Genomic DNA, 57,671 nt, shown 5'->3' on the forward strand with positions numbered 1-57,671 from the left:
CTGCAGTTTTAGTGAAGGTACGCAAAGGTTATAGTGCCAAACAAGTTGCGCAAAATATTAAAAAAACAACTGGGCTTTCTAGCATTGGCATAGTTTTCCCAGGAGGAATTACCGCAACAACTCAGGCTAATCTTGGCGTTTTTACGCGCTCGCTTACTTTTATAATTTCCGCATGTTGGATTGTTGGATTGCTTGTGCTGATTGTTGTTTTTGCAACTTCGCTAAATGAGCGCAAAAAAGAGTTTGCTTCTCTTCGCATACTTGGGTTTACGCGAAAAATGCTTTTGGGTGTGGCTACTCGCGAATCTGCAATACTTGGTTTTGCGGGGGGAGTTATTGGAGTTGCGTCTGCAAGTCTTATAATCTTCCCTTATAGTTCGCTTATTTCTTCCCAATTGCAGCTTCCGTATTTGGAAGTTACGGCACTTCCTGTAATAGCTTTGATGGCTGTGAGCGTAGTTCTTTCTCTGCTTGCAGTTGTTGCGGCTTCGGCGCTTACAACGTGGCGTATTGCAATGCGTGAAACATATTTGACTCTTCGAGCAGGGGAGTGATTAGATGTGCGAAAAAACGGTATTAAATAGCGAAAAATCGTCTGTTTCTGTGCTGAATCTTAATCGCGTAACTAGAGAGTTTATGCGACGAAAGCACAGATTCTCTGCGGTAAATAACGTAAGTTTTTCGCTAAATAGTGGCGATTTTGTTGCAATTGTTGGAAAATCAGGCAACGGAAAATCTACTTTATTAAATTTGATTGCCGGATTGCTTAAGCCAACTCACGGAAGTGTAACGGTTTTAGGCAAGGAGATTTCCGCGCCTGAATTTAGCGATTGGGAAGTATCTAGATTGCGCGCGCAAAATATAGGTTTTGTTACGCAATCGCAAACTCTTTTGCCAAATCTTACTGTGTATGACAATATTCTTTTGCCCGTGCAGATTGCTAAAAGCGGCGGTCAAAAAAGTAGTGATCAAAAAAGTAGTGATCAAAAAAGCAAAAGTACAGACGTTGAAGACTACTACTCAAATCGCGCTATTGATTTTTGCAAACGCTTGCATATTGAAGATTTGCTGTGGTGCTATCCAAAGGAGCTTTCCGGCGGCGAGATGCGTCGCGTAATGATTGTGCGCGCGCTAATAAACAATCCGAAGCTGCTGCTTTTGGACGAGCCTACTGGAGATTTAGATCCAGAGCATACTCTAATAGTGGTGGAAATGTTGCGCGAGGCTGCAAATAGTGGTGCTGCGGTTCTTATGGTAACGCATGATTCTGAAGCTGCTCGAAGCGCGGATTGCACCTACACAATGGATGCTGGCTCCCTTCACTAAATTTTTTCCCGCGTTTGGAGGGTTTGGACTGGCGTATCGCTCCAAACGTGCGCAATTTTTCCCGCGTTTGGAGTGTTTTCGGGCTTTGAATGCTCCAAACGTGAGGAATTAAAATATCAACAATTATTCTTACGGGTGTGTAGAATCAGAAACGATGCCTATTTTGTGTAAGCATCATCTGGAGCCTTAGCCCATCAGTGGGTCGGCGCGCGGTAGTTATGGCGTTATTTCAACGTTTTAATACTTACGCGTTCGTGTGTTAGCACGAAGAAGCACTGGAGAGGCCGGCTCAGCGTGAGTAATTTTTAGGAGATTTTACGATTGACTAAAAGTTTGGCTCGCGTTCCGTTCAGATAACGACAGAATTAAAGGATTAGTTATGACTAATATTCAGCGTTCTCGCCGTCAGGTGCGTCTTTCCCGCGCCCTCGGCATCGCTTTGACCCCAAAGGCTCAGCGTATCTTCGAGAAGCGCCCATATGCTCCAGGTGAGCACGGCCGCACTCGTCGTCGCACCGAGTCCGATTACGCAGTACGTCTTCGCGAGAAGCAGCGTCTTCGCGCTCAGTACGGCATCTCCGAAAAGCAGCTTCGCGCTGCTTACGAGAAGGGTACGCACACTGCAGGCCAGACCGGTGACGCAATGCTCACCGATTTGGAAACTCGTCTTGATGCTTTGGTTTTGCGCGCAGGCTTTGCTCGCACCACTGCCCAGGCTCGTCAGTTTGTTGTACATCGTCATATTTTGGTTGATGGCAATCTTGTTGATCGCCCATCTTACCGTGTCAAGCCAGGCCAGACCATTCAGGTTCGTGCCAAGAGCCAGACCATGGTTCCATTCCAGATGGCTGCAGAAGGCGTTCATCGCGACGTTTTGCCAGCAGTTCCTGGTTATCTCGATGTGAATCTTGCCTCTTTGAAGGCTACTTTGACTCGTAAGCCGGAAGTCGATCAGATTCCAGTTGAAGTCAACATTCAGTACGTCGTCGAATACTACGCTCGTTAATTCGCCGATTTAATTCTTAAGGACATACCGCTTGACCCCTGTTGCGCATTCGCGTGGCAGGGGTCAATGCGTTTTATGGAACATTTGCCGTGTTTTTCTCCGGCGTTTGGAGGGTTTGGAGTTGTTTGGCGCTCCAAACGCGGGGAATCAATCTCGCGTTTGGAGGGTTTGGGGTTGTTTGGCGCTCCAAACGTGGGGAAATTCTCCGGCATTTGTTGTCGCGCAACTTTTGACGCTTATGTACATCGTAGTGTAATAATGGAGCTATGTTGCTGCATCTTTATTTAGTGCGTCACGGTCAGACGCTATTTAATCGTTACAATCGTCTGCAAGGCTGGTCAAATTCTCCGCTTACCGAAAAAGGTTTGAAGGATGCGGACAAGGCTGCAAAAAAGCTAGAAAATATTACTTTTGCTGCAGCTTACTGTTCGGATACTACGCGTGCGCAAATCACGGCTCAGCGTATTCTCGATGCAAACGAAGCTGTCGGTAACGCGCGTCCAAAGCTTGTAAGCGATATGCATTTTCGCGAGCAATGCTACGGCTATTTTGAAGGCCAAGATATGCAAATGGCTTGGTGGGCTGCGGGAGCGCCGAACGGAGCGCACACCTACAACGAAATCGTTGAAAAGTTTGGGCTTGCAGCCACGCGCGACATGCTTAAAGAGGCTGATCCTTTCCACGATGCAGAGTCGGATATTGAGTATTGGACTCGCGTAGAAGACGGTTTTAAGCTTATCGCCTCAAATTCTTCGCTTAAAGATGGCGATAACGTGTTGCAGATTTCGCACGGAAATACGCTTTTAAGTCTTATGCACCGTTTTGCACCTGCTGGTTACGATTTAAGCGAGCGTCCGGAAAATGGAAGCGTAACCAGGCTCGATTTTGACACTACTAAACCTATTGATAACGCTATTACTATTCAAGGCTACAACGAGTAGATTTTTGCTGCAGCTTTCTTAACGTATGCGTCGTTACCGTTCGTTAGTCTTAAGTCATTGCGAATGGTTTTAACTGTAGTCTGATTTGCTGTTGTATTAGCTTTCAGCGCGGTGAAGTCTTAAGCAAAAATGGTACAGAAAGAGGTTACGATGAGCGTTGGAGACATAGCTGCTCTTATTGCCGCGATTGCGTTTACTGTGCTTTCGGGTTTTTTGATTTATCCGCTAATTAGATTGGGCAAGTTGTTCGATCAGATTGCGAAAACTGTCAAAGAGTCGGGTGAGCATGCGATGCCTGCAATTGATGAGTCTGTTACGACGATTAAGCAAGTTAATAAGACTCTTGACGATGTGAACGCTGTTTCAGGTGCTACGCGCACAACTGTTACAAATATTGGTGCTCTTACTGATTTGTATGGTGCTTTCCTTGGAAAACCTATTGTTAAGGTTGCGGCTGCCGGCTACGCGCTAAAAGACACGGTTGCTTCTTTCTTTAATAAGCCTACTGTTCCGACCGATTCTCATTCTACTGGCCGTCACGCTGCAAAAGAATCTTCTAACAGCTCTGCAAGCAACAGCGCTGCAAGCAAGGGGGAGTAATGTTCAAGCGCCTATTTTGGATGTGTGTTGGCATTGTAATTGGTGTGCTTGCTGTAACAAAAGCGCGTGCCTACTTAAAAGCAAAAATGCCTGATTCTGCTCGCAAATTTGTGTTTAGTAAAGAGCCGGAAAATATTACTTTAAGCACAATATTGGGATTGTTTAAAGATTTTAATGAAAGTCGTAAAAAGCATGAGGATGAGCTTAATTCTCGTTATGCTCACAGTCGTCATGAGGATTTTTAACTAATCTTTTGCTGCTTAGACTTGCGTTTTTACTAAAATGCTAGTTGAAAAAGTTTGTTTAAGTTAAGTGTTGAAGTACTATATTGAATGTTTGCATGACAAGATCTTGCTAAAAATTACACAAGGAGTTCGTACGTATGCGCACAGCAGAAATTGCAAAGCGTTATCTTGACTATTTTGCTAAAAATGGTCATATGGTCGTTCCTTCGGCATCCCTAATTTCGCCGAACCCAACGACGCTTTTTACTATTGCCGGCATGGTGCCGTTTATTCCTTATTTGCTTGGTGAGCAGACGCCTCCTTCTCGACGTATGGCTTCGAACCAAAAGTGCGTGCGCACTCTTGATATTGACGAAGTTGGTAAGACTACTCGTCACGGAACCTTCTTCCAAATGGTTGGTAACTTCTCCTTCGGTGATTATTTTAAGGAAGAAGCAATCCACTACGCTTGGGAGCTTTTAACTAGTCCGCAAGATAAGGGCGGCTACGGTTTCGATCCTGAAAAGCTTTGGGTTACTACTTACACTGATGACGACGAGGCTCGCGCAATTTGGAAGAACGAGGGCTTTGATCCAGAACACATGCAAGTTTTCGGCATGGAAGATAACTTCTGGACTACCGGCGGCCCTGGTCCTGGCGGCCCATGCTCCGAAATTTACGTTGATCGTGGCCCTGAATATGGTCGTGACGGCGGTCCTGCTGCCGACGAATCTCGTTTTATTGAGATTTGGGATTTAGTTTTTGAAAACTACCAGGTTGATAACGTCAAATCTAAAACTGATTTGCATATTGCTGGCGAGCTCGATCAGAAGAATATTGATACCGGCGCTGGTTTGGAGCGCTTGGCTTACCTTATGCAAGGTAAGGAAAATATTTACGAAACTGACGAAGTTTACCCAGTTATTGAAGCTGCAGAAAAGCTTAGTGGCGTAAAGTACGGCGATAATAACGATGCTGACGTGCGTTTCCGCGTTGTAGCAGATCATGTGCGTTCCGCTTTGATGATTATGAGCGACGGCGTGCGCCCAAGTAACGTTGGCCGCGGCTACGTTCTTCGTCGTCTTCTTCGTAGAACTGTTCGCGCAATGCGTATGCTTGGCGTGCATGATCCAGTTTTGCCAACTCTTTTCCCAGTTTCTAAGGGAGCTATGGAGCCAAGCTATCCGGAGCTTAACGATACTTTCCACGAGGTTAGCGAAGCTGCCTACGGTGAGGAAGATGCTTTCCGTCGCACTCTTGAAAAGGGCACAACTATTCTCGACTTGGCTGTTGAAAAAGCTAAGAAAGAGAAAAAGGACGACCCTATGGTTGGCGGCTCAGACGCGTTTACTTTGCACGATACTTACGGCTTCCCAATTGAGCTTACTCTTGAGATGGCAGCCGAGCAGGGCGTTAAGGTTGACGAGGCTAAGTTCCGCGAGCTTATGAGCGAGCAGAAAGGTCGCGCTCGCGCTGACGCTTTGAAGAAGCGTCACAACGTGGACGTTAGCGTTTACGACGATATTAAGAAGGCTCTTGAAAAGCCAATCGACTTCCTCGGTTACACAGACTTCTCAAGCCGTTCTAACGTTTTGGCAATTGTTGAAGCAGGCAAGGGCTCTGTTAAAAGCGTTACTGCTCCTGCAAACGTTGAGATTATTCTCGACCGCACGCCATTCTATGCTGAGCGCGGCGGCCAGATTGCTGATCAGGGCGAGATTATTTCCGACGACGGCGCAATTTTGGAAGTTGACGACGTTCAGCGTCCAATCAAGGATTTGATTGTTCACAGCTGCCGTTTGACTGAAGGAACGCTTAGCGTTGGTGCTCCTGTAAACACGAATATTGACCAGGTTCGCAGGGCTGCTTTGGCACGTTCTCACACTGCTACCCACACTCTTCACAAGGCTTTGCGAGAAGAGCTTGGTCCTCAGGCAACTCAGCGCGGTTCTGTGGTTGATCCAGATCGTTTGCGCTTCGACTTCCAGTGGCCAAAGGCTGTTGAAAAGGATGCGCTTTCCCGCGTTGAAGCTCGCGTAAACGAGCGTATTCGCGACGATTTGCAGGTTGTTCCTAAGGAAATGCCAATCGACGACGCTTTTAAGCTTGGAGCAATGCACTTGTTCGGCGAAAAGTACGGCGATGTTGTGCGCGTGGTTGAAATCGGCGACGGTTGGAGCCGCGAGCTTTGCGGTGGTACTCACGCTAAGAGCACCGGAAAGATTGGTATGGTTACAATCCTTTCCGAGTCTTCTATTGGCTCTGGCGTACGCCGTATTGACGCTCTTTGCGGCGAGGCAGCGTACGAGTATGGCGCTCGCGAGCACACTTTGGTGGCTCAACTTGCAGAAATGGTTAACGCTCGCCCAGACGAGTTGGCTGAACGTTTGGAATCTTTGCTTAACAAGATGAAGGATTCTGATCGTAAGCTTGCAGCCGTTTACGAGTCTCAGCTTGCAGATTCTGTTCCAGCTTTGATTGAGTCCGCTAAAGCTAGTGCCGGAAGCGTTAAGTTGGCTGTTAAAAACGTTGGAAACTTCGGATCGTTTGAAACTCTTCGTAAGACGGTTCTCGACGTGCGCTCTCGCCTAGGTGAGGACCTTCCTGCAGTAGTAGTTTTGAGCGGCGTAAACGAGGATGATAAGCCAATGGTTGCAGTTGCAACTAACGAGGCTGCTCGTGGCCTTGGTGCTAAGGCTGGTGACTTGGTTCGAACTGCTTCCAAGGTTCTTGGCGGCGGTGGCGGCGGCAAGCCAGACTTCGCTCAAGGCGGCGGCACAGACGCTTCTAAGATTGACGAAGCGTTGGAAGCTGTAAAAGCGCAAGTGGCTGAGCTCGCCTGAGTCTCGTAGCTTCCTGCTTAAAATTTAAAATCTTTACCGAAAGCAACACGAATCATGGTGTGGTTAGGTATTGATTTAGGTGATGCCAGGGTCGGGCTTGCGCTTTCCGACCCTGAGCTCACTTTTGCGCATCCAATCGGAAACGTGCAAGTTTTTGGAGATTCTTTTAGAGCTATTGACGAAGTCATGAATCTAATAGAAGAAAATCAAGTTAAACGTGTTGTAATTGGCTTGCCTCTTCAATTAGACGGTTCTGAAGGAAAATCTGCGAAAAAAGCGCGTCGGTGGGGAAAAAATTTAGCTAAACGCATTGAATTAGCAAAAAATGTTGGAGATTGGACGCTTTCTTACATACCTGATATTGTTTGGAAGGATGAGCGTTTAACAACAGTTAGTGCTCACCGGCAGTTGCTACAAGCTGATTTTTCTACTCGCAAGCATCGCCCTATGGTAGATCAGCAGTCGGCAGTATTGATTTTGCAGTCTGCGCTTGACGCAAATAATGCAGAGTAGTTTTGAAAATCGTGTAAAAAGTAGAAATAGCGAAGAGGAGCATAGCGTGTCTGACAATTTTGACGAATTTTTTGACAAACATGCAAAGTGGACTGAGCATGATGGCGAGCCGTCGTCAAAATCATCTAATTCTAAAGACGAATCTTCGACTGTTAGCTCCAGAAAACGCGCTAAAGCTCGTCTTGCGGCAAAAAAACGCAGGCGTAGAGCAAAAGTAGTTTTAGCTATTCTGCTCGTATTCGTATTAGCTGTTGTTGGATATTTTGGATACAGCGCAGTTCGCGCGTGGAAATTATCTCAAAATAGCGAGTCGGTTGCAGACTGGCCAGGTCCAGGCTTTGGAACGGTTGAGTTTACTATTGACACCGGCGAGGGTGCTATTAGTGTTGCCAACAAATTAGTTAAAGCAAATGTTGTTAAATCTCAATCAGCTTTTACTTCCGCAGTTGCTGCAAATAATAAAATCTTGTACCCGGGAGTTTACTCGCTTAAAAAGCATATGGCTGCTATTGACGTGGTTAATATTCTTTCCGATCAAACAAAAGCCGGCGGATTCCTTGACGTTCGTGCAGGAGACCACGCTACTGAAGTTTTGCAGCGCGCTTCAAGCTTATCTGGAATAAGCATGGATAAGTTTAAAGCAGCTTTAGCAGATGGGGGAGCTGGAATTTTGCCTCCAGAAGCTAAAGGAAGCATCGAAGGCTGGTTAGAGCCTGGAGTTTATAACGTAAGATCTATGAAAAGCGCGGAAGATATTCTTTCCGCAATGGTAAAAAAACGTATTGCTAAGCTCGACTCTCTTGGTATTCCTAAAGGCGAAGATCGCGAAAAAGCTTTAATTATGGCCTCAATTGCCGAAGCTGAAGTGAATAATCGCGAATATTACGGCAAAGTTGTGCGCGTAATACTAAACCGTTTGGCAAAAGATATGCCTCTTGGAATGGACTCTACAATTGGGTACGGAGCGGGAGTAAAGCCTATAAAGCTTACGCAATCAATGCTAGATAATCCAAATAATCCTTACAATACTCGCATTCACAAGGGCTTGACTCCTACGCCTATTGGTATTGCTGGAGACAACGCTCTTATTGCCACTATTAAGCCTCAAGATGGTCCGTGGCTTTACTTCGTCACCACGAATTTGAAGACTGGTGAGACGAAGTTTGCGGATAACAAAGACGACTTTTTGAAATTCCGCGACGAGTACAAGCGCAACAATCCTGAAGGCAACTAAAAATATAGCTTTTAACCACATGGATGCGTTTAGGTTGCAAAAGTTTTATAAGTTTTCGTAATTTGCTTTAATGAGGCAATTAATTATTACGATAATATCGGCGCTACCAACGCTTGTGTGCTTAATTTCAGTTTGCGTAACGGATATAAGAAGTCGCATAGTGCCAAGACTTTGGGTTGTTGTTGCGCTAATTTTTCAATCTTTTGCGAATCTTATATATTCGATTATTTTGTTTGGAAATATTAGCGTGCTTATTTTAGGCTGTATTTCTTGCGTATTTGTTTTTGTGATTTATTGGATTATGCGAAAACTCGCTCCAACAAATTCCGTTGGCTTCGGAGATGTTACTAGTGCGTCAATGATCGCACAAGCATTGGTATTATTCGGTTTTGACTCTTTAATTTACTGGTTTGCTTTAGTTGGAGCAGTTGGCTTAGTTTGGCTTTTTCTATGGAAAATTTACTGCAAAATCCGCATGCCAACCAACGCATCAATACCATTCGTGCCAGTAGAAGCAATATCAGCCATAATCGCAGCATTGCTGTCAATAACAACCCACTCAATACTTGGTGGTTAGTAGAGTAAGTATTTAGACACGTAAATTAGTTGAGAATGGAGAATGGCATGCTTAGATGGCAAACTGCAGGGGAATCGCATGGTGAAGCATTAGTTGCCATGATTGAAGGTTTGCCGGCGGGCGTGCGCATTGCTAGCAGCGATGTGGTTGCGGCTCTTGCGCGCCGTCGTCTTGGATACGGCCGTGGCGCTCGCATGAAGTTCGAGCAAGACAAAGTGCGTATTTTAACCGGCGTTCGCCACGGAGTAACGCTTGGCTCTCCGATTGCTGTAGAAATCGCGAATACAGAGTGGCCGAAGTGGACGGAAGTAATGAGCGCAAATCCTTTGGATCATGAGATTGAGAAAGTTGGTCGAAACGCGCCACTTTCTAGGCCGCGACCGGGGCATGCGGATTTAACTGGCATGCGCAAATACGGTTTTAATGATGCTCGCGAAGTTCTGGAGCGCTCTAGCGCTAGGGAAACAGCTTCGCGCGTTGCTTTGGGTGCTATTGCTGATGCGTTTTTGCAGCAGGCGTTGGGTGTGCGCACTGTTGCGCACGTTGTTGGAATCGGTGGCGTTTACACTAACAAAAGTTTAGCTTTACCAACACCTGACGATGTTGCGGCTTTGGATGCTTCTCCAGTTCGCACTCTAGATAAAGACGCCGAAGCTAAAATGATGGCTCGCATCGACGAAGCAAAAGCAAATGCAGATACTTTAGGTGGAGTAGTAGAAGTGCTTGCTTACGGCATGCCTGCTGGAGTTGGAACATACGTGGAGTCAGATCGCCGCTTGGACGCGGCTTTAGCAAGCGCTCTTATGGGAATCCAGGCTATTAAAGGCGTGGAAATTGGAGACGGTTTTGAAGAAGCAGATCGCCCAGGCTCGGCCGCGCACGACGAAATCGTAACAGGCGAAAACGGTAAAATTACCCGACTAACTAATCGCGCTGGCGGCATTGAAGGTGGTATGTCAAACGGCGAAATTATCCGCGTGCGTGCCGCAATGAAGCCGATTCCTTCTATTCCGCGCGCTTTGCGCACAGTAGATGTGCTTACTGGCGAAGCTGCTCAAGCTATTAATCAGCGCTCCGATTTTACTGCTGTTCCAGCGGCTTCCGTAGTAGCAGAAGCAATGGTAAGACTTACTTTGGCAAAGTATGCTTTGGAAAAGTTTGGTGGAGATTCTTTGCAAGAAACGCGCCGGAATATAGAGTCTTACCTAGCTTCCTGGCCGGAGAATATGAAATGAGCAATACTAAAATTCCGCTAGTTGTTATTATCGGCATGCCTGCCGCCGGAAAAACGCGCGTTGGTCGCGAAGTTGCGCATCTTATGAATCTGCCTTTTTGCGATACGGACGACATGATTGAGCGCGAAATTAATATGCCAATTACTCAATATTTTGAGCAGTTTGGTCAGGAATCCTTCCGAGATATAGAAGCAAGAATAGTTAGAAACGTAATTTTAGAAAATCAGGCTGATTCCGGCATTATTTCTCTTGGCGGCGGCGCTCCTGTTCGCAAAGAAACGCAGGAAGTGCTAAAAGAATACGTGAATCTTGGCGGTCGCGTAGTGTATTTGCAAACCAGCGCAGACGATGCTATTGAGCGCGCAGGCTGGAGCAATAATCGCCCTATGCTAATCGGCCAAGACGCTAAAAAGCGTTGGATGGAATTATTTGAGCAGCGAGACCCAATTTTTAGGGCAGTATCAAATATTCACATGCCAACAAAAGGTTCAAATCCGTATATGGCTGCAGAAAAGTTAAGGAGCATGATTATGCAACGCATAGTGCATGTTACAGGTGAAGCGATTGAGCCGTACGATGTGCGAATTGGCGACGGAGCCATGCAACTTTTGCCGCAAATGCTTGGAACTAAGCCGGTTAAAGTGGCGTTAGTTCACACGCAGCCGGTTCAGCGCCACAGTGACAGAGCTCGCGCAATTTTGCGCCAAGCAGGCTATGAAGTTTTAGACATACTTGTGCCGGATGCTGAAGCTGGAAAAACTATTCAAGTTGCGAGCGGAATTTGGGCGCGCTTAGGTGAAGCTGGTTTTACGCGTTCCGACGCGATTGTTGGCTTAGGAGGCGGCGCTGCTACGGATGTTGCCGGCTTTGTTGCTGCAACTTGGATGCGTGGAATTCGTTACGTAAACTGCCCAACTTCACTTCTTGCAATGGTTGACGCTTCAACAGGCGGAAAAACTGGTATAAATACGGATGCTGGCAAGAATCTGGTTGGAAGTTTTTACACTCCAGCTGGCGTTTTGGCAGATACTTCTACGCTTTCAACTCTTCCAAACGATATTCTTATTGAAGGCCTGGGTGAGGTTGCAAAATCTGGTTTTATTCTAGACGGCGAAATTTTGAAGATTCTTAGCGACTCGAATAATGCTAAGCTTTTGCGCGAATTTAATGGGAATCAAATTGAAAATAATAGCGAACTTCACGAGCTTATTGTGAATCTTATTGAACGCACTGTTAGAGTAAAAGCGTATCACGTTTCGAGTGATTTAAAAGAGCAGGGTTTGCGCGAGTTTTTGAACTACGGGCATACTTTAGGCCATGCGATTGAGCAGATTGAACACTTCCGTTGGCGTCACGGAAACGCTGTTGCTGTTGGCATGGTTTTTGCGGCCGAGCTTGCGCAAATTTTAGGATATTTGGATGCTGAAGATGTTTCCTACCATCGTTCGCTTTTAGATTCGCTTGGATTACCAACTTCGTGGCAGAGTAGAGAAGATTCTGACGCTGCGTTTGAGCGCGTGCTTAATCTTATGCATCGTGACAAAAAAGCGCGCGGCAACATGCTACGTTTCGTAATTTTGGATGGTATTTCGAATCCTATTCATTTAGACAATCCGCCTATTGAAGCAGTTAAAGAAGCTTTTAAGCGCGTGTATAAAAAATAATTAACTTTGCGAGGCAATAATGGAAAATCAGCAACCAAAAAAAGTTCTTGTTGTAAACGGTCCGAACTTAGGCCGTCTCGGCGTTCGTCAGCCAGACGTTTATGGCAGTCAAGATTTTGAAACTCTGTGCGCGCTTTGCGAAAAGTGGGGAGCGGAGCTTGGCTTAAAAGTAGAAGTGTGTCAAAGTGATGATGAAGCGCAAATGGTTCATTGGATGCACGAAGCTGCCGACACGCATACTCCTGTTGTTATGAATCCTGCTGCTTTCACGCACTACAGTTATGCGCTGGCGGATGCGGCTCACATGGTTTTGGACGCTGGAGTGCCGCTAATGGAAGTGCATATTTCTAATCCTTCCGCACGCGATTCTTTCCGCAAAATAAGCGTGATTAGTCCTGTTGCAACCGGCACTATTACTGGCATGGGATTGTACGGTTACAAGCTTGCGCTCGAGGCTGTTGCGCACTTAATATAACTTTTTAAGTCGCTTTTAATACAACACCCGAGTCGAGGCTCGAAGATACTATGGAGTTCCATGGTTAGAAGAAAACATGGTAACTCTCAGGAGCATATTACAAAGCATATTTTTGTCACTGGTGGCGTTGTTTCGTCCCTCGGAAAAGGCCTTACTGCATCGTCTTTAGGACGACTTTTGCGAAGCCGCGGCCTTCACGTTTTGCAACAAAAACTCGATCCTTATATCAATGTTGACCCGGGTACAATGAACCCATTCCAGCATGGTGAAGTCTATGTTACGGAAGATGGCGCAGAAACAGATCTTGATATTGGTCATTACGAGCGATTCCTTGATGTTTTCTTAAGTCAAAAAGCGAATGTAACTACGGGCCAGATTTATCAGTCTGTGCTTCGTAAGGAGCGCGCTGGTGAATATTTGGGTCAGTGCGTGCAGGTTATTCCGCATATTACTGGCGAAATTAAGTCGCGTATGCGCGCGCAGGCTTCCGACGATGTAGACGTTATTATTACGGAAATCGGCGGCACAGTTGGAGATATTGAATCCCAGCCATTCTTGGAAGCCGCTCGCGAAGTTCGCCGCGATTTAGGTCCAGAAAACTGCATGTTTGTGCACGTTTCTTTGGTTCCTTATATTGCAGCCGCGCACGAGTTGAAAACTAAGCCAACTCAGCATTCTGTAATGATGCTTCGCCAGCTTGGTATTTCTCCAGACGCGCTTGTTTTGCGTTCGGATCGTCCACTTAATCAGGCTATTAAAGACAAGATTTCGCTTATGTGCGACGTCGATGCTGAAGGCGTTGTGAACTGCGTTGATGCTCCAAGCATTTACGATGTTCCAAAGATTTTGTTCAACGAAGGCTTGGACGCTTACGTTGTTCGTGAGCTTGAGCTTCCATTCCACGATGTTGATTGGAACGAGTGGGAAGATTTGCTTGAGCGCGTGCATCATCCAAAGCATGAGCTAAACATTGCAATCGTTGGCAAGTACATTGATTTGCCAGATGCGTACCTTTCTGTTACGGAGGCTATTAAGGCTGGCGGTTTTGCAAACTGGGCTAAGGTAAACGTGCGCTGGGTTGCTGCCGACAAGTGCGAAACTCAAGAAGGTGCTGCTGCAGCTCTTGACCAAATGGACGGAATGGTTATTCCAGGCGGTTTCGGCATTCGCGGTATTGAAGGTAAGATTGGCGCGCTCCGTTACGCTCGCGAACACGGTTTGCCAACGCTTGGCCTTTGCCTTGGCTTGCAATCTATGGTTATTGAGTACGCTCGTCACGTTCTAGGTCTTGAGGATGCTAATTCCACAGAGTTCGAGAAGGATTGTGGAGATCCAGTAATCGCAACTATGGAAGAGCAGAAAGATATTGTGGATGGTAAGGGAGATATGGGTCACACAATGCGACTCGGCTCTTACCCTGCAACGCTTGAAGAAGGCTCTATTGTTGCCGAGCTTTACGGCTCTACGCATGTTACCGAGCGTCACCGTCACCGTTACGAGGTGAACGTTGCGTATAAGGATCGCTTGCGCGAAGCCGGTTTGCGCATTAGCGGCCAAAGCCCAGACGGTAATTTGACTGAGTTTGTGGAGCTTCCAAAAGATGTTCACCCATTCTACGTAGCAACTCAAGCTCACCCAGAGTTTAAGTCTCGCCCAACTAAGCCTCATCCACTGTTTGCTGGATTAGTTGCGGCTGCTCTTGAACATCAGTCGTCTGCACAAAATAGCAAGGCAGATAAGTAGTCTTAAGCCAAGTAAAAACAAGCGGTAAAACTTAGGATTCTTAAGTTTTGCCGCTTTTTGTTTTATTAGATTGTGATAAACATTACGTTTTGTTTGTAACACAGCTATACCAAGAAATCGCATTACGCGGTAACCTTGAATAGGTAAGAAATAGACTAGACAGAATGCAAAAGTAACGTTGGGGAATAGCTTTTGCGATTGCGCTCTAAGGTAAGAGCGTAGCAATGCGTTATGCATGGAGGTGCTATAAGCGTATGAGCGATACTAGCAATATTAGTCATACAAGCGTTGCAGCAAATGATGCTAATAATCCAGCAAAAAATAAAGCTGCAGACGTTGAAATGAGCCAGTATGTGGCAGATCGCGCTCGCGTAAACGAAGAGAAAATCCGCCAAGACGAGCAAATTGTCGCTGAATTTGGCGATTACAATTACGGCTGGCACGATTCGGATGCTGCAGGCGAGGCTGCAAAAAAAGGTATTGACGAGTCGGTTGTGCGCGCAATTTCCGCAGACAAACACGAGCCGGAGTGGATGTTAAATCTTCGCTTGCAAGGCTACCGCGCGTTTTTGCAAAAGCCTATGCCGGATTGGGGCGTTGACTTAAGCGGCTTTGATGCGGATGATTTCAAGTATTACGTGCGTCCGGTTCACGATCAAGCAAAAACTTGGGATGATTTGCCGGAAGATATTCGCAAAACTTACGATAGACTCGGCATTCCGGAAGCGGAGAAAAAGCGCTTAGTTTCAGGCGTTGCAGCACAGTACGAGTCGGAAGTTATTTACAATTCGATTCGCGAAGACTTGGCTGCTCAAGGCGTGATTTTTGTTGATACGGATACAGCAGTGCAAAAGTATCCTGAGCTTGTAAAAAAGTATTTTGCAACCGTGATTCCGGTTGACGACAATAAGTTTGCGGCTCTTAACACTGCGGCTTGGAGTGGTGGTTCGTTCGTTTACGTTCCAAAAGGCGTGCACGTGGATATTCCGCTTCAGGCTTACTTCCGCATTAACACGCCGAACATGGGTCAGTTTGAGCGCACGCTGATTATTGCGGATGAAGGCTCGTACGTGCATTATGTTGAAGGTTGCACAGCTCCAATTTATTCCACGGATTCGCTCCACGCTGCAAATGTTGAAATTGTTGTAGAGAAGCATGCGCGCGTGCGCTACACAACCGTGCAAAACTGGTCGAATAACGTGTACAACTTGGTAACTCAGCGAGCTTATGTGCGCGAAGGCGGCACAATGGAGTGGGTTGATGGAAATATTGGCTCCAAGGCAACTATGAAGTATCCTGCTTGCATTCTTGCTGAGCCGTATGCAAAAGCAGAAACCATGTCTTTGAGCTTTGCCGGCCGCGGACAGTACCAGGATACTGGTGCGAAAATGATTCATTTGGCTCCGCACACGAGTTCTACGATTGTTGCTAAGTCTATTTCGCGCGGCGGCGGACGCTCTGCTTACCGCGGTCTTGTGAAGATCATTAAAGGCGCAAAGGGCTCTAGTTCGTCTGTTGTGTGCGATGCTTTGCTTGTTGACGATTTTTCCAGGTCCGATACTTATCCGCATGTTGACGTGCGCGAAGACGACGTTTCGATGGCTCACGAGGCCACTGTTTCCAAGGTTTCTGAGGATCAGCTTTTCTACTTGATGAGCCGCGGTCTTGAAGAAAAAGAGGCTATGGGCATGATTGTGCGAGGCTTCGTGGAGCCGATTAGCCGCGAGCTGCCGATGGAGTATGCGCTTGAGCTTAATCGCTTAGTTGAGTTGCAAATGGAAGGATCCGTGGGCTGATGAGCGAAGATTTAAAAGAGAATTTAGGCAATAAAATGACGGAAAAAGAAATTGCTATTCCTGTAGCAGATCCTAATGATCCTTACGCGGTTCCTGCAGCAATGCCTTCTAGTGCAGACAAATCTGTGCGCTCTTTTAACGTGGAAGATTTTGCGATTCCAACGCGTAAGCAGGAAGATTGGCGATACACTCCAGTTGAGCGAATTTCCGAGTTTTTCGAGCGTTTCGAGCCTTCTAATAGTATCCAAGTAACACTTGAAGGCGTTGGCGGAGCCGCTTTGGATGATTCTTACGTTGGAAGCGACGGTTCCGTAAGTTTGCAAGTAAAGCCGCAAAACGAGGCTCCTCACACCGACATGAAGCCTTCTGATCGCGCGGCTGCAGTCGCATGGAATGCGGCGAAGCACGCGCACGTACTTCACGTATCTGGCGAAATCAAAAAGCCAATCGTGCTAAAAATTCAGGGTAATCTCGCGAATAGCGCAAATGAAAACGCTGTGCAATCACTTGACGCATTGCACTTAGTAATCGAAGCAGATTCTCGCACAAACGCAGATATTATTATCGAACACACCGGCTGCGCAAAACTTGCTGAAGGCGTGGAAATCATACTCGGAAAGCACGCGCACGTTTCTACTACCTTTATTCAAGAGTGGGATTCAGGCAGCAAACACGTTGGAAACCAGCGTATTCACGTGGGTGAGGGAGCTTCGCTTCGTCATACGATGGTCACTCTTGGCGGAGATGTTGTGCGCATTCGCATGGATCAGGATTTTGGCGGCGAGCAGGGTGATTTGAACATGCTCGGCATGTATTTTGTGGATCCGGGCGAGCACGTGGAGCACCGCACGATGGTTGTGCATAATCATCCGGAATGCAAGTCCAGAGTAGTGTACAAGGGCGCTTTGGAAGGAAAGGACGCGCATTCAACTTGGGTTGGAAACGCGCTTATTAAGCCGGAAGCTCCTGGCACGGATTCGTACGAGTTGAACCGTAATCTAGTGCTCACTCCTGGCGCAATCGCCGATTCTGAGCCGAATTTGGAAATTGAAAACGGAAACATTATTGGTGCCGGTCACGCAAGTTCAGTCGGACGATTTGACGACGAAGAGCTTTTCTACTTGCAGTCTCGCGGAATTAGTGAGATTGAGGCAAGAAAGCTTGTTGTGCGCGGATTCTTTAACGAGCTGATTGAAGAAATTGGCGTTCCGGAAATTGTTGATCACTTAATGAAGGCGATTGAGCGCCGTCTTGCAAGAACGGAAGAATAGGAGAAAATCATGTCAACTTTGGAAATTAAAGATTTGTACGCTTCTGTAGAAACAAAAGAAGGTCGCAAGCAAATCTTAAAAGGCGTAAATCTTACGGTTAATTCTGGCGAAACGCACGCAATTATGGGTCCTAACGGATCTGGAAAGTCTACTCTTGCCTACACTTTGGCAGGTCATCCAAAGTACGAAGTTGATTCTGGCCAGGTGCTTCTCGACGGCGAAGATATTTTGAAAATGACTCCTGACGAGCGCGCAAAAGCCGGACTGTTCCTTGCAATGCAATACCCAGTAGAAGTACCAGGCGTATCTATGACGAACTTCCTTCGCACCGCAAAAACCGAAGTTGAAGGCAAAGCTCCATCTTTAAGAAGCTGGGTGAAAGAACTTAGCGAGGCTATGAAAAAGCTTCGAATGGATCCAAAATTTGCGTCTCGTTCAGTAAACGAAGGCTTCTCCGGCGGCGAAAAGAAGCGCGCGGAAGTTTTGCAACTAGAGCTTTTAAAGCCAAAGTTTGCGATTTTGGACGAAACTGATTCCGGACTCGACGTTGACGCGCTTCGAATCGTGTCGGAAGGCGTGAATCGCGCCAAAGAAAACACCGGTTTGGGCATTATGATGGTTACGCATTACACGCGAATCCTCAAGTATATTAAGCCGGATATTGTGCACGTTTTTGCGCAAGGTCACTTTGTAAAGACTGCAGGCCCGGAGCTTGCAGACGAGCTGGAAGAAGAAGGCTACGACAAGTATTTGCCGGAAGGCGCAACCGAGTCGGCACTGGCGTAAGCGCAGCTTAGGTGATAGCTTAATCTGTTTATGTATTCGTAAAAAATTACGTAAAAGCGTAAAAATAGCGGTTTAATATGACTGAAGAAAATATTATGCGAGAATTTAGCGATTTGCGCGAACAATTTCCGATTTTGAGACGCACAGTTCACGGCACTTCGCTTTACGATACTGTGCACGGAAAACCCTTGATTTACTTGGATTCTGCAGCAACTTCACAAAAGCCGCAGCTTGTAATCGACACCGAAAAAGAGTTTTACGAAACAATTAACGCAGGAGTCCACAGGGGAGCGCACGAGTTGGCGGCTCTTTCCACGGTTGCGTTTGAACAAGCGCGTGCGAAAGTTGCGCGTCTTGTTGGAGCGTGTGCGGATGCTGGCAGCGAGGAAATTGTTGTTACTCCGGGTGCTACAGGCGCACTTAATCTTCTCGCAACTGCTATTGGTAACGCTAGTGCAAAAGCTAATGTAAGTGCAAACGCAACTACAAACTCAACCGCAACCTCAACCGACTTCCATCGCAATTTCGTCCTGCACAAAGGCGACGTAATCGTAGTTTCCAGAGCCGACCACCACTCTGTGCTGCTTCCATTCCAAGAGCTGGCTCTTCGCACTGGAGCGGAGCTTCGCTGGATTGATGTAACAGAGGACGGCCGCGTGCGCACTGATGCTGAATATTTGCGCACGATTATTGACGAGCGCACGAAAATCGTTGCAGTTACGCATATTAGCAACGTTACTGGCGCTATTACGGATGTTTCGTCGATTTGCAAGCGCGCTCACGAAGTCGGCGCGATTTTTGTGCTCGACGCATGCCAGTCAGTTCCGCATATTCCGGTTGATTTCCACGCGTTAAACGTTGATTTTGCAGCCTTTAGTGCGCATAAAATGTACGGTCCTACGGGAGTTGGATTCCTGTATGGTCGCCGTGAGCTTTTGGATGCGCTTCCGCCTGCCAATTTCGGCGGCTCAATGGTGGAGCTTGCGTGGCTTAACAAGCCGGCTCAATACATGGATGCGCCTTACCGTTTTGAGGCTGGAACTCAGCCTGTTGCGCAAATGGTTGCAGCCGGAGTTGCTGCGGATTGGTTGCGCGCGGTTGGCATGAATAAAGTAGCAGAGCATGAGCAGGAAATTGCTGCAGAATTGCTAAAATTGCAGGATGTTCCTGGCGTTCGCATTTTGGGGCCGACTGATTTAGAGAATCGAATTGGCACGGTTGCTTTTGAAGTTGAAGGCGTGCATCCGCATGATGTTGGACAGTTTTTGGACGCGCAGGGTATTGCGATTCGTGTTGGGCATCATTGCGCTCAGCCGATCCATCGTCATTTTGGCGTGTACGCTTCAAATCGTGCGTCTGTTGGAGTCTACAACACGATTGACGAAGCTCGCGCGCTTGTTGAAGCAGTTTCCCATGTTCGCGCCTACTTTGGTGCATAATGTTGTTAGCAAGCTAGTTAGTGTTTTAGCGAGTTAGAGTAGGTAAGGAGAGCGTATGTTTGATATGAGTTTTGGCGCAGGTGCAGGTGCAGGTTTTGGGGATACGTCTGGTGACGGCTTGGAAAGCATGTATCAAGAGGTGATTTTAGATGCTGCTAGAAATCCGCACGGAAAAACTCATTTCGAAAGCACGGATGCGCTCGCAAAAGCAGAACTAAATGAAGAAACTCAAGAATCTGCAGAAAATAAAGAATCTGCCGAATCTGCCAAAAATAAAGAATCTGCCAACTCTTCTGAAAATAAAAAATCTGCTGAAACCACCCTAAACAATACTCACGAAAGTTGCGCTGTTACATCTGGCGAAAACTCAGCTTTAGGCCAATCGCACCAATTCAACCCAACTTGCGGCGACGAAGTAACAATGCGCGTGGAGATTTCAAATAGCGCGGACCTAAAAAACCCAATAATTTCAAGCGTTAAGTGGGATGGTCACGGCTGCTCAATCTCGCAAGCAAGCCTTTCGATGATGGTTGATTTAGTCGAAGGAAAATCGGTTGACGAAGCTTTGCGATTAGACGCGCTTTTCCACAAACTTATGGAATCTCGCGGCGAAGGTTTTGAAAACGAAGAGGACGAAGATGCGCTGGAAGATGCAATGGTTTTGCAAGGCGTATCGCGCTACCCAATGCGAATTAAGTGCGCGCTTTTGGCGTGGGAAGGCTTAAAAGACAGCATTGCAAAAGCTTCGCAAAACTTGAATCCGCAAATTCTTGGCAGCTTGTAAAATCGAAATCTAGTACAAGCAAAGCAAGGAATATTATGGCAGAAAATGAATCGGCAATCGATGCGCAATCGGCAGTTGAGGTGGCGGCGTCGGCACCTTTAAGTGCGAACGATATTGGAAGGGTTACCGAAGAAGATATTAAGGAAGCGCTTCACGATGTTGTCGATCCGGAATTGGGCATTGATGTTGTTGATTTAGGTCTTGTTTACGGCATTGAGATTGACGAGCTAGGTCGCGCGATTATTACAATGACGCTTACAACTCCGGCTTGCCCACTTACGGATTTGATTGAGGACGAGTGTGCGAATGCGCTCGCAGGCTTGGTGGAAGAGTTTCGCATCGATTGGACGTGGAAGCCGCGCTGGAGCGTTGAAAACATTAATGAGGACGGCCGCGCGCAGCTTGAGGCGCTTGGCTACAATCTCAACAGTTTACAGGCGAACTTTGCAGCTGGAATGTATGGTTCTGGGGTAGTTGGTGGCGCTGGTTTGATGGGCGCTGATGATATGGGCGCTGGCATTCCGCCAACCGCGTGACTTGAATCATATTAACGGTTGTTTTAGTGTTCTTCTTAATATCGGCATAAACAAGTGGGAATTATGTGCGCTGAAATAAAAGCAGTTAGTGCAAGCGGAATTTGTGATATTTGCGGTATAAATAATATGCGCGAAAATAGTATCCGCGAGTATGCTTCGCGCGGAATTTCCGACGTTGTTTTTGACTTGAATTTGCTGGTAGATTGGGATGCGCGCCGCACTCTGGCTGCAGATTATCCGGATTTTATTGGGGAAGTGCTTTTTAGTTTCGAGCCGGAATGGGGATTTGAGTTTCACGAGTCTTTGCGCGAGGCTGGGTGGAGTATTGAGCGCGTGCTTGAATCGTTTAGCGAGCATCACGGGCCTGCGGTTACGTGGCTGTATCGCTTGTATTTTGAGCGTTTCGAGCGCGGTTTTGCCGGCGAGCGTGTGGATGCTTGCGGTCAGGCGCGCGAGTTGATTGCGAACGGCGTGCGCGTGTGGGCGCTTGGTAACGCTCCTTGCGATTGGCTAGACTTCGCGCGCAAAACTTGCCCAATACTCGGCGAGCTTAACGGTGTTTGCGCATCTTATGAATCGCATTTGCGCAAACCAGACGTAATGCTTTACCGCGAGTTTTTGCAACAAACTGGTCTTTCCGCTGCTTCCACGCTTTTTCTCGAAGGTGACTCTCGCGCCGCTTCTGCAGCGTCGCTGCTCTATTCTTAAGCTGCATTCTTAATTGGCATTCTAATCTGCGCGCGCTCGGCTGAATCAAAGTTATCGCTATGAGTCTATAGTTAACTTTTACTTGTATTCGTGCGTTATTTATATAATAATAAAGCACAAAAGCAAGTTTTTAATAAGCTTTTGTTATTCGTAAAATGGTTCGAGCAGGTTGGTATGTGATGGTAAAAGTAACAGCAAATCAAAAGATAACAAATATTAGTGCGATTAAAGAAATTGTTAAGAAAAATAACGGTATCATCACAGCAAAAGAAGTTTCTTCCGCAGGAATTGACTCTTGGTATCTAACTAGCATGGTCAAAAATAATGATTTGGAAAGAGTTGCGCGCGGTGTGTATTTTGATAGCAATTCAAATAATTACGATGAACTTTATTTTTTCCAACTTCGCAATAAAGCTTGCATATACTCTTACCAAACTGCTTTGTATTTGCATAATCTTACAGATCGCATGCCGTTTATAAACGAAGTTACGGTATGTCAGGGTTATAACACATGGCGTATAAAAAATGATGTTGAAGTGCATCAAATTAGGAAAGAATGGTATAAAATTGGCGTTACAAGGGTGCGTACAATTATTGGTAATTATGTGATGTCTTGTGATATGGAGCGCACTATCTGCGATTTGGTTAGGAATCGTAGGCGTCAGGATTCAGAGATATTTGGTAAGGCTTTGCGTGCGTATGTGAGGAATCCTAATAAAAACGTACATAGATTGCGCGAATATGCCAAACAATTTGGTATTCTTCTGCAAGTTGACGATATTTTGGAGATTCTCGATGAATAACAGTAGTAATAAAAGTACTGCAATTAGAGATAGTGTTACGCAGCGTTTGCGTAACGCATGAAAGCATTGTTCGTGAGCGTAAAACCAGCATGAAAGTGTGCGATAACCCGATTAAAACTGCGAAAGCTATTTTAAATTCATAAATTCATAATCTACAATTCATGTACATTTTGTATAGTTTAATTTATGTTTGCTTATATAGATGATTCTGGTGACTCTGGGTTTAAATACGACAGAGGTTCAACGAGATATGTCGTGATAGCAGCATGTATTTTCGATACTATTGAAGACATTACTCATGCTTGGAAGTTGATGGAAACAGCAAGGTGTGAGGAACAAAATGGTGAATTCTTTCATAAGTATGATCGAGAATTTAAATATAATAAAACGCATCCTAAGCTTAAAGATGTGTTTTTTGATTGCATGAAATTAGCCAATTATCACGTACGAGTAATTATTGCAGACAAAACTAAAATTCGTAGTAAAAATTTATTAAGTAATCCTAGGCTACTAAAAAGTTATATGATACGTCAGCTTTTTACGCACACATTTGGGGCGGTCAGGGAATGTGTTTTGTATATTGATGGGCAGGATACTCGCGCTTTTTCTATTCCTGATGCAGATTATCTAATGAATATAGTTAATAAAGTATGTCCAGGAACATTAAGTAAGGTTGATTTTGTTGATTCAAAAACCAATCCAATGATTCAATTGGCGGATATGACCGCTGGAGCTGTTCACGCAAAATTAGAAACTGGTAACCAAAAAGCATTAGCGCATTTTAATACTTTTGCTTATAGGACTAATAAGCCGTTAGGAACGTATTGGGTGTTTACAGATGACAAATAAAATTTTGCTAATCTGCAAAATTTTTTGCCGCAAATAACAGATAACTTCTGTACTGATTTCGAGAATAACAGATAAAAAATTACAGTCCCTCTATTCATTACGTTATGTAAAGAAACGCGCACCAGCGGGTGACTATTCGAGGGACTATTTGAAATTTTATCAGATTAGAATAATGTTAGCAACATACGTAGTGCTTGTCGCTTGTAATCTGCGTTAGAGTCTGAAAACGCTCGCGGTTTATTGCGCGCTCTCAGCAGCTTCGAGCGAATCGTAGCCATACATGCGCACAGTATTCGCAATTATTATTTGCGTAAGATTTATATTTTCCGCGCGCAAGTTATTCACAAAACGCTGGTATTTTGCGAAAGTTGCGTCAGAATACGTGCTTAATTCGCCTCGCAAATACGTTTCAAAAGACGTATTTTCTGCCGTATCCTCGCTAGTTTTAAGCGCGCGCATTGCAAGACCCAAATGCGGGTATCGATTGCGAAAATCCGCAGCCCACTCAACTTGCGTTAAAATAATCTGCTCCTGCGAACTTTTTCTAGGCTCTAAAATCGGCTTAATATAAGGCTTAATCGTGCGCTCAAAAATTTCCGTCGCAGTCGACTCCATCATTCGCGCATACTTTTCCGTAATCAAATTGCGGCCGTCGCTATTCGCGCGCTCAAGATCCTGCTTATAAGACTCTTGCAAATCCAGCGGCCACGCCAAAAATTGACTCATGCGCATAATGCGGAAAGTTGGCCAGTTTCCTTGACAATTCGCGCGTCCGCCCTCGTTTTGCGTAAGCTGGAACTGATCCCACTCGAGTTTTGTAATTTCTTCCGCAAGCTTTTCTGATTTTTGATTTTGCACTTCTGGATTTTGCGCTTCCAAATTTTGCGCTTCTGGATTTTGCGTTTCCGTATTTGCTGATAAATCGCACATCATAAGCTCCTTAAGCACGAAGCGCGCGAATTAATATGCGCTTCAACGTACGGCCGCTGCCATTCCAAAAAAGTTTCGCCGCAATCGCTTAAGCCCTCGTATTGCAACTCGCGCACAATATCCTCGCAAATACTGTCAATTATTTGCGTAACTTGCTTTTGCGCAATTCCCGCTCCTTTGCCACCTTCTCCAAAACCGTCGCCGCCGGAGCCGTCGCCACCAAAGCAAGCAGCGGAAGAAAGTCGCATTACTGACTCAAGTTTTCCACACACTTCCGGAAGCCTAGAAGCCATGCGATTGCTTAGCTTTCGCAATGTCGCAAACTGCCACTTGTAGTACGGCAAGTAGCCTGCATTTACGGGATTGTTGAGCAGAAAAACAATGGAAGCGGTTGCTCGCACGAATTCGTTTATAGAAAGCCACGCGGCGGATGCATCTTTGCGCGCAATCATGCGTGGGAAATTGTATTGGCCGGCTTGCGAAATCATGCCAAGTCTTCTGGAGATTAGTGAGATTCGCACGTCGTCCGGCATGAGTTTGAAACTTTGGCGCGTTTTTGAGAACTCGCCAAGAGGATCCGCGAAAATTTTGCCGTTCGTCGCTGCGGCAAGAGTTGACTCGCTTAGTGATAGCCATAAGTGCGGCTCGTTTGCGGTTGGGGCAGTGGGGAAGCCGGTTAGATTTTCGAAAAATTCGCTTATGCTGAACACTCCGACGCGCTTGCTACTTTCGCGTGACTTGGCGCGCGGCGTTTCGTTGCGAGAGTCAAAACCGGCGTATTTTCGCGGAAGTGCGTCGTAAGCGTCTTGCAAATCCGCGCCAATTTCCGCGTAATCTTCGTCGGTGAGCCACAAGCAGAAGCCGGGACCAAAATCGTGGTCGCGCGAAATCTCGTCGTCAAAACCGTAACATTCCGAACCGTGACCAACTAATCCTGCAGCTATGCGGTTCTTGTATTTCGCGAATTTTGGCTGATCGAGTAACGGCTTTCCGTAAGTTTGCCAGTATGATTGCGATAGTTGCATGCCGGTTTTTATTTTTGGATTATTTTCTGTTTTTACAGTTTTGATTGATTTTATGGTTTTATTTGACTCTGGCTGTTGCTCATCGGTTGCTTGCGACTTTTCAGAATCGTATTGAATCACATTCGCCGCGCCAGTCGCCGTAACTTTTTCTGCTAACTTGCGTGTCTGCTGCAAATTTTCCGCTGTAATCGCGTAAGATTCGCTATCTTTTCCGTAACATTTCGCAATCAAATCAAGCGCTTTACTGTAACTTTCCGACGCCTGAGCGTACTCGCCGCGCGCACACTGAACTTGCGCAAAACCTGCCAAAGCAGAAGCGTAGTGCGGTTGATTTTCGTTATTTCCAGTGACGTACATGCGAACGCTGGTCGAAGCGTGCTTAAAAGCGGATTCAAGAATATTGCTAACATGAACCGCGTTAGTATTTGCATCTGACTTTTGTGTGCGTTCTTGCGTTCGTTCTTGCGTTCGTTCTTGTGAGCACTTCTGCAACATAGCAAGCGCAATATTCGTGTGCGTGGCGGCAATATCGATGTCGTGATCAGGATCCGTGCTCGTATTTTGCAAAATCTCAAGCGCCTGATTAAGCTCCTCAATTGCCTCACTCGTGCGACCGGTTTCGCTATAAAGCATCGAAAGATTGTTGTGAAGGGCAGCGAGTTTTCTATCGTTTGGTTTTAGTGTTTTCGATGATTCTTTAATAGCTTGAGAATATATTTCTTCTGCGCGATTGTAGCTGCCTGCCGCGCGAAGGCTTGTGGCGGCGTTAATTAGCGTGGTTGTGCCAGCTTCGGTGCCAGCTAGGTGCATGGAATCGGCCAGATTTAAAGCGTGATTTATTATCGGCTGATTTTTTGTGTGCTCTCCGCGCGAACGGTAAAATCCCATGAGTTCGTTGAGAATTGAAAGCTGCAGGGGATTGGCTTCTTCGTTTGCCGCGGATGTTTCGGCTGCTGCCTGCGCTTCGGCAAGTTTTCGCAAAAGGTACGATTCAATCGCGTCAGCGCCCACGTGATTCGCGAACATTTCGTCAAGCTCGCTATAAAACTGCGCAGCGTTCTGCATCAAAGCCCCCTTGCTATTGCGCTCGTTCAATCAATCGACTTTAACTTTACAGCCATGTAAAGAAACTGCCGCTTTACAGCCGAGACCCGACCAAAACTGCTCGTCTGTTAGTGGTTTATGTCGCGCTCGCTTCTGCGCTAGTGTCCGAAAACTAATGAAATGAGACACTGGTGCAGTATGCAATCTGCGCGCGCTAACTTATTTTTGCGCTGCTCTTCCGTTTTTTTTTTTACTGGCTAGCATAGATATTGAGAGTGTGTATTTTGCTGATTGAACAGGAAGATAAATGAGCAATAAGAGCGTGAAGAATAAAAGCGGGATTTATAAAATTGTGGCCATCTGCGCGTCTGTGATTGCGTCAGTAACAATGACGTTGCCAACAATCACAAGCGCAGTCGGTATGATTGGCACATCGCGCACTTCTTCCGCGATTTCCGGCGCGTCTGCTACCAAAGCCTCAAAAAGTGCCGCTCGTTCGGCTGGTGCGGGTTCGGGTAGGGCTTCGGCTTCAAGTACTTCTAGTAGTTCAACTCGGTCTGCTGATGATGCAGATGACAAAGAATGGATTAAACTACCTGGTCGTAATCTTAAGTGGCTTATTATTGCTGGTACGTGGGATACGATACATCTGAAACCTATTGATCCAAAGAAGCCTGTTTATGGTGGGAATACTGGATATGGTACGGGTTCGGGTAAGTTCGATAGTATTTTCGGAACTTCGGATGGAAATTATAGTGGACCTGGCTTTGATGCTCTTAAGGATCAAATAAAGACTATTATCATAGATGAAGATATGACATTAGATTGCGCAGAAAGTATGTTCCAAGGATACGCTGGTCTCCAAAAAGTAGTTGGTTTGGATCATATAAAATTTGCGGATGATATCAAAGACAACTCATTACAATCAATGTTCGCAGAATGCACAAACCTTGAAACTGTTGATGGAATTACGAATTGGGATATGAGCAGCATTACTAATACCAGTTTTATGTTTGCGAATGATAAAAAACTTAAAAACATTGATTTAAGTGGTTGGCAAAACGTTAAGATTAAAAATGCTTGGGCGATGTTCTATGAGTGCAATAGTTTAACTAGTGCCAAGTTGTTTAAAGCAAATTCTGGTACTTTAGCAGATATCAGTCAATTATTCCAAAACGATATTAACCTCACTAGTGTAACAGGTTTAGATAACTGGGATACTAAAAGCGTTAGAGATATGTCTTTAGTGTTTGCAAACAATCAAAGTTTGGAAGCTGTTGCGGGTGTTGAAAAATGGAATACTAGCAGCGTTAAGACTATGTACGGCATGTTTTACAATACTCAAAGTTTGAAAACTATTGCGGGCATTGACAACTGGAACACAAGTAGCGTTATAGATATGTCTGCAATGTTTTTGAGAAGCGGAGTTAAGTCTTTAGATTTAAGTAAGTGGAAGTTCCCACAAGGGTCAGTTAAACATGGAAAGGAAGATCCTTGTTCTGCAACTTCCGACATGTTTAAAAATTCTGGACTAAGAGATCTTACGTTGCCTACGGATGCTAATAATAAAAATACTTCCATTTTTCCTGATGGCATATGGCGTAAATCCAAGGGTAAATCTGCTGTTAAACCTGGGGAAAATATTGATTTGGTAGCTAATGATTATACGTCGAATACTGGCTATATTCGTTGGGTTCGCGATTATATTAAAGTTACGTTTGACAGCAAAGTTGGGAACGCTGAAAATCCTAATAACACAATTACCTGTATTACTGACGCATTGCAAGGTCAAAATCATACGTTAGGTAGGAATTATACGTTAGATAAGAATACAGAGTTTGTGAATTGCATGCATAAATACACTCCTGGTAAAGATCTTCAATTAAGCGGTAACCCTGCTAACAAAGATGCTGATAAAGAAAAACTAGCCTTGCAGGCGGAAGATCTTGGTTTAACTTACACTGCTAAACTTATTCGTGAATCTAAGAATAGTAAGATTGATGCGTTGAAAAATCTTCTTAAAGAAGCTGATAATTCTCGCTATAAATCAGTCATGACTTTTGATGAGATTAAGAAATCTCTTGGCATTGTTGATGGGGACACTGTTAAGTGGCAACAACTCTTAACGCCAATATTTGACGATGTTAATTTTGTAAATAAAAAACGAATTTTCATTAAGAATGCAGGATTTAATGGAAATGTAAAGGTAAACGTAAGTAATGATGTGCTTAAAGGTCGTGCAAATCCTTCGAGTATCCAAGATAAAGATATTAAAGATGCGGTTATACATTCGCTTTTTGACATCACTTTTACGGCTGATGTGAAGCACAAGCCAAAGCCAAAGCCACCTGTTCCACCAACGCCGCCAACGCCGCCAACGCCGGAGCCACAGCCGCAGCCTCAGCCGCAGCCGCAGCCGCAGCCTGGCCCGCAGCCTTCTCCAACCCCGACGCCGAATCCAGATTTGAATATTAATCCGGATTTTACTCCGGATTCGAACCCGGATTCAAATCCGTTTAATCCGCTTGATAATGAGCCTGATAATGCGCCACAGAATCCGCTTCAATCAATTCAAAACGATGATTCAGAAAATAACGCGCTTCGTCGTGGGGTAGCCAAGCGTAATCGCAATAATCTCGCTAATGACGCCAATTCCGGCGCGCAAAAGCAGTTAAATGGCAACGACGGAACTTGCAAATGTGTGTGCCCAACTTCGCCATCTGACGCAAATTCGCGCAATTCCGCCGGCTCGGCAAAAAAGTCGGAAAATAACGCTGCGTCTTATCAAAACGGCAACAAGTATTCGTGGTTGGAAACCGGCGGCTTAGTTGCGGGATTGATTATTTCGTGGCTGATTATGCTGCTTATCGGCTTCGTTTTGGGATATAAGATGAGGAAGAAGCGCGACGAGAAGCAGATTGTCGACGAGAATCAGATTGTTGAAGAGTAGCAGATTGTCGGCGAGAAGCAGATGAGCAGCTCGCTTAGAGTGCGTCTACGCGCGCGATTACTACCAAAATGACTCAGTCGCGAGTAGTTTATGTCGCCTATGCGCGCTCCTGCGTGCTAGCTTTACGTATTTTTCACACGTTGTAAACAGTCTTCCATGTCTTATGACTAATTGCGTTAATGCTTGCAGATTAATCAGTATGCAAAATTTGCATACTGTCTGATACGATAAGAAATGAAGGGTAATAAGAAAAAAGAGGATGATTACAATGACTAGAGCGATAGATGTAGCCAAGTATATACTTGAGCACCGCGAAGCACGTAATCATATGACGACGACTTTCGCGCTGCAAAAGCTTTTATATTATGTTCAAGCATGGATGCTTGTAGCTCAAGATAGACCACTTTTTGATGACCCAATTATAGCTTGGAAGCATGGGCCAGTAGTAAAAGATATTTTTACAACATATTGCAAGGGACGCCGCTATATTTTCCCTAGGGAAATACCTGATGGCGAAAGTAGAAAAGTGTCTCGAGAAGATCGTTCTGTTATTGATCGCGTTCTCAGCTTGTATGACAATAAAGATGATGAGCATTTAGGTGACATGCTTGAGCAGATGAGCCATGAAGAAGAACCATGGTCAAAAGCTAACTTGAACGATACTATTACCACTGATAGTATGCTTGAGTTTTACTCGATGGTTCAAGCAAATGAAATTAAGTCTGCAGCGCCTGTGCCTAATCTTGCAGATGTGTCAAAGCGAACATTTATCAGTAGCGAAGATGCAAAATTCCTCGAGAATCTGATTGCAGGAAAATAATGCCAGTGAAACTGTGGACTCATATAATCAATCTTGACTATTCGATAGATTTAGATTCGTTTCATTGTGACGAACCTGAACTCGACATGTGGGTGCATCGTGACGCGCTTGAACAGCAAGAAGAAAGTAGCTGCGCTGTGCATGTTGCATTAGACGATAATGATACAATAATCGGCATTTTTACTTTATCGTCGTACTATTTACAGCATCGTGTAATACCTCAGCAAACAAAGAATGATACTAACTTATCTGGCAATATCCCATGCGTGCTTTTGGGAAGATTAGCAGTAAATAAGGAATATCAAGGACAAGCACAAGGAAGTTTGCTTGTTAAAGAGGCAATACAAAGAGCGCGCGAGCATTCTGTTAACATTGGTTGCAGGTTTTTGTATACGCAAGCGCTAAATGATGATCTTATAGAATGGTATAAAAAACTTGGTTTTGTATCTTTGCCTAAAAATCCAAGAAATATGCTTTTTGATTTGAAATATCAGAAGTAATTTACTCATAAGTAGAATAGAATTTTTGAATTGAACTATAGACTAAATATTCGCATTCTTTCGGAATATTGGTCATAGGCCCCTATATTTGCCTGCAAATTTCCGGCTAATTTCCGGCAGATGTTTCAAAAATCAAAAGTCGGGCTGGCGGGATTTGAACCCGCGGCCTCTTCGTCCCGAACGAAGCGCGCTACCAAACTGCGCTACAGCCCGATGTCGATTGTGCTGATTAAGAAACAGCTTTGCGATTACTTACGTTGCGCACGTTACGCACTTCGCACGTCTCGCAACACTTCGACAACTTGGTTATACTAGCGTAAACTTTCTACAAATCAGCAATGTGTGTCGCTTCCACGCATCTCTCTCAGTTTTTCGAAAAATTTTATAAAAAATTTTTATAAAAATTCGCTTGTGTCATTTTGCGGCTGCATTCACTCTGCATTCACTCCGCATTCACTCCGCGCGCACTTCGCCCACACCGCAATATTTGCAAAATTATCCTACTTTTCGTAAATAATTTTGTATATCTTAATAAAATAATAAAAATTTTTACTAAAAAAGCATTTTTCTTTCGAAAACAGAAAAATATAAATATTTCTACAAAAACGCTCGTTTTCTGCAAAAATGGTCGCCCGAATCAAGCTAATAGCGCAATAAAACCTACTCAAAACGCTTACATCTGTATTACCTACTGGCTACAATAAGCGTTTATGACTGACACCAATACTGCAATGTCTGCCGCGCAAAATGCCGCAGAATCTGCCGCGCAAAATGCTGCAGAAAACGAAGCAACAGCTACTACCAACGAAATCGACACTGTTGAACATGCCGAAATGTTACTCGCGCAGGACGAGGCAATCGCTAAGCGCGTAAACGAAGGCGCAACTCTGGACGAAGCAATCGACCCAAGCAATAAAGAGTTTGGTCCGCTTGCGCACCCGGAGCAGGTACAGATGCGCGTTGCTAAGCGCGCGATGCTTCTTAAGGAAGGCGTGCAGCCTTACCCGGTGCATCTTAACGTTACTGACACAATTGAAAAAGTTCGTGCTGATTTTGACGGCAAGCTTGAAGCCGGCGAAGAAACCGATACCGAGGTTGGTATTGCAGGACGCGTGCTTTTCTTGCGTAATGCTGGCGGCTTGTGCTTCGTTAAGCTTTCTGCCGGTGACGGCACTACGATTCAGGCCATGGTTTCCAAGAAGGAAATCGGCGAAGAATCCATTAAAAGCTTTAAGCAGATGGTTGATTTGGGCGATCACCTTTACGTGCGTGGTCGCGTGATTTCTTCCAAGACCGGCGAGCTTTCCGTTTTTGCAACAGAGTGGTCGATTGCAGCTAAGGCTTTGCAGCCGCTTCCAGCTTTGCACAAGGAATTAAGCGACGATACTCGTACGCGAAAGCCTTATATTGGCATGATTGCGGACGAGAAGATTCGCGATATGGTTCGCAGGCGTTCTCACGCTGTGGCTTCTCTTCGTCGCACTTTCGACAGTCACGACTTCTTGGAAGTCGAAACCCCAATGTTGCAAACGGTTCACGGCGGCGCTGCTGCTCGTCCGTTCACAACTCACATGAACGCTTTCGACATTGATCTTTATTTGCGTATTGCTCCGGAGCTTTTCTTGAAGCGCTGCTTGGTTGGTGGCATTGACCGCGTGTTTGAAATCAACCGCGATTTTAGAAACGAAGGTGTGGATGCAACTCACGCTCCAGAGTTTACAATGCTCGAGGCTTACCAGGCTTACGGTACTTACGATACGATTGGCGCTCTTACTAAGGAGCTGATTCAGAAGGCTGCTATCGACGCTTTCGGCTCTACCAAGGTGACTTTGCTTAATGGCGAAGAGTACGATTTTGGTGGCGAGTGGAAGCAGATTACAATGTACGGCTCGCTTAGCGAGGCTTTGGGTGAGGAGATTACGCCGGAAACTTCCGTTGAGCATTTGGGTGCGATTGCAGACAAGCTTGGCGTTGAGCGCGACGACGTGGAGAATCACGGCAAGTTGGTTGAGCACTTGTGGGAGCACTTCTACGAGGATAAGCTTTACGAGCCAACGTTTGTGCGCGACTTCCCAGTGGAGACCAGCCCGCTTGTTAAGGGTCACCGCACGAAGCCTGGAATGGTTGAGAAGTGGGATTTGTACGTGCGCGGCTTTGAGCTTGCAACCGGCTACTCCGAGCTTAACGATCCTGTTGTGCAGCGCGAGCGCTTTGTGGCTCAGGCTAAGGATGCTTTGGCTGGCGACGTTGAGGCAATGGATATTGACGAGGACTTCATTGAGGCTCTCGGCGTTGGCATGCCTCCTGCCGGCGGTATGGGCATGGGTATTGATCGCTTGCTGATTGCTCTTACGGGCGCTACTATTCGCGAGACGATTACGTTCCCACTTGTGAAGCCTCTTCGCTAGTTGATAATTTTTAGTAGATAAAGCCGTTGAATGCTATTTAGTGTTCAGCGGCTTTTTGTATGCGATGAGTTTGTTGCGCAGCACTCCAAACGTGGGAGCATTGTCTCGTGTTTGGAGGGTTTGGTGTGGTTATTTGCTCCAAATGTGAGGTAAGTTCCTCGCGTTTGGAGGGTTTGGTGTGGTTATTTGCTCCAAATGTGAGGTAAGTTCCTCGCGTTTGGAGGGTTTGGTGTGGTTATTTGCTCCAAACGTGAGAGCATTGTCTCGCTTTTGGAGCGCTGTGTGACTGTCGTCGTAAGGCGTGAATAAACTAGGCAATTATGACATACAAATTAGTATTGCTCCGACATGGTCAGAGCGCATGGAATAAGACCAATCAGTTCACTGGTTGGGTTGATGTACCGCTGACTGAGCAGGGTGTTGAGGAAGCTAAGCATGGTGGCGAGCTTCTTAAAGAGAAGAACGTTCTTCCAGACATCGTGTTCACTTCTTTGCTTCGTCGCGCTATCAACACCGCGAATTACGCGCTTGATGCAGCCGACCGCTTGTGGATTCCAGTTCGTCGCAGCTGGCGTTTAAACGAGCGCCATTATGGTGCTTTGCAAGGTAAGAACAAGTCTGAGATTCGTCAGGAATATGGCGATGAGAAGTTCATGATTTGGCGTCGTTCTTACGCAACTCCGCCTCCTGAGATTGATCCAAACGACGAGTATTCTCAGACTAACGATCCTCGTTACGCAGGCGATCCAGTTCCAGAAACTGAAGCTTTGGCAAATGTTGTGACTCGCGTAACGCCTTACTGGGAGTCCGATATTATTCCAGAGCTTAAGTCTGGCAAGACCGTGATGATTGCAGCTCATGGCAACAGCTTGCGCGCAATCGTAAAGATGCTTGACGGTTTGAGTGAGGAAGAGATTTCCAAGGTGAATATTCCTACCGCTATTCCGCTGCTTTACGAGTTGGATGAGAACTTCAAGCCAATCAAGCCTCGCGGTGAGTATTTGGATCCAGAAGCTGCTGCTGCCGGCGCTGCCGCTGTTGCAGCTCAAGGCCAGAAGTGAGCTTAAGTCGAGCTTATTTAAGGCTTATTTAAGGCTTAGCTAATACTTAGCGAAAAATTAAAAAGAAAATTTAAGAAAATATTATAAAAGTACTTGCGTAATATTAACTAGCATCGTATACTTATAAATATCTTCTTTCTAATTTCTCTATCGGGTGAATTTGTTGCGTATTGCAAATTCACCCGTTTCTTTTTATTTGCGATTGAACGTATCTGCGATATTTCAAGAATTCTTATACCCCCCCCCTAATGAGTATTGAATGAATAATAATTTAGTTTTTAGATGTGGGGGATTGGGAGCGCTACTAAATATAGTGGTATAGCATTGTATAAATATTAATCTTGAATAACAAATATGCACTGTTTATGTGCCGCTTATACGCTGCTTAATATATGTCACTCAACGAACTAAAATCAACGCGCGCTCAGCTCACCAAAATCAGCGCTACGCAATCACAGTGTCTTTATCTGGCTCAGGCTTCTTTGTTGGATCAAATCCCGAAACAATAAACACAATCTGCCTTGCAACAGCAACGCTGTGGTCGCCAATGCGCTCAATAAAGCGGCTCAGCAGCACAATGTCAATCAGCTGCCTGCGCGTGCCGTGCCAATTTTCACCTTCAACAAGCGCAAAAATCTCCTCATGCAGCTTGTCTAGCGCGTCATCTCCAGCAATAATGGTTTCCGCTATTTTTATGTCGCGATTAGCAACCATGGTAGTTAATTGCCCTGAAAGCTCGTGAAGGAAGTCAATCATCGCAACAATTGTTTCGCGCGCTTCTTGCACAATAGCGGACTCTGGCCAAGTTCGCCTAGTGATTTGCGCAATATGACTAGTTAAATCGCCCATACGTTCGAAAGTTGCCGCCAAACGCATAGTGGCAACAACTTCGCGCAAGTCCGTTGCAACCGGGTTTTGGCGCGCGAGAAGAGTTAAGCACTGATCAATAGTGCTGGCTTCCAAAGCATCCAAATCTGCGTCTTTGTCAATAACGGTTTGCGCAGATTCCAAATCCGCGTTCACAAGTGCGTTTCCCGCGTCGTTCATAGCTTTCGACACAAGTTCCGCCATGCGATCGAGGTTTGCAGATACGGCCTTCATTTCTTCGTTGAAAATCACTCGCATGGTGCATCCTTTCATTGTTGCAATAAGCTTTATGTGCGCACCCTTTCTAATTATAGACGACGCTAGTAACGAAGCGGCCGAAACTGCTCAGCTGCGAGTAGTCTATGCCGCTTTTTATTTGCAGAGTTACCAAAGTGAGCAAAATATGAGATTATAATAGTATGCCTGATTCTTCAGCCGTAGTATTTATTGCGTTTGGCGTGCTCTCGCTTTGCGTTGTGCTTGCGTTATGCGTTTTTGCGTCGGATTGGTTTTCGCCGTTGTGGCGTTTTTTGCTGCGCGCGTTTAAAAGAGTTAATATTTCATGCGGCTTAACTTCTAATCATGCTTACGATTCTTACAATTCTTACGATTCAGATCTCAACTCAGGCCGCGAATCCGAAAATCTTGCCGATTTAGACGACCTAAGTTCGGATGCGTCTCAAGTTTTGGCAATGCTCGACATGCCGATTGTTGTAATCGACTCCGAAAATGACGTAATTCGTGCAAGCTCCGAAGCTTATTTGCTGGGCGTTGTTATTGACGATTCGCTGTGTCAGCCGCGCGTTCTTCAAGCTGTTAATTCCGTTCGCAATTCCGGGGGATTTGAGCGTCTTTCTTTGGTGACTTCAACTCCAGAGCGTTATAAAATTGCGGATGATTCCGAAGAATCGACTACGATTTCGCGCCCAAATTGGCTGAATATTACAGCAGGTAGCGTTGGTGGCGGTATGGTTGTGCTGATTATTGAGGACACGAGTGCGGCTCACCGTTTTGCGCAAACTCGAGACGACTTTATTGCAAACGTTTCTGATCAGCTAATAAATTCCACGCGCAGCTTAACTCAGCTTACTAAAGTTTTGCAGGAAGCTAACGTTTCTACGCAAAAAGTTAAGGAAATAGCGAAAATCGCAAATAAATCTTCCACAAAACTTGAGCATATGCTTGAAGATTTACTGTGGCTTGTTCGTGCGCAAAATCCTATTGACGTAAATGCGTCTAAATTGTTGTCGGTTACAGATTTGCTTGAGTCGGTTAAAAATCGGACTGACTCTTTTGCTCAAAATTGCGGCGTTTTGCTTAAGATAAAAGCTGATTCTTCTTTACGCGTGCGTGGTGACGGTGATCAGATTAAAGCCGCGATTCGTAAGTTAATTGAAAACGCTATTACGTATTCGCCTCAAAATGCGACCGTTTCAATATCTGCCGCGTCTTCTTCGGACGGTCGTTACGCTGTAATTCGCGTGGTTGACAGGGGTGTTGGTATTGATTTAGAAGATCAGTCGCGCATTTTTGAGCGTTTTTACCGCGCGCACAATCAGAATAATAAAAGTCAGGATGGTGTTGGCTTGGGTCTTGCAATTGCTAAGCATGTGGCACTTACGCATCACGGAAGTATTACATTGTGGAGCAGGCCAGGTCAGGGGACTACAGTTAGTTTTGCTGTGCCGATTGCGAATAATTAAGTTTCGTAAATAATTAAGTTCCGCGAATAATTAAGTTTCGCGAATATAAGTTATTTTCCGAGCCGGCGATAATCCCAGCGGTCAAAGTGCTCCCAAATTAAAAGCAGAACGCCAATAATCATGCCGCTTGCGCAAACTAGCGCGGGAAACCAAGTAGTAATATGCAAAAACGCAATAATAACCGTAACTACTGTTGCAATAAGCCAAGCTATTGTACCTATCGAAAAAACCTTACGCAAATCTACGCGCAGTGGCTTTGGTGTAGACTTTCGTGCATCTGGATTAACTATAGGTGCTAATTTCATACTCTAACCATACAACTGAGTCGAGTCTAAAAATTACGCACGAGATCATGCAGGGCGATTATGCACGTTATTTCGCACGTTATTATGCACGTTATTGCGCACTCGATTTCGTATGTTATTGCGCACGTTATTGCGCACAGGATTACGCAGCGCGATTCCAATAAGTGTTTCCTACATCCGCGCCACGTTGTAACCTTAAATAGATGTGTCTGTGGAAGGCGTGCGTTGGGTGTCGCTAAATCCACAATGTTCACAGCATTTACAAGCAAAGTTTACGTAAGAAAGTGATTCGTATGAAGCGTGCTGCACATGGTGCTCCGAAGGCAAAAGGGCGTAGTTATTCGCCGCTTTCGCTTTTTGTAGCACAGCATGGTGAGCATGGTGCTCACGGTTCGCACAGTGAGCGTACTTCTCACGTTTTGAATACTTCTTCGCATAGCTCTCGCACTTCGCGCGTGGATCACGGCCTTCATGGCGCGCGTTCTTACCAAACTAATCGCAATAGTGAGCGTTTAACTGCACTTTCAGCAAGCAATGGTGCTGTTGTTGAGGTTTCGGATGCTGTTGCCGAGCGTTTGCAAGAGATTATGCCGCAAAGCCGTCGCGAAATCAGGTTGTCTAGGCTTGCTAATGAGCGTCGTCGTCGCCTGCTTGTTTCAACTTCTATGATTGCTATGATTGGCGCTGTTGCGGCAACAATGTCGCTTACAAAAATTAATACTTTTGATTCTCGCGCAGCAGAGCTTGAGTCTGGCATAACTAGCGTTGACGATTCTTCGGCTTTGAATGTATCTCGCTCTAGCCAGCGCACTTCGCTTGATTCGCCAGATTCTATGGATGCAATCAATAACGCTGTTGATTCTATTGAAAACGCTAGTGGCTCAGACTCCGGCGATGCTTCACATGCAGCTCATGCCGCTCATGCTGCACACGCTGCACGCGCTGATTATGATGCAAATACTAATAATTCCGGTGCTTATGCTTCTTCGGGAATTTCCGGCCTTTTGGGTATTTCGACTGCAAGAAGCGCTGCAAGTTCGCGTCCTGGAACCGCTTCTGTAACGTCTTCTAAGTCGGATTCTTGGAATCTGGGTGCAGATTCTGGCTTTAATATTGCGGAAATGTCGCGTTCTGCTGCAGATAATCCTAAAGTCGCTTTGCTTATGGATAAAGACTTTGACGTATTGCCAAAGGGCTTTAATCCAAATCATGCAACTGGTGATACCGGTAACGCGTATGAGTTCAGCCAGTGCACTTGGTGGGTGTATGTGCGTAGGTCTCAGCTTGGTTTGCCTGTTGGTTCGCATTTTGGCAACGGAAACATGTGGGCTGATTCTGCGCGCGGACTCGGATATTGGGTTGATCGCACTCCTCGTCACGTTGGAGATATTATGGTTTTCCGCGCTGGTCAGGCTGGTTCGGATCCGTTCTACGGACATGTTGCAATTGTTGAGAAGATTAATCCAGACGGTTCGATTGAAACTTCGGAATCTGGCGCTTCTTTGCACGGAAAAACATTCTCTCGTAAGTTTGATGCAAAGCAGCTTTCTCAGTATCAATTCATTCACTACTAAAGTATTACTAAGCTGTTGATTAGCTTATTATCTATCTTTATTATCTATCTTTATTACCAATCGCTTATCAAAAGCGCGAAATTGTGCGCCAAACGCGCATGTAATAGCATAGTGTTAAACTTCTAAAAGTATGTTAAATCACAGTAAGATTTTTTCAGTTATTGCATCAGCAGTCACTGCGGCTTCAATGCTTGCTGTTATGGCTCCAATTGCCATGGCAGATTCTTCGCATGCGTCAGAGCAGGCGGCTGTTACTTCAACGCGCTCATTCCCAAAGATGTCGAGTGTGCGTCGAGATCTTTTGACTGAATCTACCTCTACTGATGTAGATTCCAACTCCCATTGGGGTGGAATTGAAAGCTTAAACGTTCCTCAAACTAAAACTCCTAGCGAACTTGCTGCTGCTGCCGCGCGAAACGCTTATGAAGCTGCAGCAAGCCGTTCTGAGTACCGTGGTGGCGTTCAGCCTGTTCAGCAGGCTAATATTGTGCCGCCAAACGGTAAGTCTGTTGAGGCTTTGCTTAATTTCGCTACGCAATTCTTAGGTAAGGTTCCGTATCGCAGTGGCGGTACAACTCCTGCTGGCTGGGATTGCTCCGGCTTCGTGCAGTACGTTTTTGCGGCTGTTGGTGTTTCTTTGCCTCGTACTTCTGGCGCGCAGGCAACTGTTGGAACTCCAATCCCAAGCCTTGATCAAGCACAGCCGGGCGATATTATTGCCAACGGTCAGCATGCTTCTATTTATGTTGGTAACGGCATGGTAATTAATTCCCAGCTTGCCGGCACTAAGTACGATCCAATCCGCTACGTTTTCACTGGTGGATATTCTATTCGTCGCGTCTTGTAGTTATATATCGCAAAACTTGCGAGCAATCAATCTAAAATTACGCTACAATAGTAAATACGTTTGCGCACAAGTGACGCTGCTGCCACAAGTGCCCGTATGAGGAGGTTGGCGATGATTCCCGAAAAAGCTGTTTTAGTTGGAGTTGATGGCTCTCACGCGAGTTATAAGGCAGTTTGGTGGGCTGCAAATTACGCAAAACATGCAGGCTTACAGTTGCAAATTGTTTGCGCGTATTCTTTGCCGAGTTATGCGGCGGTTTCGTTTGATGCTACTTATACTGCGATTGGTGACGATAACGCGGCTCATCACGATGCGCAAGAAATTCTTTCAAAAGCTAAGGCTGTGGCGCTTGAGCAGGGCGTTGACGCAACTACTCTGATTGTTACAGGCGACCCTTCGTCGGTTTTCGTGGAGCTTTCGCGCAATTATCAGCTTATTGTGATCGGTAACCGTGGTAAAGGCGGCTTGGCGGAGCGTTTGCTTGGAACAACTAGCTCTTCGTTGCCGGCATACGCGTATTGCCCAATCGTGGTTGTGCCTTACACAGACGACGATGGTCAGCGAATACACTTAAATAACACGATTTCGCGCGTGGCTGTGGGTTCGGACGAATCTAAGTGGGGTCTTAAAGCGTTGGAAATTGCTGCTAATTTGGCAGATAGCTGGAATGCGGAGCTGGATGTTATTTCCGCAGTTCCAAGCGTGCAGGGCGCTGAGGGAGACACTGCAGTTATGGGATCTTATATGGAAGATCTTGAGGAGCGCGTGAAGCCGATTTTGCAACGTTTGCCGGATTTGAAGATTCACCGAACTGTTGTGCCTGGCTCTGCTGTTGATGCGCTGACTCAGGCTAGCTTGAATCATGATCTTGTGGTTGTTGGCTCGCGAGGCCGCGGCGGTTTTACTGGTCTTTTGCTTGGTTCGATTAGTCAGGGCTTGCTGCAGCATTCTTCGAGGCCTGTGTACGTTGTTCCAAGAAAGTATGTGGAATTTAGTGCGGCTCAGGTTGCGGCTGCTCAAAAGCAAAGCGAGAATGCGTCTATTGACGATATTTCTGGCGTGCATGAAGTTGATGTTCCAAAGGCTGGGGCAGAAGCGGCCAAGGAGATTGAGCAGACAATCGATCCTCTGCGTTAATGCTTAACCCGCGGGAGATAACGGTTTATTTGTGTCGTATTGCTCCAAACGTGCGCAACTTGTACCGCGTTTGGAGCGTTATTGCCTTCGTATCGCTCCAAACGTGAGAGAATCATCTCGCATTTGGAGGGTTTTGGGTTGTGAATCGCTCCAAACGTGGGTAATTTATCTCGCATTTGGAGGGTTTTGGGTTGTGTATAGCTCCAAATGCGGGGTACTTGTCTCGTGTTTGGAGGGTTTGACGTGGTTTTGCGCTCCAAACGTGAGAGAATCATCTCGCATTTGGAGGGTTTTGGGTTGTGTATCGCTCCAAACGTGGGTAATTTATCTCGCATTTGGAGGGTTTTGGGTTGTGTATCGCTCCAAACGTGAGGTATTTATCTCGTGTTTGGAGCGTGTGAGCGTCTAGTCTTGCGTCTCTTGCGACTCTTTAGACTCCGCCTCAGTATCCTCGCGCTTTTTTAGCATAAAACGCGCACGCCTTGCATCTCGCTTCGCCTTCTTTTCGGCGAGATCTTTCTTATTCATCTCAATTGCGCGCTCATAAATTTTAAGCAACTCAAGCGCTTGACTCTTAAAATCGTTATTCTTCGAATACTCAAGCACATTCGACTTAAGCTGAGCCTGCTCAGCCTCGCTCATATTCAAAACCTTGCTAAAAACCGCCTTAAAATCTTCGCGAGTATCCCACTGATACCCGTTTTGGCCGCTAATAATCTGGTTTTCGTTCGGCACATCGTGCTTCACAAGCGCAAACAGTCCGGAAGCCATTGCTTCGAGCATAGAAAGCGAGTGCATTTCGGAAAGCGAGGCGGTTGTGTAGTAGTCCATCGCGTGCAAATACTTAGGAATTTCCGTGTGTGAAATAGGTCCGAGCAGGCAGATTCTATCGTCAAAACCGTTAGAAGCTACGCGCTCGCGCAACGATTCTAAATCTGGGCCGCCGCCAATCACAAATAATCGTGCTTTTTCGCGAGGAAAATCGCAATACATAAAGTTGTCAATAAGCTCAGAAATATTTTTCTCTGCACCAATTCTTCCTACGAAAACGAAAAGCTTAGTCGAATCCGAAACGCCGTATTTTTCGCGGAAAGATTTACGGAAGGCAAGTCGTTCAGGCGTTGGCAAAAACTTCTTGTATTCCACGGCATTGTTGAGCACAACAACTTTTTTATCTACCTTCTGACGGTCAATATAAGCCTGTGCTTTAGCCGACATACTCGTAATAATTGTGGCATTTTTCGAGAATCGCATAAAATATTTCGCCGAAAGGTTGCGCGAAAACTCAGTAAAATGCTTCAAACCAATGTAAAACAGGAATTTATCGTATTCTGTGTGAAGAGTGTAAATAACAGGAATATGCTCTTTTTTCGCAACTTCCAAGCCGATTTCGCCAATTCCGAATTCGTTTTGAATATGAATAACATCCGGCTTGAATTTAAGCGGCAGCTGCTTTCGCATGTGGCCAATCGGAAGCGCCACGCGATACTTGTAAAGCTTTTTAAGTAAGATTCCAGGCACATAGACGACGCCGTCTTCAAGCTTGGTTTTGCGCTGTTTTTCGGAGCCTACCGTGACCACAAGCACCTCGTGACCAAGCTCTTCATACATTTTTTTGAGCATGTAGGACTGTGTTGCTACGCCATTTATGTACGGTGGATACGTTTCGGTAAAAATAGCGATTTTCAAAGTTTCCTCCGGTTGCATACATGCATGCGTAGCGTCAATATTGCGCAAGTATCTTGTGTACTCAATTCGTGTACTCAATTGGTGTATTCAATTGTGCCACATGTGGTGAATTTTAGGGTGATTTTGGGGTGATTTTTCGCCTTTTCAGCGAGATTTTAGTGCAACTTTAGCGAGATTTTCGTACGATTTTTGGCTTATTCTAGCGGCGAACCGTAACGTTTACGCTTACTTTCGCCCCATTTTCGAGCGTATGCTTAACCGTGCAACCCCTGGAAATATGACGTTCCATGCGCTCTTTAAGCGCGGCCGCATCTTCCTCGCTTAGCGCAGGTTTTGAAGAAGTCGCGTCTAGCGTAACGTCTTCTTGAAAACGCAAGTACGTGCCTTCTTCCGCGTCATACGTGCCATTTACCACAACGCGCGCGCCAGCACCCTCGCCAACCGCCTGCTCAGCCGCGTACTGGCTGCTAAGCGCGGTGCAGCCGGCTAAAGCAATCTGCATCAGCTCAACTGGATTGAACATTCCTTCGCCGCGGCCAAACTTAAGGCTTGCACCGTCGTCGCTGTGTGCTTCCCAAGTGCCGTCTTCTGTGCGCTCAACCCATAATCTTCTAGACATTTTTGCTCCTTTGCTACTGTTTGTTCTAACTATTTTACGCTAGATTGTTACCGCCACGACAGCACGATTCTTACCGTGCAATTGTTACCATTGAATCATGGCTTTAACAGAAGAAGAACTCGCCGCAATTCGCGCGCGCATCCCGCAAAAACCGCTTTCCAGCATCCCAACTCCTTATGAGGATTTAGTGCGAAAAATCCTTACGGAAGGCACTCTAAAATCAGATCGCACCGGCACTGGCACAATCTCACTTTTTGGCCAGCAAATCCGCTTCGATATTAGTAAATACTTCCCGCTTATCACCACAAAAACTGTGTTTTTCAAAGGACTTGCGTACGAGTTGCTTTGGTTCCTTAAAGGTTCGAGTAACGTGCGTTGGTTGCAAGAAAACGGCGTTCACATTTGGGACGAGTGGGCGGATGAAAATGGCGATTTAGGCCCTGTTTACGGCGTGCAGTGGAGGAGTTGGCCGGCTCCTACGGCGGAAAATCCGAATCGCACAATTGACCAAATCGCAAACGTTCTGGATCTTATGAAGAATCACCCAGATTCTCGCCGAATGATTGTTAGCGCTTGGAATCCTGCGGAAGTTGAGCATATGGCGTTGCCGCCTTGCCACTCGCTTTTCCAGTTCTACGTTGCCGACGGCAAGCTTTCGTGCCAGCTTTACCAGCGTTCGTGCGACATGTTCCTCGGCGTGCCGTTTAACATTGCGTCCTACTCGCTTTTGACGATGATGATGGCTCAGCAGGCAGGTTTGGAGCCGGGCGAGTTCGTGTGGACGGGCGGCGACTGCCATATTTACGACAATCACGTTGAGCAGGTGCTTGAGCAGCTTTCGCGCGAGCCATACCCGTATCCGCAGCTTGAAATTCGTAAGGCGGATTCGATTTTTGACTACGATTACAACGATTTTAAGGTTGTTGATTACAAGCATCATCCGACGATTAAAGCGCCGGTTGCGGTGTGATAATTGCGAATTATTTTGCTTGATTTTTGGCTTTGATTTAGCTTTTAGGGGGCGAAAATGGAAAGTAGCGTAAGTGCGCTGAATAATTTTCCGGTGCGACTGATTTGGGGCGAGGCTTTCGGTTTAGACGGAAAGCCCGGCGCGATGGGCGTGAACGGCGGCATGCCGTGGCGACTTTCCCCAGATTTGCGCTATTTTAAGGCGATGACAATCGGCTGCCCTGTGATTATGGGCCGCGGTACGTGGGATGCAACGCCGCCGAAATTCCGTCCGCTGCCGGGTCGCGAAAATATTGTGGTGACTCATAAGCCGGATTTTGTGGCAGATGGCGCTCGGAGTTTTACTAGCATTGATGCGGCTTTGGATTACGCGCGCGAATGGCTGGAAAATAAGGAAGCGCTGGAAAATAAGGAAAGCGCATCTCTAGACGCATCTCAAGATTCTCCTCAAGATTTGCCTCAAGACGGCTCCGCAATCTGGGTTATTGGCGGCGCTGCGATTTTGCGCGAAATGCTCGCGAATTATCACGCGGACGCGGCTTACGTTACGCAAATCGAAGCTAAAGTTGCAGCGGACACGTTTGCTCCGAATGTTCATGAGCTAGTTGATGCAGGAAAATGGCGTGTTGCGCGCGAAGGCGAGTTTGAGGAAGCGCCGCTTAAAGTTGGAAGCGAAAGCAATCCTGCGCGATACCGGTTTATGGTATATGAGCCTGTGCAGTAAACGAAATCGCAAAATAAAAAATCGCAAAATAAACGAAATTGCAAAATAAACGAGACAGCAAAATAAACGAGGAAGCATGACTGAAGAATCAAGCAAAATCAAGGTAGATGCGCGTCACCCATACACTGTTATGACGGTTTGCACCGGAAATATTTGCCGCTCGCCAATGGCGGAAATCGTGTTGCGCAACGAGTTTCAGTTGAGGGGATTGGGCGACGTAGTTGCCGTGCAATCTTGCGGAGTTAGCGACGAAGAATACGGAAATCCGATTGACCGACGCGCGCAAAGGGAATTAACTAAACGCGGATACCGCCTTCCGGCGTCGCATTTTGCGCATCGAATTGATGCGGATGAGATTGCGGAAACGAACCTGTTTTTGCCTATGACGGCTTCGCATATGCACTCACTTTTGCGGCTGATTCCTGCGCAAAAGCGCGAGTTGGTGCATATGTATCGCACGTTTGATCCGTCGCTTCCGAAGCCGCAGCCAGGTCGCGAGATGATGCTCGATTTGGCAGATCCGTGGTACGGCGGCCCGCACGAGTTTGAAGTTGCGATGGATCAGGTTGAACAGTGCGCGCCTTACATAGTCGATTGGGTTGAAAGTAGAATCGCGCGCGCTTAGCACATGATTTGCGAATATAGTTTGGGTATAATTTAGATATAGTTTTGTAAGTATAAATTACTGCTCTGCTACTTTTACTTGGGAGGATTTATGGCAGGTTTGGCTGTTGAAGACGTGCGCGCTCGCGTGCAAGACGCTTGGAATGATGTAGTTTCCGTGTTGAATAAGAAGATTTCGCTTGCTGCGGTTTCGGCTAAGGGTATTGCCGGCGAGCATATGCAAAAGTCCGCGCAATACGTGGCTGGGGTATTGCGTGAGGTTGGTATTGACGCGCGCGTTGAGCAGTCCACGAATCCGGACGGCACTCCGGGGGCTTTCGAAGTGGTCGGCTCTCGCATCGTAAACCCAAGCGCGCCAACGGTTTTGCTGTACGCGCATCACGATGTGCAGCCTGTTCCGGATCCATCCGAGTGGAACACAAACCCATTTGAAGGCACAGAGCGCGACGGTCGTCTTTACGGCCGCGGATCTGCCGACGACGGCGGCGGAATCGCAATCCACTACGGAGCTTTGCGCGCGCTAAGCGACGATTTGCGCGTAAATATTAAGGTTTTCATCGAAGGCGAAGAAGAAATGGGCTCGCCAAGCTTCATTCCTTTCATCGAGTCTCATAAAGCCGAATTTGAATCAGACGTAATCATCGTGGCTGACTCCGGCAACTGGTCCGCCGAAATCCCAAGCCTCACAACGAGTTTGCGCGGAAATACCGACGTGGACGTAAAGGTTAAAGTTCTTGGCCATCAAGTGCATTCCGGCCAGTTTGGCGGCCCAATTTTGGACGCTTACACTCTCGCTTCCATGCTTGTTGCTTCGCTTTATAACAAGGATGGCGACTTGGCAGTGCCTGGAATTAAAGCAGAGGAGCCGGTCGGCGGTTTGCAGCGCGATTTAGACGAGTCGCAAGTGCGTGCCGACGCTTCCGTAGTTGATTCTTATAAGCTTGCCGGCACCGGTTCTCTCGCCGCACGCATGTGGACTAAGCCGAGCCTGACGGTAATCGGCATGGACGCGCACCCAGTTGAGGGCAGTTTTAATGTGATTGCGCACGAAACTAAGTTGCGTCTTTCTCTTCGTACCGCGCCTTCGCAGCGTCCTGAAGAAGCACAAAAAGCTTTGTGTGACTTTTTGGTTGCAAACGCTCCTTTTGGTGCGGAAGTTACTGTAGAGCCGATTGATAACGGCATGGGTTGGGCAATGGATCCGGATGCTGTGGCAACAAAGGATGCGCTCGCTTCTATGCGCGATGCTTTTGGTGTGGAGCCTGTAAATAAGGGCGAGGGCGGATCGATTCCGTTTATTCCGGAACTTCAGCGCATATTCCCGAAAGCGCAAGTGCTTGTGACTGGTCCGGAAGACCCTAAGTCTAATGCGCACAGCCCTAACGAGTCGATTTCGCTTTCTGGATTGCGCGGAAATATTGTGACGGAAGCGCTGCTTTTGGATCGATTGGCTGAGTGATTTCGTTTCTACGTTGCGCTTATGCGTCTAGTCTGTTGAGTAATCTGCAAACATGACATGGAATCCATTTGCAAAGAAAACAGCTGCTAACGAAGCTAGCGTCGGCGCGTCTGCTCAGCAGAAAACAGACGAAAAATCAGACGAAAAATCAGCCGTGAAATCCCGCGAAAAAAACGCGCCAACTCCTAAGCGCAACGCGGCTCAAGCGCAAAATCTTCGTCCGCTTGTTCCAGCCGATCGCAAGGCCAGTGCAAAGCAGGCTCGCGCTAGAATCAGGCAGCGCGAAAATATTCAGTACGAAGCAATGCGTACGGGTGATTTGGCGCATATGCCAAAGGTTGAGCAGCTTCCGTGGCGCGTATATATTCGCGATTACGTGGACGCGCGCTTTAACATCGGCGAGTTTTTCGTGCCGTTTGCAATTGTGATTATGATATGCCTGTTTGCACTTTCGCGGTTTGTGATTGTGTACATTGCGCTCGCTGTGCTGCTGTACACGTATCTTTTTGCTTCCGTGATCGACATGTTTATTATGTGGCGAAAGTTGCGTAAGGAGCTTGTGCGTCGTTATGGCGATGTTGCGGTGTCGAAGCAGTCGCGTTCCGGCATGTATGCTTGGAGCCGTGCGATGCAGATGCGTCGCTGGCGTTTGCCGAAACCAAGTTCGCCAAAGCGCGGAAATTGGCCGAAGTAAGCTGAAGTCAAGCGAAAGTTAAGCAATAGTTAAGCGAAAGTAAGCAATATAGTAATCGCAAATTTATTAATATTTGCACAACCTACTATTATTATTTTGAATACTCAAAATAACGCGAATATCATGGGGTAGACGCATGGCACAAGGTAAATCACAAGACAAATCGCATAGCACGAATCAGTCAGGAAATAAATCCGCAAATAAGTCCGGAAATAAGATGGGCATGCAGGGCATGTTTTCGCAGATTATCCGCATTTATAAGTACACGCATCCTGATGATAAGCAGCTTCCGCTGTGGCTGTCTGTGGCGTTTGCAGCGCCAATAGTTGTGGCTATTGTGCTTGGTTTGCTGCTGCGCTGGTCGATTTTTGCGTGGATTATGATGATTGTTACAGCGGTAATGGTTGGTTTGCTGCTGTTTACGGTTGTACTTACGAAGCGCGCGGATAAGGTTGGTTACGCGAAGTTGGAAGGTCGCCCGGGTGCGGCGGCTGGCATCGTTTCGGCTATTAACAAGGGCGGATTTACCTTCCCGCAGCAGCCGGTGTGGGTTGATCCTCGCACGAAGGACGCGATTTGGCGCGGCACCGGTTTTAACGGAATCTTCCTAGTTGGCGAGGGCAATTACGAGCGCTTGATGCACGCGATGGATCGCCAGGAGCACGCTATTAGAAGCGTTACGGCGGGATCTAATATACCTGTATACCGTATTGCTGTTGGCAATGGCGAAAACCAGGTGAAGCTTAAGGAATTGCGTGGAAAAGTGTTGCGCGCCAAGACTTTGCAGCCGTCGAATCACAAGTTTGCGTTGCTTAATAAGATTCATCCAAACCGCCGATTCTTCCTTACTAAGACGGAGCTGGCGATTTTGAACGAGCGCTTGCGCACTCTGCAAAGCAAGAGCGGATTTGGAATTCCGAAGGGAATTGATCCGACGCGTCCGCAGCGCATAAGCCGTCGTGCGATGCGCGGTAAGTAAATTTTGATGTTTTAACATCTTGTTGTGGCGTGCGTCTACGCGCTGCCGTACAATCGTCAATCGACACGGGTGCTTTGTGTTGGTGCGTTACTGCGCGCAGCAGAGCTGAGAGAAAACCGCTTGAACGTGAATCCGGGTAATACCGGCGCACGGAGGTCAGTTTTTCCCGTGCCTGATAGTTGTTGCAATGTTTCGTTGTAACGCAAAATATTGCATTGCGCACAATTTAACGCATTGCAACGCAGAATAAGAAAGGCACATTTTTATGTCAGAAGAAAATTATCAGTCCAACATGCAGTGGCGTGTTGCAGACATCGCAGTTGCTTCCGTAATTGGCGTTGTTTCTGCTTTTATTTATTGGGTTGTTGCCATTTTTAGTGAGGTTCCATGGACTGCGCTAAACAGCATTCTTCCAGGTTTTGCAGGTCTTATTAACGGTCTTTGGCTCTTCGCTGCTCCTTTGGCCGCAGTAATCGTGCGTAAGCCGGGTGCTGCTATTTACGCTGAAGTCGTAGCTGGTGTGCTCGAAGCTTTGATGGGCAATCAGTGGGGCGGTGCTGAAACCTTCGCTATTGCAGTGGTTCAGGGTCTGTTTGCTGAAATTGCGTTCATTATTTTCGCTTACAAGAAGTGGAATTTGAACACAATGATTCTTTCCGGCGCATTGACTGGCATTGGTTGCTGGGGTTACACCTTCCTCGGTAAGTTGCAGGCTGTTAGCGTATTCGGCAAGTATGGTCTTCCATACTTCGTCAGCACCGTGGTTTCCGGCATTGTGATTGCAGGCATTTTGATGTGGTTCTTGTATGTGGGAATCGCTAAGACCGGCGCGTTGGATCAGTTTGCTTCCGGTCGCGAAATCCGCGAAAAATAGCGAATAACGTATTCGCAAAAATTAAAAATCTATCATTGCCATAAAGGATTTACTATGCCTGATGCTGTTAAATCGCAAGAATCTGAAACTTTCCTTCCATCAGCTTCAAGCGATTGCAATAGTGACAGCAGCGCTAATAACGCTAGTAACGCTAGCAAAGCTAATAACGCTGAGCTTCGTTTTGAGCATTGGGGTTATCGTCATGCTTCTCGTCGCGCTTTTGCTGTGCGCGGGTTGGACCTCACGATTAAGGCGGGTCAGCGTGTGTTGCTGCTGGGTGCGTCAGGCATTGGTAAATCCACGATTTTAAGCGGTGCGGCAGGTCTTATTGGCAATGATTTTGTGGCGAAAAGTAGCGCGAAAGATAGCGCGAAAGATAGCGCGAAAGATAGCGCTACTAAATCTTCCGCAAATACTTATAAATCTTCCGCAAATACTTCTGATACTTCCGCAAAATCCCATCAAACCACTCTCGTCGAAGATGCCGATGGTGGCGTGAGTGAGGGTTGCGTTTTGGTTGACGGCGTGCCGGTTCGCCGCGCGCGAGGCAAGGTTGGGCTTGTTTTGCAAGATCCGGATGCGCAGGCGATTTTCCAGCGTTTGGGAGATAACGTTGCGTTCGGTCCGGAAAATATGAACGTTCCGCGCGAAGAGATTTGGGATCGTGTGCGCGAAAGTCTTAAAAAAGTTGGGTTGGATGGCTTGCAGTTGCACCGTTCAACTTCGCATTTAAGCGGCGGTCAGATGCAGCGTTTGGCTCTTGCGGGCGCTCTTGCGATGCAGCCGAGTGTGCTGCTTTTGGACGAGCCAACTGCGAATTTGGATCCGGACGGCACGCAGCAGATTGTGGGCGCTGTGCGCGCGGTTTTGGATTCGACGCATGCCACGATGGTGCTTGTTGAGCATCATGCTGAGCCGTGGATTGACATGATTGATCGCGTGGTTGTGCTTGGGCTTGAGAATGATGAAACTTCTCGCGATGAGACTGCTCAACGTGAGACTTCTACTGAAACCGTTCACGACGAAACCGTTCACGACGACGATATTGCGCGCGCGGCTTCATCTCGCACGGTTATTGTGGCGGATGGCACGCCGGATGAGGTGTTTAATCGCACCGATTTGGACTTTGAAGATCTGGGTATTTGGCTTCCGGAGCGCTACAAGAAAAACGTAAAATCTTCTGCAAATGAATCTTCCGTAAGTAAATCTTCCGAAAGTAAATCTTCTTCAAAATCTTCCTCAAACTGCAATCCAGCAGAAGGCTACGGAGAAGTCCTGCTTTCTACGAAGGATCTCGCAATCAGCCATAGCAGCGAGCCGATTGCGAGTCACATCAATCTTGAGTTTAGAGCCGGGCAGATTACGGCTTTGGTCGGCGCGAACGGCACTGGAAAATCAACGCTTTCGCTAACTTTGGCGGGTCTTTTGCCGGCTGTAAGTGGCGAGGTTGTGGCGAGCGATGCTCTTGCTAAAGGCGCGAACGGCGCGAATCCAATGAAGTGGAAGTCGCCGGATTTGGCGAAGCGAATTTCGTACGTTTTCCAAAATCCGGAGCATCAGTTTGCGTGCGGTTCGGTGCTGGACGAGGTTATGCTGGGCCCGCTTCGCACAGGTGTGCCGGAGGATGAGGCGCGTGCGAAGGCTCAGGAGCTGTTGAAGCGATTCCGTTTGGCGCGCTATGCGAAGGCGAATCCGTACACGCTTTCTGGCGGCGAAAAGCGTAGATTGACTGTGGCGGCTTCGCTTGCTGCGGCTCCGCGCGTGCTGATTTTGGACGAGCCAACTTTTGGTCAGGATCGCAAAACTTGGCTGCAAATTATTCGCTTGATTGCAAGCCTTCGCAGTGAGGGCGTGAGCATTATTGTTGTGACGCATGATCGTGAGCTGGTTGAGGCGCTGGGCGCGCGCTTGGTGGAGCTCGTGCCGGATGCGAAAACTGAAGCTTCTGAAGCTCTTTCCGCCACCACCGGCGCAACCGACATTTCGCGAATCAAAGTGAGTGCCGTCAACAATCGCAGCGAAAAGCCGAAACTTTCAAGCCGTTCGCCGCTTATTGCGTCGATGAATCCGGTATTTCGTATTTTTGGAGCGTTCGCGGCTTCGATTCCGCTGATTTTTACGCTTGATTGCGTGTCGGCTTCGGTGGCGCTGGTGCTGGAATTTGCGATTTTCGCGTGCATCAAACTTACTCCGTGGCGTGTGATTCGCCTTTCGTGGCCTGTGTGGGTGGGTGCGCCGACTTCCGCGCTCACCGTGCTGCTATACGGCAAAAGTGGCGGAAATACTTGGTTCCAGTGGTGGCTTATGCATGCTACGGACCGATCGGCGATGCTGGCCGTTGCAACCTCGCTTAGGATTTTGGCGATTGGTATTCCGTCGATTGTGATGGTGATTGGCATGGACGCAACCGATTTGGCGGATGCTTTTAGCCAGGTGATGCATTTGCCGGACCGATTCGTATACGGCGGTTTGGCGGGAATTAGGCTTTTTGGCGTGCTGCAGGATGATTGGGCGGCGCTGACGGCGTCGAGGCGTTCGCGTGGACTTGGCGATGAGCATCGCGTGAGGGCGTTCTTCCCGCAGTCGTTTGCGCTGCTTGTGCTTTCGATTCGTCGTTCGACTACGCTCGCCACGGCTATGGAAGCGCGCGGTTTTGGGGGAGTTGGGGCGCGTTCGCACGCTCGCGTGAGCAGTGTGCATGCGCGCGATTGGTGGATCTTGGTTGTTTGCGCGATTGTGCCGCTGGTTTCGGTGGCGTCGGCGCTTTACTTCGGCACCTTCGCCTTCCTTGGCGGTGCGTGAGTTTTTGCTCCAAACGCGCGCAACTTTTCTCGCGTTGGCGCGACGACATGCTTGAGCGCTGCGATTTAGCGCGCGAAAGCAATTCGGAGCGGAAACTCGCTTGGGTTGGAAGTCCGGTGGACTTCCAACGCGAGTTTCGTAAGCGAGCGCTTATAGTGCGAGCTTTGGTCTGGCATATTGCTCCAAACGTGCGCAACTTTTCCCGTGTTTGGAGGGTTGTGGCTGGTTTGGCGCTCCAAATGTGGGTAACTTGTCTCGCGTTTGGAGGGTTATGCAAGTTTTCCCGCTTAGCATCCCGACTAGCGTGTATACTTTCTCGAGTTGCGGGCTTGTAGCTCAGTGGATAGAGCGTCTGCCTCCGGAGCAGAAGGTCGTGGGTTCGAACCCCATTAAGCCCACTTTTGATTTTCTACTTATCGTCGTTTTGGTTGCGCCTGCCTATTCCCGGCTCTTTCTGTAGTGTTGTAGAATAGTTGCATATGCGCTGGTGCGTTTAAAGAGTCATCGAATGCTATTGGGGTAGTATTCGCAAAAATAAACGATATTTATCCATAGTTTGGAAAAGGGGAAGGCATAGTATGGATAATCAATGCGATTCGGATATAAAGAAAACATGTGCAATTAATAAATTGCCCGTGAAGCTTTCGTCAATAGATCAGATAAAACATCTTAAGAAGCAAGGTATAACTTTTAACAAACAATCTGAAGATTTTGCAATTTCCTACCTTTCAATCTTCTCATACTATTTTGAGACTTGTTCATATAAAAAATTGTTTAACAAGAGAGTTGGTGAATCTAGAAATGGTCAGTATATTGACTTGGATTTTGATCAATTATGCAAAATAGAGCAGCTTAATAGGATGTTTCAAATACTTTTGCTTCTAATAACTTTAACTATAGAGCATGAGGCAAAAGTTAAGTTAATGAAAATGTTTACTGAAAATCCTAAAGAAGATGGATATTCAATTGTTGAAGATTACATGTCTAGTCTTTATAACGATGACCGCAAAATACTAATTGCTGAATTAGAACGACTTAAAGATGGGAAATATGGCAGAGAATCGGCGGCAAAGTATACAGGTGGAATGCCAATTTGGGTATTTGTTGAAGGTATTACATTTGGAACATTGTTAAGATTTTATCGTTTTTGTGCAAGAAGATGGAATAGCAGAGATATGCAGAAGGAACATCACTTATTGTGCAGGGTAAAATCCGTGCGTAATGCTTGTGCTCATTCTAATTCAATATTGGATGGAATTACTGAAAAAAGTTTTGACAACGTGCTTTTGCTTGAAGAAGTAAGTAAAGCTATTGAAACTGTAGGGTTTAATAAGCGTGCGAGGCGATCAAATATGTGTAATGCGAAGATGAAAGAAATAGTGATAACTGCATATATGTATAAGAAATTTCTGCATAGGAATTATCAGTGTGATGAGTGCGTTAATGATCAAAAAAGCATTATTCGATACATTGCATGTGATTTTATAAAAAAGGCATCTGAGTACACAAAAGAGTATGATAAAGCGAGTAAATTTAACTCATTGCTTGCTTTTATGTGTACTGTTATTGACAGTTGGATATGTGAAAGATAGAATTGAAAATGCTTGAAAACCTTAGGGTTTTGGGGGGCGGAAGTGCGAGAGCGCATCTGCCCCGATTTTTTTGCGCGACGACATGCTTGAGCGCTGCGATTTAGCGCGAAAAGGCAATTCGGAGCGGGAATTCGCTTAGGTTGGAAGTCCAGTGGACTTCCAACGCGAGTTTCGTAAGCGAGCGCTTATAGTGCGAGCTTTTGGGTTGTGTATCGCTCCAAACGTGCGCAACTTTTCCGTCGTTTGGAGGGTTTGGGGTTGTGTATTGCTCCAAACGTGGGTAATTTTTCCGGCGTTTGGAGGGTTGTTGCTGGTTTGGCGCTCCAAACGCGCGCAACTTTTCCGGCGTTTGTGGTCAGTTTGGTCGGATTTGCGCCCACCCGCTCCACCACAGCATATAGCACCAAATCGCGCGCGGCATACCCACATGTAGTATCTTGCACGGGGAAGCGGCCGGCTTTAGACACGCCGAAGACGCAATTTCGTCGTTTTTGCGCCGGAAATTATTCATTCTAAATGCGTTTTTCAGTAGATTTTTTAGCGATATTAGTAGATTGTAGGAATTTTTCCATATGTGAGATTATATGCCATATTATATGCCCTTTTTGCTTGAAATCCTTCATGGGGGGGGGGTATAACTACTAGAGGCTTTTCAATAGAAATGCTTGCATATAGGGTATACGTGTATGGTATACTGAACTACCTGTGGTTGGCTCTGTTGGGTGGTATTTGCAGTAGTGAGTGCACAAGGTTTTTGTGTGCCGAGCACTGGCATTGTATGCAGGTTGAGTGTTTGAAGTTTAACACTTAGAGAGTTGGAATTTGGGTATACTGCTGCTTTTGCGGCAGCGAAGGATTAGGAAGGCGAGAGAATGTTACCAGCAAAGTTCCGTGGATTCGCATCACGAGTGGGTCGTCTTGCGTCGCGCGCTTTGGCTTGGCATAAGACCAGCGAGCGCGATGGCGCAGCTAGCACTTCCGGTACCGGTACCGCCTCCAGTGCCGCCCGAACTTCTCACACTCTTCGCCGCGCGATCTTCGCAATGCTCGTAGCCGTCGCCACCATAGTAACAATGCTCATCGTTCCGCCAGTGAATAAGGCGAAGGGTGCGGGTAAGGCTAATGTTTTTTGGGATTATATAGGTACAGGCTATATTTCTCCTTCTTCTGTTAATAATCATGACATATGGCGTGATATTGATTTTCAAAATCCGGTTATTAAAACAGAAAACGTCAATGGACGTAAAAAAACTACTATTACTTGGGAAGTCTTATACAATAAAGAGGCTTGCAGAATTAAAGCAATGGAAAATCCACTTCTGAAGTGTGATCCTAAGGATGGTTCACACTCTTATGATGGTCAACCTGAATTTTATGCTGTTCTTCCTTCAGGCGTTAAAGATGAAACTGTTAGAATTACACGTTATAGAACTGAAAGTGATGGGGTTAAACCTTATAAAGGTAAGTTCGTAAAATTTTATAGTTGGCATCTTAGAGGTAATCAAAATGAAGAGCCAGGAAAGTTTAACTCGGGCACTAATGTGACTAGAGTTCCAGGTGATTCTGAGTATGATGAGCTATGGAATCAACATATTGCAACATGTGGCATATTTTCAAATGAAGCATGCGAAGCTTGGAATTGGAAAAAACAAGGTAAATTCGGTAGATTATTTAAAACATGGGAACAGAACAATAGCGTAAGTGGTATTCGTTGGATTATCTCCGCTGAAGTTAAAGATAATCAAGATCCTTACAACTTGCCTTTCATGGCAGGATTTGTTTCTTACAGAAATGGATCAGATAAGAATAAGTTTATTATTTGGGGTCCGTATGATCATGATGGTGATGGCATACCTGATTCTAAAGAATGGCATTATGGTTTTAATCCAACGAGCAATGATGATGTTCAATTTCCAAAAAAATCTAAAAAAGATGCCGTATATGGTGAAATTACTGATGTAGATCCATATTTTAAAACTGGCCATTGGGATGGCACGGCTGAACAGGGTAAATGGATATACGATAATACAGAGAAACCATTTGAACAAACTGATACCGGTATAACATTTTCTTTCAAAAAGAGTGGAGGGAAAGAGGTATTACCAAGTGGTGTTACAAAGGCTAATAGTCCTAACAACATGCAGCCTGGTCAAGCCTATATTGACCCTATAACAGGTAAACTTAAGTATAATCCAAAGAAAACCGATAGGGGTCATACTATACATTTTGACGTTCAAATCACTTACCCTAATCCAAGTGATAATAGTTGTAAACATAAGCAACAGGTTGAGCAAGTCAAAGGCGTTGATATACGCATTGTTTCGCAAGCATCCATCTACAACCCGCATTACGACGAAACCACTGTTAACTACGATACGAATAATAATAGGTTTAATCCTACTGATAGCAAAGAACCTAAGAGCGTAAAAGACAGCAAAAAGCCGTGGGTTAGGGAAGGCGCGTTGCCTAGTGGTTCTACCTTTAAGTTAGAGAAGTACACTCAATACACTTCTCCTGTGCTTGATTGGTCTAAGATTGATTCAAAAAATACAGGTAACGGCAAAGTGACGTTTAGCCCGTCTAAAACAGAAGCTGGTACAAGTGATAAGACCCCTGTACTTGTTACGTATCCGGATGGTTCTACGTCTAAAGATAGTGACGCAGGTAATTATGACAAGGTTGTATATGCTCCTGTTAAAGTGCAAGAGTTGCCTGTTACAGACGGCGATTTGCATCTTAACCTTTACGACGGTACGCAAATAAATAACGGTCAGTTTGGTGGCTGGAGCTTTGGAGATGCAAATAAGCCTAAAGAGCTTTCTAAGGGCACGAAAATAGGTGCGCCAAAAGGCAACAAGAATAACGGCATTGTGCTTGATTCGTGGGCTAATAACGCCAAAGGTCCTATTACCTTCCGCGCAGTGTGCCATAAGAAGAATGACACTAAGTATAAGCTGCTTAAGCCTGCTGAGGGCAATAGTAAGGCTAGCGGGGACATTAATGGTTTGCAGTTTGAAGAATTCCGCCAGTGGAAGAGGGGTAATGATAAGAATTGCAAGGATAAGAATACTTGTGATTTAAATACATACCTTCACAATAGCGAATACAACAAAGACACTATGGAGCGTTCGCGCGCGCTGATTGGCGGCAAGCCTAAGGAAGGCGGCGAGTACGAGTGTAAGGTGTTCGCGTTCCATCAGGCTCACGATGGTAAAGGTACGCAGCATAACGGTGCGCTCACAAAGTTTGATAAGTTAGCTAAAGACAACGGCGCAGGTTTTGTCTTTGCTTTTGATACTGGTGCTTTTGCATCCAGTAAGGGCAAAGAGTGGGTTTCTGGCAACTTCTACTTTAAGATAAAGCTCAAAGACAGCCAAAAGTATAACCCGACCTATGTGAAGATTCCATCAATTCAGGCTGGTACGTTTGCTAATAAGGAGATTAATAGCTCCGGTCAGCCAAAGAGCCACACGAAGATTATGGTGGACGGCCAGAAGGTAAACGCTAACGGTGTTCCAGATGAAGACTTGGGCGGCGTTGAAGATGGCAAAGCTCTTCCACCAGGCACGTGGTTTGAGATTAAGAAGCTTGTTAAGAAGGTTGATAAAACGCAACCTGACAAGTTCCCATCCGAGAAGGAACTTTGGTCTAACTTCGAAGGCGACGAAGACAACGTTAAGCGCGATGAGCACGGCAAGCCTGTTATGGAAAAAGGCAAAGTCGTTCCTTTAAATGAAACTGGTCGCGAATACGGCTCCGTCACATTCCGTCCAGATAAGTGGAAAGACGCTGGGCAATACTGGGCCGAGGTTGTTGTGCACTACCCAGACGGCTCTGCTTCAAGCGATGACGACTCTATTAACTACAAGCACCCTGTGTATGCAAAGGTGAATGTTACGCGCGACGACAAGGATAATCAACTTCATCTTAACTTGTATAAGCATTACTACGATAAGGGCATGGACAACGGTTACGACCTTAAAGTAGGCAAGTCGCTACCTAACGACGCAACATTCGACTCGTGGATGACTAAGTCTGTTGGTAAGTTGCATCAGCACGTAATCTGCTCCAAGAAGGGCAAGGATGGCAATTATAGCGATTATACTTACAACACTCTGCCTG

General features: G+C 46.3%; 48 protein-coding genes and 2 tRNA genes (2 of these 50 running past the window's edge). 43 read left to right on the forward strand and 7 right to left on the reverse strand.

What is annotated here, in order from left to right; genetic code table 11:
• The 23 genes from HXT33_RS01510 to HXT33_RS01620 all read left to right on the forward strand — a co-directional run.
• Window positions 1-554, forward strand: the final stretch of a protein-coding gene (locus tag HXT33_RS01510) for an ABC transporter permease (RefSeq protein ID WP_004136972.1). Its footprint begins 658 nt before the window's first position; the window shows 554 of its 1,212 coding nt (coding positions 659-1,212); its start codon lies beyond the left edge, outside the window; it ends in the stop codon at window positions 552-554.
• Between the two features lie 4 nt (window positions 555-558).
• Entirely contained in the window at window positions 559-1,326 is a 768-nt protein-coding gene (locus tag HXT33_RS01515) for an ABC transporter ATP-binding protein (RefSeq protein WP_421787265.1), read from the forward strand.
• 379 nt (window positions 1,327-1,705) lie between these two features.
• Entirely contained in the window at window positions 1,706-2,332 is a 627-nt protein-coding gene (rpsD, locus tag HXT33_RS01520) for a 30S ribosomal protein S4 (RefSeq protein WP_004105277.1), read from the forward strand.
• Window positions 2,333-2,598: 266 nt separating this feature from the next.
• Window positions 2,599-3,273 (forward strand): histidine phosphatase family protein, encoded by a 675-nt coding sequence (locus HXT33_RS01525; RefSeq protein WP_421787267.1) that lies wholly within the window; start codon window positions 2,599-2,601, stop codon window positions 3,271-3,273.
• 150 nt (window positions 3,274-3,423) lie between these two features.
• The gene (locus HXT33_RS01530; protein ID WP_119520598.1) at window positions 3,424-3,873 is read left to right on the forward strand and encodes a DUF948 domain-containing protein; all 450 of its coding nucleotides are present in this window, start codon (window positions 3,424-3,426) and stop codon (window positions 3,871-3,873) included.
• The gene (locus HXT33_RS01535; RefSeq protein ID WP_004128853.1) at window positions 3,873-4,118 is read left to right on the forward strand and encodes a hypothetical protein; all 246 of its coding nucleotides are present in this window, start codon (window positions 3,873-3,875) and stop codon (window positions 4,116-4,118) included. Before HXT33_RS01530 ends, HXT33_RS01535 begins: the two co-directional genes overlap by 1 nt.
• A gap of 137 nt (window positions 4,119-4,255) precedes the next feature.
• A complete protein-coding gene (gene alaS / locus HXT33_RS01540) occupies window positions 4,256-6,940 on the forward strand; it encodes an alanine--tRNA ligase (RefSeq protein WP_421787269.1) in 2,685 nt (894 codons plus the stop codon).
• A gap of 54 nt (window positions 6,941-6,994) precedes the next feature.
• The gene (ruvX, locus tag HXT33_RS01545; RefSeq protein WP_004128848.1) at window positions 6,995-7,453 is read left to right on the forward strand and encodes a Holliday junction resolvase RuvX; all 459 of its coding nucleotides are present in this window, start codon (window positions 6,995-6,997) and stop codon (window positions 7,451-7,453) included.
• 46 nt (window positions 7,454-7,499) lie between these two features.
• Window positions 7,500-8,687, forward strand: a complete 1,188-nt coding sequence (gene mltG, locus HXT33_RS01550) for an endolytic transglycosylase MltG (RefSeq protein ID WP_421787271.1) — start codon at window positions 7,500-7,502, stop codon at window positions 8,685-8,687.
• Window positions 8,688-8,757: 70 nt separating this feature from the next.
• Window positions 8,758-9,264, forward strand: a complete 507-nt coding sequence (locus HXT33_RS01555; protein ID WP_421787273.1) for a prepilin peptidase — start codon at window positions 8,758-8,760, stop codon at window positions 9,262-9,264.
• 47 nt (window positions 9,265-9,311) lie between these two features.
• Window positions 9,312-10,499 carry a chorismate synthase gene (aroC, locus tag HXT33_RS01560; protein WP_421787275.1) on the forward strand — a complete coding sequence of 396 codons (1,188 nt, stop codon included), beginning with the start codon at window positions 9,312-9,314 and terminating at the stop codon, window positions 10,497-10,499.
• Window positions 10,496-12,163 carry a bifunctional shikimate kinase/3-dehydroquinate synthase gene (locus HXT33_RS01565; RefSeq protein WP_004136987.1) on the forward strand — a complete coding sequence of 556 codons (1,668 nt, stop codon included), beginning with the start codon at window positions 10,496-10,498 and terminating at the stop codon, window positions 12,161-12,163. The genes aroC and HXT33_RS01565 overlap by 4 nt, the downstream gene beginning before the upstream one ends.
• A gap of 19 nt (window positions 12,164-12,182) precedes the next feature.
• Window positions 12,183-12,638: a type II 3-dehydroquinate dehydratase gene (gene aroQ, locus HXT33_RS01570; protein WP_004136988.1), complete on the forward strand. Its 456-nt coding sequence runs from the start codon at window positions 12,183-12,185 to the stop codon at window positions 12,636-12,638.
• Between the two features lie 60 nt (window positions 12,639-12,698).
• Entirely contained in the window at window positions 12,699-14,381 is a 1,683-nt protein-coding gene (locus HXT33_RS01575) for a CTP synthase (protein WP_004136990.1), read from the forward strand.
• A gap of 254 nt (window positions 14,382-14,635) precedes the next feature.
• Window positions 14,636-16,177: a Fe-S cluster assembly protein SufB gene (gene sufB / locus HXT33_RS01580; RefSeq protein WP_004136992.1), complete on the forward strand. Its 1,542-nt coding sequence runs from the start codon at window positions 14,636-14,638 to the stop codon at window positions 16,175-16,177.
• A complete protein-coding gene (gene sufD / locus HXT33_RS01585; protein WP_421787278.1) occupies window positions 16,177-17,448 on the forward strand; it encodes a Fe-S cluster assembly protein SufD in 1,272 nt (423 codons plus the stop codon). The genes sufB and sufD overlap by 1 nt, the downstream gene beginning before the upstream one ends.
• Window positions 17,449-17,457: 9 nt before the next feature.
• Window positions 17,458-18,234, forward strand: a complete 777-nt coding sequence (sufC, locus tag HXT33_RS01590) for a Fe-S cluster assembly ATPase SufC (protein ID WP_004110671.1) — start codon at window positions 17,458-17,460, stop codon at window positions 18,232-18,234.
• Between the two features lie 95 nt (window positions 18,235-18,329).
• On the forward strand, window positions 18,330-19,673 hold the full coding sequence (locus HXT33_RS01595) for a SufS family cysteine desulfurase (RefSeq protein ID WP_421787642.1): 1,344 nt from the start codon (window positions 18,330-18,332) through the stop codon (window positions 19,671-19,673).
• Window positions 19,674-19,728: 55 nt separating this feature from the next.
• Window positions 19,729-20,457 (forward strand): Fe-S cluster assembly sulfur transfer protein SufU, encoded by a 729-nt coding sequence (gene sufU / locus HXT33_RS01600; RefSeq protein ID WP_421787280.1) that lies wholly within the window; start codon window positions 19,729-19,731, stop codon window positions 20,455-20,457.
• Window positions 20,458-20,492: 35 nt separating this feature from the next.
• Window positions 20,493-20,993, forward strand: coding sequence for a metal-sulfur cluster assembly factor (locus HXT33_RS01605; RefSeq protein ID WP_004137001.1), 501 nt, complete (start codon window positions 20,493-20,495; stop codon window positions 20,991-20,993).
• Window positions 20,994-21,056: 63 nt separating this feature from the next.
• The gene (locus tag HXT33_RS01610) at window positions 21,057-21,701 is read left to right on the forward strand and encodes a hypothetical protein (RefSeq protein WP_004137002.1); all 645 of its coding nucleotides are present in this window, start codon (window positions 21,057-21,059) and stop codon (window positions 21,699-21,701) included.
• A gap of 179 nt (window positions 21,702-21,880) precedes the next feature.
• Window positions 21,881-22,504, forward strand: coding sequence for a type IV toxin-antitoxin system AbiEi family antitoxin domain-containing protein (locus tag HXT33_RS01615; protein ID WP_004137003.1), 624 nt, complete (start codon window positions 21,881-21,883; stop codon window positions 22,502-22,504).
• Between the two features lie 186 nt (window positions 22,505-22,690).
• Window positions 22,691-23,353, forward strand: coding sequence for a DUF3800 domain-containing protein (locus tag HXT33_RS01620; protein WP_421787283.1), 663 nt, complete (start codon window positions 22,691-22,693; stop codon window positions 23,351-23,353).
• Between the two features lie 237 nt (window positions 23,354-23,590).
• On the opposite strand, the gene HXT33_RS01625 is transcribed toward HXT33_RS01620, so the two are convergent.
• Complete coding sequence (locus HXT33_RS01625; protein ID WP_421787285.1) at window positions 23,591-24,286, reverse strand: DUF4125 family protein; 696 nt, start codon at window positions 24,284-24,286, stop codon at window positions 23,591-23,593.
• Entirely contained in the window at window positions 24,283-26,373 is a 2,091-nt protein-coding gene (locus HXT33_RS01630; protein ID WP_421787287.1) for a DUF4037 domain-containing protein, read from the reverse strand. The genes HXT33_RS01625 and HXT33_RS01630 overlap by 4 nt, the downstream gene beginning before the upstream one ends.
• Window positions 26,374-26,659: 286 nt before the next feature.
• On the opposite strand from HXT33_RS01630, the gene HXT33_RS01635 reads away from it, so the two are divergent.
• From HXT33_RS01635 to HXT33_RS01645, 3 genes are all read left to right on the forward strand, one after another.
• On the forward strand, window positions 26,660-29,302 hold the full coding sequence (locus HXT33_RS01635) for a BspA family leucine-rich repeat surface protein (RefSeq protein WP_421787289.1): 2,643 nt from the start codon (window positions 26,660-26,662) through the stop codon (window positions 29,300-29,302).
• Window positions 29,303-29,570: 268 nt separating this feature from the next.
• Complete coding sequence (locus HXT33_RS01640) at window positions 29,571-30,122, forward strand: Panacea domain-containing protein (RefSeq protein WP_180964331.1); 552 nt, start codon at window positions 29,571-29,573, stop codon at window positions 30,120-30,122.
• On the forward strand, window positions 30,122-30,622 hold the full coding sequence (locus HXT33_RS01645; protein ID WP_415682755.1) for a GNAT family N-acetyltransferase: 501 nt from the start codon (window positions 30,122-30,124) through the stop codon (window positions 30,620-30,622). Before HXT33_RS01640 ends, HXT33_RS01645 begins: the two co-directional genes overlap by 1 nt.
• A gap of 139 nt (window positions 30,623-30,761) precedes the next feature.
• Here the strand turns inward: HXT33_RS01645 and HXT33_RS01650 are convergent.
• Window positions 30,762-30,835, reverse strand: a tRNA-Pro gene (locus HXT33_RS01650).
• Between the two features lie 497 nt (window positions 30,836-31,332).
• Here HXT33_RS01650 and lysS point away from each other — a divergent pair.
• Both lysS and HXT33_RS01660 read left to right on the forward strand, forming a co-directional pair.
• Entirely contained in the window at window positions 31,333-33,030 is a 1,698-nt protein-coding gene (lysS, locus tag HXT33_RS01655; RefSeq protein ID WP_421787292.1) for a lysine--tRNA ligase, read from the forward strand.
• Between the two features lie 320 nt (window positions 33,031-33,350).
• Window positions 33,351-34,091 carry a phosphoglyceromutase gene (locus tag HXT33_RS01660; protein WP_004128801.1) on the forward strand — a complete coding sequence of 247 codons (741 nt, stop codon included), beginning with the start codon at window positions 33,351-33,353 and terminating at the stop codon, window positions 34,089-34,091.
• Window positions 34,092-34,535: 444 nt separating this feature from the next.
• On the opposite strand, the gene phoU is transcribed toward HXT33_RS01660, so the two are convergent.
• Window positions 34,536-35,216 carry a phosphate signaling complex protein PhoU gene (gene phoU, locus HXT33_RS01665; protein WP_421787294.1) on the reverse strand — a complete coding sequence of 227 codons (681 nt, stop codon included), beginning with the start codon at window positions 35,214-35,216 and terminating at the stop codon, window positions 34,536-34,538.
• Between the two features lie 161 nt (window positions 35,217-35,377).
• Here phoU and HXT33_RS01670 point away from each other — a divergent pair, with 161 nt between their 5' ends.
• Window positions 35,378-36,661 (forward strand): sensor histidine kinase, encoded by a 1,284-nt coding sequence (locus HXT33_RS01670; protein ID WP_421787296.1) that lies wholly within the window; start codon window positions 35,378-35,380, stop codon window positions 36,659-36,661.
• A gap of 50 nt (window positions 36,662-36,711) precedes the next feature.
• Here the strand turns inward: HXT33_RS01670 and HXT33_RS01675 are convergent, their stop codons facing one another.
• On the reverse strand, window positions 36,712-36,966 hold the full coding sequence (locus HXT33_RS01675) for a DUF2530 domain-containing protein (protein WP_004128796.1): 255 nt from the start codon (window positions 36,964-36,966) through the stop codon (window positions 36,712-36,714).
• Window positions 36,967-37,259: 293 nt separating this feature from the next.
• Between HXT33_RS01675 and HXT33_RS01680 the strand changes: the two genes are divergently transcribed.
• From HXT33_RS01680 to HXT33_RS01690, 3 genes are all read left to right on the forward strand, one after another.
• Window positions 37,260-38,540, forward strand: coding sequence for a CHAP domain-containing protein (locus HXT33_RS01680; protein WP_421787298.1), 1,281 nt, complete (start codon window positions 37,260-37,262; stop codon window positions 38,538-38,540).
• Between the two features lie 130 nt (window positions 38,541-38,670).
• Window positions 38,671-39,387 carry a C40 family peptidase gene (locus tag HXT33_RS01685; protein WP_421787300.1) on the forward strand — a complete coding sequence of 239 codons (717 nt, stop codon included), beginning with the start codon at window positions 38,671-38,673 and terminating at the stop codon, window positions 39,385-39,387.
• 111 nt (window positions 39,388-39,498) lie between these two features.
• Window positions 39,499-40,524 (forward strand): universal stress protein, encoded by a 1,026-nt coding sequence (locus HXT33_RS01690; RefSeq protein WP_004137025.1) that lies wholly within the window; start codon window positions 39,499-39,501, stop codon window positions 40,522-40,524.
• A gap of 405 nt (window positions 40,525-40,929) precedes the next feature.
• Here HXT33_RS01690 and HXT33_RS01695 read toward each other — a convergent pair whose 3' ends face one another.
• Both HXT33_RS01695 and HXT33_RS01700 read right to left on the reverse strand, forming a co-directional pair.
• Entirely contained in the window at window positions 40,930-42,231 is a 1,302-nt protein-coding gene (locus HXT33_RS01695; RefSeq protein ID WP_421787302.1) for a glycosyltransferase, read from the reverse strand.
• Window positions 42,232-42,412: 181 nt separating this feature from the next.
• Entirely contained in the window at window positions 42,413-42,832 is a 420-nt protein-coding gene (locus HXT33_RS01700; protein ID WP_004134491.1) for an OsmC family protein, read from the reverse strand.
• A 97-nt stretch (window positions 42,833-42,929) separates the two neighbouring features.
• Between HXT33_RS01700 and HXT33_RS01705 the strand changes: the two genes are divergently transcribed.
• From HXT33_RS01705 to HXT33_RS01755, 11 genes are all read left to right on the forward strand, one after another.
• Window positions 42,930-43,802 (forward strand): thymidylate synthase, encoded by an 873-nt coding sequence (locus HXT33_RS01705; protein ID WP_421787305.1) that lies wholly within the window; start codon window positions 42,930-42,932, stop codon window positions 43,800-43,802.
• Window positions 43,803-43,859: 57 nt separating this feature from the next.
• The gene (locus tag HXT33_RS01710; RefSeq protein WP_004134495.1) at window positions 43,860-44,525 is read left to right on the forward strand and encodes a dihydrofolate reductase; all 666 of its coding nucleotides are present in this window, start codon (window positions 43,860-43,862) and stop codon (window positions 44,523-44,525) included.
• Between the two features lie 76 nt (window positions 44,526-44,601).
• The gene (locus HXT33_RS01715; RefSeq protein WP_421787307.1) at window positions 44,602-45,150 is read left to right on the forward strand and encodes a low molecular weight protein-tyrosine-phosphatase; all 549 of its coding nucleotides are present in this window, start codon (window positions 44,602-44,604) and stop codon (window positions 45,148-45,150) included.
• 90 nt (window positions 45,151-45,240) lie between these two features.
• A complete protein-coding gene (locus tag HXT33_RS01720) occupies window positions 45,241-46,608 on the forward strand; it encodes a dipeptidase (protein WP_421787309.1) in 1,368 nt (455 codons plus the stop codon).
• 52 nt (window positions 46,609-46,660) lie between these two features.
• Window positions 46,661-47,302: a DUF3043 domain-containing protein gene (locus tag HXT33_RS01725; RefSeq protein WP_116793843.1), complete on the forward strand. Its 642-nt coding sequence runs from the start codon at window positions 46,661-46,663 to the stop codon at window positions 47,300-47,302.
• A gap of 136 nt (window positions 47,303-47,438) precedes the next feature.
• Complete coding sequence (locus HXT33_RS01730) at window positions 47,439-48,281, forward strand: DUF4191 domain-containing protein (protein WP_004137038.1); 843 nt, start codon at window positions 47,439-47,441, stop codon at window positions 48,279-48,281.
• A gap of 265 nt (window positions 48,282-48,546) precedes the next feature.
• On the forward strand, window positions 48,547-49,155 hold the full coding sequence (locus tag HXT33_RS01735) for an ECF transporter S component (RefSeq protein ID WP_004137040.1): 609 nt from the start codon (window positions 48,547-48,549) through the stop codon (window positions 49,153-49,155).
• Window positions 49,156-49,209: 54 nt separating this feature from the next.
• Entirely contained in the window at window positions 49,210-51,957 is a 2,748-nt protein-coding gene (locus tag HXT33_RS01740) for an ATP-binding cassette domain-containing protein (RefSeq protein ID WP_421787312.1), read from the forward strand.
• A gap of 325 nt (window positions 51,958-52,282) precedes the next feature.
• Window positions 52,283-52,355: transfer RNA gene (locus tag HXT33_RS01745), tRNA-Arg, on the forward strand.
• 180 nt (window positions 52,356-52,535) lie between these two features.
• Window positions 52,536-53,549 (forward strand): Abi family protein, encoded by a 1,014-nt coding sequence (locus HXT33_RS01750; protein ID WP_421787314.1) that lies wholly within the window; start codon window positions 52,536-52,538, stop codon window positions 53,547-53,549.
• A gap of 872 nt (window positions 53,550-54,421) precedes the next feature.
• Window positions 54,422-57,671, forward strand: the 5' portion of a protein-coding gene (locus tag HXT33_RS01755) for a Rib/alpha-like domain-containing protein (protein ID WP_421787316.1). Its footprint extends 1,928 nt past the window's final position; the window shows 3,250 of its 5,178 coding nt (coding positions 1-3,250); its start codon is at window positions 54,422-54,424; its stop codon lies off the right edge, out of view.

The sequence above is a fragment of the Gardnerella sp. DNF00753 genome (assembly GCF_049244275.1).
GTDB classification, from domain to species: domain Bacteria; phylum Actinomycetota; class Actinomycetes; order Actinomycetales; family Bifidobacteriaceae; genus Bifidobacterium; species Bifidobacterium greenwoodii.

Coding starts and splice junctions, on each gene's coding strand:
- HXT33_RS01515 (WP_421787265.1), top strand. CDS start 559: ATGTGCGAAAAAACGGTATTAAATAGCGAAAAATCGTCTGTTTCTGTG.
- rpsD (WP_004105277.1), top strand. CDS start 1,706: ATGACTAATATTCAGCGTTCTCGCCGTCAGGTGCGTCTTTCCCGCGCC.
- HXT33_RS01525 (WP_421787267.1), top strand. CDS start 2,599: ATGTTGCTGCATCTTTATTTAGTGCGTCACGGTCAGACGCTATTTAAT.
- HXT33_RS01530 (WP_119520598.1), top strand. CDS start 3,424: ATGAGCGTTGGAGACATAGCTGCTCTTATTGCCGCGATTGCGTTTACT.
- HXT33_RS01535 (WP_004128853.1), top strand. CDS start 3,873: ATGTTCAAGCGCCTATTTTGGATGTGTGTTGGCATTGTAATTGGTGTG.
- alaS (WP_421787269.1), top strand. CDS start 4,256: ATGCGCACAGCAGAAATTGCAAAGCGTTATCTTGACTATTTTGCTAAA.
- ruvX (WP_004128848.1), top strand. CDS start 6,995: ATGGTGTGGTTAGGTATTGATTTAGGTGATGCCAGGGTCGGGCTTGCG.
- HXT33_RS01555 (WP_421787273.1), top strand. CDS start 8,758: ATGAGGCAATTAATTATTACGATAATATCGGCGCTACCAACGCTTGTG.
- aroC (WP_421787275.1), top strand. CDS start 9,312: ATGCTTAGATGGCAAACTGCAGGGGAATCGCATGGTGAAGCATTAGTT.
- HXT33_RS01565 (WP_004136987.1), top strand. CDS start 10,496: ATGAGCAATACTAAAATTCCGCTAGTTGTTATTATCGGCATGCCTGCC.
- aroQ (WP_004136988.1), top strand. CDS start 12,183: ATGGAAAATCAGCAACCAAAAAAAGTTCTTGTTGTAAACGGTCCGAAC.
- HXT33_RS01575 (WP_004136990.1), top strand. CDS start 12,699: ATGGTTAGAAGAAAACATGGTAACTCTCAGGAGCATATTACAAAGCAT.
- sufB (WP_004136992.1), top strand. CDS start 14,636: ATGAGCGATACTAGCAATATTAGTCATACAAGCGTTGCAGCAAATGAT.
- sufD (WP_421787278.1), top strand. CDS start 16,177: ATGAGCGAAGATTTAAAAGAGAATTTAGGCAATAAAATGACGGAAAAA.
- sufC (WP_004110671.1), top strand. CDS start 17,458: ATGTCAACTTTGGAAATTAAAGATTTGTACGCTTCTGTAGAAACAAAA.
- HXT33_RS01595 (WP_421787642.1), top strand. CDS start 18,330: ATGCGAGAATTTAGCGATTTGCGCGAACAATTTCCGATTTTGAGACGC.
- sufU (WP_421787280.1), top strand. CDS start 19,729: ATGTTTGATATGAGTTTTGGCGCAGGTGCAGGTGCAGGTTTTGGGGAT.
- HXT33_RS01605 (WP_004137001.1), top strand. CDS start 20,493: ATGGCAGAAAATGAATCGGCAATCGATGCGCAATCGGCAGTTGAGGTG.
- HXT33_RS01610 (WP_004137002.1), top strand. CDS start 21,057: ATGTGCGCTGAAATAAAAGCAGTTAGTGCAAGCGGAATTTGTGATATT.
- HXT33_RS01615 (WP_004137003.1), top strand. CDS start 21,881: ATGGTAAAAGTAACAGCAAATCAAAAGATAACAAATATTAGTGCGATT.
- HXT33_RS01620 (WP_421787283.1), top strand. CDS start 22,691: ATGTTTGCTTATATAGATGATTCTGGTGACTCTGGGTTTAAATACGAC.
- HXT33_RS01625 (WP_421787285.1), bottom strand. CDS start 24,286: ATGATGTGCGATTTATCAGCAAATACGGAAACGCAAAATCCAGAAGCG.
- HXT33_RS01630 (WP_421787287.1), bottom strand. CDS start 26,373: ATGCAGAACGCTGCGCAGTTTTATAGCGAGCTTGACGAAATGTTCGCG.
- HXT33_RS01635 (WP_421787289.1), top strand. CDS start 26,660: ATGAGCAATAAGAGCGTGAAGAATAAAAGCGGGATTTATAAAATTGTG.
- HXT33_RS01640 (WP_180964331.1), top strand. CDS start 29,571: ATGACTAGAGCGATAGATGTAGCCAAGTATATACTTGAGCACCGCGAA.
- HXT33_RS01645 (WP_415682755.1), top strand. CDS start 30,122: ATGCCAGTGAAACTGTGGACTCATATAATCAATCTTGACTATTCGATA.
- lysS (WP_421787292.1), top strand. CDS start 31,333: ATGACTGACACCAATACTGCAATGTCTGCCGCGCAAAATGCCGCAGAA.
- HXT33_RS01660 (WP_004128801.1), top strand. CDS start 33,351: ATGACATACAAATTAGTATTGCTCCGACATGGTCAGAGCGCATGGAAT.
- phoU (WP_421787294.1), bottom strand. CDS start 35,216: ATGCGAGTGATTTTCAACGAAGAAATGAAGGCCGTATCTGCAAACCTC.
- HXT33_RS01670 (WP_421787296.1), top strand. CDS start 35,378: ATGCCTGATTCTTCAGCCGTAGTATTTATTGCGTTTGGCGTGCTCTCG.
- HXT33_RS01675 (WP_004128796.1), bottom strand. CDS start 36,966: ATGAAATTAGCACCTATAGTTAATCCAGATGCACGAAAGTCTACACCA.
- HXT33_RS01680 (WP_421787298.1), top strand. CDS start 37,260: ATGAAGCGTGCTGCACATGGTGCTCCGAAGGCAAAAGGGCGTAGTTAT.
- HXT33_RS01685 (WP_421787300.1), top strand. CDS start 38,671: ATGTTAAATCACAGTAAGATTTTTTCAGTTATTGCATCAGCAGTCACT.
- HXT33_RS01690 (WP_004137025.1), top strand. CDS start 39,499: ATGATTCCCGAAAAAGCTGTTTTAGTTGGAGTTGATGGCTCTCACGCG.
- HXT33_RS01695 (WP_421787302.1), bottom strand. CDS start 42,231: ATGCAACCGGAGGAAACTTTGAAAATCGCTATTTTTACCGAAACGTAT.
- HXT33_RS01700 (WP_004134491.1), bottom strand. CDS start 42,832: ATGTCTAGAAGATTATGGGTTGAGCGCACAGAAGACGGCACTTGGGAA.
- HXT33_RS01705 (WP_421787305.1), top strand. CDS start 42,930: ATGGCTTTAACAGAAGAAGAACTCGCCGCAATTCGCGCGCGCATCCCG.
- HXT33_RS01710 (WP_004134495.1), top strand. CDS start 43,860: ATGGAAAGTAGCGTAAGTGCGCTGAATAATTTTCCGGTGCGACTGATT.
- HXT33_RS01715 (WP_421787307.1), top strand. CDS start 44,602: ATGACTGAAGAATCAAGCAAAATCAAGGTAGATGCGCGTCACCCATAC.
- HXT33_RS01720 (WP_421787309.1), top strand. CDS start 45,241: ATGGCAGGTTTGGCTGTTGAAGACGTGCGCGCTCGCGTGCAAGACGCT.
- HXT33_RS01725 (WP_116793843.1), top strand. CDS start 46,661: ATGACATGGAATCCATTTGCAAAGAAAACAGCTGCTAACGAAGCTAGC.
- HXT33_RS01730 (WP_004137038.1), top strand. CDS start 47,439: ATGGCACAAGGTAAATCACAAGACAAATCGCATAGCACGAATCAGTCA.
- HXT33_RS01735 (WP_004137040.1), top strand. CDS start 48,547: ATGTCAGAAGAAAATTATCAGTCCAACATGCAGTGGCGTGTTGCAGAC.
- HXT33_RS01740 (WP_421787312.1), top strand. CDS start 49,210: ATGCCTGATGCTGTTAAATCGCAAGAATCTGAAACTTTCCTTCCATCA.
- HXT33_RS01750 (WP_421787314.1), top strand. CDS start 52,536: ATGGATAATCAATGCGATTCGGATATAAAGAAAACATGTGCAATTAAT.